The 57,671-nt window shown below is 44.0% G+C and carries 56 protein-coding genes and 1 tRNA gene (1 of these 57 running past the window's edge); 34 read left to right on the forward strand and 23 right to left on the reverse strand.

All coding sequences use genetic code 11. The features are described from left to right. Window positions 1-130 precede the first annotated feature (130 nt). Complete coding sequence (gene ilvD, locus A2X74_RS03810) at window positions 131-1,819, reverse strand: dihydroxy-acid dehydratase (RefSeq protein ID WP_293624794.1); 1,689 nt, start codon at window positions 1,817-1,819, stop codon at window positions 131-133. 228 nt (window positions 1,820-2,047) lie between these two features. Between ilvD and A2X74_RS03815 the strand changes: the two genes are divergently transcribed. Both A2X74_RS03815 and A2X74_RS03820 read left to right on the forward strand, forming a co-directional pair. Continuing rightward, window positions 2,048-2,674 carry a response regulator gene (locus A2X74_RS03815; RefSeq protein ID WP_293624792.1) on the forward strand — a complete coding sequence of 209 codons (627 nt, stop codon included), beginning with the start codon at window positions 2,048-2,050 and terminating at the stop codon, window positions 2,672-2,674. A gap of 84 nt (window positions 2,675-2,758) precedes the next feature. Beyond that, entirely contained in the window at window positions 2,759-3,793 is a 1,035-nt protein-coding gene (locus tag A2X74_RS03820; RefSeq protein WP_293624790.1) for a helix-turn-helix transcriptional regulator, read from the forward strand. 34 nt (window positions 3,794-3,827) lie between these two features. Here A2X74_RS03820 and glnK read toward each other — a convergent pair whose 3' ends face one another. Genes glnK through ppa form a run of 3 tightly spaced genes read right to left on the reverse strand, consistent with a single transcriptional unit; the run spans window position 3,828 to window position 6,400 of the window. Beyond that, window positions 3,828-4,166 (reverse strand): P-II family nitrogen regulator, encoded by a 339-nt coding sequence (gene glnK, locus A2X74_RS03825; protein ID WP_015420723.1) that lies wholly within the window; start codon window positions 4,164-4,166, stop codon window positions 3,828-3,830. Window positions 4,167-4,217: 51 nt separating this feature from the next. Further along, window positions 4,218-5,837 carry an NAD+ synthase gene (locus A2X74_RS03830; RefSeq protein ID WP_293624782.1) on the reverse strand — a complete coding sequence of 540 codons (1,620 nt, stop codon included), beginning with the start codon at window positions 5,835-5,837 and terminating at the stop codon, window positions 4,218-4,220. 26 nt (window positions 5,838-5,863) lie between these two features. Beyond that, a complete protein-coding gene (gene ppa / locus A2X74_RS03835) occupies window positions 5,864-6,400 on the reverse strand; it encodes an inorganic diphosphatase (protein ID WP_293624780.1) in 537 nt (178 codons plus the stop codon). A 171-nt stretch (window positions 6,401-6,571) separates the two neighbouring features. Between ppa and A2X74_RS03840 the strand changes: the two genes are divergently transcribed. From A2X74_RS03840 to A2X74_RS03850, 3 genes are all read left to right on the forward strand, one after another. After that, window positions 6,572-8,632 carry a sodium-translocating pyrophosphatase gene (locus tag A2X74_RS03840; RefSeq protein WP_293624778.1) on the forward strand — a complete coding sequence of 687 codons (2,061 nt, stop codon included), beginning with the start codon at window positions 6,572-6,574 and terminating at the stop codon, window positions 8,630-8,632. A 203-nt stretch (window positions 8,633-8,835) separates the two neighbouring features. Next, window positions 8,836-9,015 carry a BrnT family toxin gene (locus A2X74_RS03845; RefSeq protein WP_293624776.1) on the forward strand — a complete coding sequence of 60 codons (180 nt, stop codon included), beginning with the start codon at window positions 8,836-8,838 and terminating at the stop codon, window positions 9,013-9,015. Beyond that, entirely contained in the window at window positions 8,993-9,334 is a 342-nt protein-coding gene (locus A2X74_RS03850; protein ID WP_216274178.1) for a helix-turn-helix domain-containing protein, read from the forward strand. The genes A2X74_RS03845 and A2X74_RS03850 overlap by 23 nt, the downstream gene beginning before the upstream one ends. Before the next feature lie 69 nt (window positions 9,335-9,403). On the opposite strand, the gene trxB is transcribed toward A2X74_RS03850, so the two are convergent. Beyond that, the gene (gene trxB / locus A2X74_RS03855; protein ID WP_293624771.1) at window positions 9,404-10,360 is read right to left on the reverse strand and encodes a thioredoxin-disulfide reductase; all 957 of its coding nucleotides are present in this window, start codon (window positions 10,358-10,360) and stop codon (window positions 9,404-9,406) included. Window positions 10,361-10,399: 39 nt separating this feature from the next. On the opposite strand from trxB, the gene A2X74_RS03860 reads away from it, so the two are divergent. The 4 genes from A2X74_RS03860 to A2X74_RS03875 all read left to right on the forward strand — a co-directional run bounded on the left by A2X74_RS03860 (window position 10,400) and on the right by A2X74_RS03875 (window position 14,906). Further along, window positions 10,400-12,712: a DNA translocase FtsK gene (locus A2X74_RS03860; protein ID WP_293624769.1), complete on the forward strand. Its 2,313-nt coding sequence runs from the start codon at window positions 10,400-10,402 to the stop codon at window positions 12,710-12,712. Window positions 12,713-12,722: 10 nt separating this feature from the next. Beyond that, complete coding sequence (locus A2X74_RS03865) at window positions 12,723-13,415, forward strand: outer membrane lipoprotein carrier protein LolA (RefSeq protein ID WP_293624767.1); 693 nt, start codon at window positions 12,723-12,725, stop codon at window positions 13,413-13,415. Between the two features lie 43 nt (window positions 13,416-13,458). Then, window positions 13,459-14,769: a serine--tRNA ligase gene (serS, locus tag A2X74_RS03870; RefSeq protein ID WP_293624765.1), complete on the forward strand. Its 1,311-nt coding sequence runs from the start codon at window positions 13,459-13,461 to the stop codon at window positions 14,767-14,769. Window positions 14,770-14,816: 47 nt separating this feature from the next. Next, window positions 14,817-14,906: transfer RNA gene (locus A2X74_RS03875), tRNA-Ser, on the forward strand. Between the two features lie 152 nt (window positions 14,907-15,058). On the opposite strand, the gene A2X74_RS03880 is transcribed toward A2X74_RS03875, so the two are convergent. From A2X74_RS03880 to A2X74_RS03890, 3 genes are read right to left on the reverse strand one after another with little or no spacing between them, the layout of a single operon-like run. Continuing rightward, window positions 15,059-16,750: a recombinase family protein gene (locus tag A2X74_RS03880; protein WP_293624763.1), complete on the reverse strand. Its 1,692-nt coding sequence runs from the start codon at window positions 16,748-16,750 to the stop codon at window positions 15,059-15,061. A gap of 9 nt (window positions 16,751-16,759) precedes the next feature. Further along, the gene (locus A2X74_RS03885) at window positions 16,760-17,155 is read right to left on the reverse strand and encodes a DUF2924 domain-containing protein (protein ID WP_299764562.1); all 396 of its coding nucleotides are present in this window, start codon (window positions 17,153-17,155) and stop codon (window positions 16,760-16,762) included. 4 nt (window positions 17,156-17,159) lie between these two features. After that, the gene (locus tag A2X74_RS03890) at window positions 17,160-17,516 is read right to left on the reverse strand and encodes a DUF3489 domain-containing protein (RefSeq protein WP_293624759.1); all 357 of its coding nucleotides are present in this window, start codon (window positions 17,514-17,516) and stop codon (window positions 17,160-17,162) included. Window positions 17,517-17,725: 209 nt separating this feature from the next. On the opposite strand from A2X74_RS03890, the gene A2X74_RS03895 reads away from it, so the two are divergent. The 3 genes from A2X74_RS03895 to A2X74_RS03905 all read left to right on the forward strand — a co-directional run bounded on the left by A2X74_RS03895 (window position 17,726) and on the right by A2X74_RS03905 (window position 20,561). Next, entirely contained in the window at window positions 17,726-18,583 is an 858-nt protein-coding gene (locus A2X74_RS03895; protein WP_293624757.1) for a DNA adenine methylase, read from the forward strand. A 65-nt stretch (window positions 18,584-18,648) separates the two neighbouring features. Continuing rightward, window positions 18,649-19,623: a DGQHR domain-containing protein gene (locus tag A2X74_RS03900; protein WP_293624755.1), complete on the forward strand. Its 975-nt coding sequence runs from the start codon at window positions 18,649-18,651 to the stop codon at window positions 19,621-19,623. After that, the gene (locus tag A2X74_RS03905; protein ID WP_293624753.1) at window positions 19,623-20,561 is read left to right on the forward strand and encodes a hypothetical protein; all 939 of its coding nucleotides are present in this window, start codon (window positions 19,623-19,625) and stop codon (window positions 20,559-20,561) included. Before A2X74_RS03900 ends, A2X74_RS03905 begins: the two co-directional genes overlap by 1 nt. Before the next feature lie 34 nt (window positions 20,562-20,595). Here the strand turns inward: A2X74_RS03905 and terL are convergent, their stop codons facing one another. The 4 genes from terL to A2X74_RS03925 form a co-directional block, all read right to left on the reverse strand. Further along, on the reverse strand, window positions 20,596-22,026 hold the full coding sequence (gene terL, locus A2X74_RS03910) for a phage terminase large subunit (RefSeq protein ID WP_293624751.1): 1,431 nt from the start codon (window positions 22,024-22,026) through the stop codon (window positions 20,596-20,598). A gap of 3 nt (window positions 22,027-22,029) precedes the next feature. Continuing rightward, on the reverse strand, window positions 22,030-22,521 hold the full coding sequence (locus A2X74_RS03915; RefSeq protein ID WP_293624749.1) for a DUF5681 domain-containing protein: 492 nt from the start codon (window positions 22,519-22,521) through the stop codon (window positions 22,030-22,032). Then, window positions 22,514-23,860, reverse strand: a complete 1,347-nt coding sequence (locus A2X74_RS03920) for a DNA methyltransferase (RefSeq protein WP_293624747.1) — start codon at window positions 23,858-23,860, stop codon at window positions 22,514-22,516. The genes A2X74_RS03915 and A2X74_RS03920 overlap by 8 nt, the downstream gene beginning before the upstream one ends. Window positions 23,861-23,947: 87 nt before the next feature. Continuing rightward, window positions 23,948-24,454, reverse strand: coding sequence for a hypothetical protein (locus tag A2X74_RS03925; RefSeq protein WP_293624745.1), 507 nt, complete (start codon window positions 24,452-24,454; stop codon window positions 23,948-23,950). Between the two features lie 131 nt (window positions 24,455-24,585). Between A2X74_RS03925 and A2X74_RS03930 the strand changes: the two genes are divergently transcribed. Then, window positions 24,586-24,777 carry a hypothetical protein gene (locus A2X74_RS03930; RefSeq protein ID WP_216229284.1) on the forward strand — a complete coding sequence of 64 codons (192 nt, stop codon included), beginning with the start codon at window positions 24,586-24,588 and terminating at the stop codon, window positions 24,775-24,777. Between the two features lie 69 nt (window positions 24,778-24,846). Further along, entirely contained in the window at window positions 24,847-25,788 is a 942-nt protein-coding gene (locus tag A2X74_RS03935; protein WP_293624743.1) for a DnaB-like helicase C-terminal domain-containing protein, read from the forward strand. 12 nt (window positions 25,789-25,800) lie between these two features. Here the strand turns inward: A2X74_RS03935 and A2X74_RS03940 are convergent, their stop codons facing one another. After that, window positions 25,801-26,118 (reverse strand): helix-turn-helix transcriptional regulator, encoded by a 318-nt coding sequence (locus A2X74_RS03940; protein WP_293624741.1) that lies wholly within the window; start codon window positions 26,116-26,118, stop codon window positions 25,801-25,803. An 84-nt stretch (window positions 26,119-26,202) separates the two neighbouring features. Here A2X74_RS03940 and A2X74_RS03945 point away from each other — a divergent pair, with 84 nt between their 5' ends. From A2X74_RS03945 to A2X74_RS03970, 6 genes are all read left to right on the forward strand, one after another. Further along, entirely contained in the window at window positions 26,203-26,760 is a 558-nt protein-coding gene (locus tag A2X74_RS03945) for a hypothetical protein (protein ID WP_293624740.1), read from the forward strand. A gap of 378 nt (window positions 26,761-27,138) precedes the next feature. Beyond that, window positions 27,139-28,119, forward strand: coding sequence for a WYL domain-containing protein (locus tag A2X74_RS03950; RefSeq protein ID WP_216229288.1), 981 nt, complete (start codon window positions 27,139-27,141; stop codon window positions 28,117-28,119). Then, the gene (locus A2X74_RS03955; protein WP_216229289.1) at window positions 28,088-28,225 is read left to right on the forward strand and encodes a hypothetical protein; all 138 of its coding nucleotides are present in this window, start codon (window positions 28,088-28,090) and stop codon (window positions 28,223-28,225) included. The genes A2X74_RS03950 and A2X74_RS03955 overlap by 32 nt, the downstream gene beginning before the upstream one ends. 193 nt (window positions 28,226-28,418) lie before the next feature. Continuing rightward, on the forward strand, window positions 28,419-30,002 hold the full coding sequence (locus tag A2X74_RS03960; protein ID WP_216229290.1) for a type I restriction-modification system subunit M: 1,584 nt from the start codon (window positions 28,419-28,421) through the stop codon (window positions 30,000-30,002). Then, entirely contained in the window at window positions 29,965-31,251 is a 1,287-nt protein-coding gene (locus A2X74_RS03965; RefSeq protein ID WP_216229291.1) for a restriction endonuclease subunit S, read from the forward strand. The genes A2X74_RS03960 and A2X74_RS03965 overlap by 38 nt, the downstream gene beginning before the upstream one ends. A gap of 1 nt (window position 31,252) precedes the next feature. Continuing rightward, window positions 31,253-34,117 (forward strand): type I restriction endonuclease subunit R, encoded by a 2,865-nt coding sequence (locus A2X74_RS03970; protein ID WP_216229292.1) that lies wholly within the window; start codon window positions 31,253-31,255, stop codon window positions 34,115-34,117. A gap of 196 nt (window positions 34,118-34,313) precedes the next feature. On the opposite strand, the gene A2X74_RS03975 is transcribed toward A2X74_RS03970, so the two are convergent. Both A2X74_RS03975 and A2X74_RS03980 read right to left on the reverse strand, forming a co-directional pair. Beyond that, window positions 34,314-35,600: a hypothetical protein gene (locus A2X74_RS03975; protein ID WP_216229293.1), complete on the reverse strand. Its 1,287-nt coding sequence runs from the start codon at window positions 35,598-35,600 to the stop codon at window positions 34,314-34,316. Window positions 35,601-35,625: 25 nt separating this feature from the next. Continuing rightward, window positions 35,626-36,048, reverse strand: coding sequence for a hypothetical protein (locus A2X74_RS03980; protein ID WP_293624730.1), 423 nt, complete (start codon window positions 36,046-36,048; stop codon window positions 35,626-35,628). A gap of 500 nt (window positions 36,049-36,548) precedes the next feature. Here A2X74_RS03980 and A2X74_RS03985 point away from each other — a divergent pair, with 500 nt between their 5' ends. After that, a complete protein-coding gene (locus tag A2X74_RS03985; protein ID WP_216229295.1) occupies window positions 36,549-37,016 on the forward strand; it encodes an HNH endonuclease signature motif containing protein in 468 nt (155 codons plus the stop codon). A 50-nt stretch (window positions 37,017-37,066) separates the two neighbouring features. Here the strand turns inward: A2X74_RS03985 and A2X74_RS03990 are convergent, their stop codons facing one another. From A2X74_RS03990 to A2X74_RS04000, 3 genes are read right to left on the reverse strand one after another with little or no spacing between them, the layout of a single operon-like run. Continuing rightward, a complete protein-coding gene (locus A2X74_RS03990; protein ID WP_293624726.1) occupies window positions 37,067-37,537 on the reverse strand; it encodes a hypothetical protein in 471 nt (156 codons plus the stop codon). A gap of 24 nt (window positions 37,538-37,561) precedes the next feature. Beyond that, on the reverse strand, window positions 37,562-39,238 hold the full coding sequence (locus A2X74_RS03995; protein ID WP_216229297.1) for a TIGR02391 family protein: 1,677 nt from the start codon (window positions 39,236-39,238) through the stop codon (window positions 37,562-37,564). A gap of 8 nt (window positions 39,239-39,246) precedes the next feature. Further along, window positions 39,247-40,299, reverse strand: a complete 1,053-nt coding sequence (locus tag A2X74_RS04000; protein ID WP_216229298.1) for a DNA cytosine methyltransferase — start codon at window positions 40,297-40,299, stop codon at window positions 39,247-39,249. 343 nt (window positions 40,300-40,642) lie between these two features. Here A2X74_RS04000 and A2X74_RS04005 point away from each other — a divergent pair, with 343 nt between their 5' ends. Next, window positions 40,643-41,170, forward strand: coding sequence for a hypothetical protein (locus tag A2X74_RS04005; protein ID WP_216229299.1), 528 nt, complete (start codon window positions 40,643-40,645; stop codon window positions 41,168-41,170). 24 nt (window positions 41,171-41,194) lie between these two features. Then, window positions 41,195-41,662 carry a hypothetical protein gene (locus tag A2X74_RS04010; protein ID WP_216229300.1) on the forward strand — a complete coding sequence of 156 codons (468 nt, stop codon included), beginning with the start codon at window positions 41,195-41,197 and terminating at the stop codon, window positions 41,660-41,662. A gap of 398 nt (window positions 41,663-42,060) precedes the next feature. Here the strand turns inward: A2X74_RS04010 and A2X74_RS04015 are convergent, their stop codons facing one another. From A2X74_RS04015 to A2X74_RS04035, 5 genes are all read right to left on the reverse strand, one after another. After that, window positions 42,061-42,735 (reverse strand): class I SAM-dependent methyltransferase, encoded by a 675-nt coding sequence (locus A2X74_RS04015; protein ID WP_293624713.1) that lies wholly within the window; start codon window positions 42,733-42,735, stop codon window positions 42,061-42,063. A 37-nt stretch (window positions 42,736-42,772) separates the two neighbouring features. Then, the gene (locus A2X74_RS04020; protein WP_293624711.1) at window positions 42,773-44,155 is read right to left on the reverse strand and encodes a TolC family protein; all 1,383 of its coding nucleotides are present in this window, start codon (window positions 44,153-44,155) and stop codon (window positions 42,773-42,775) included. 15 nt (window positions 44,156-44,170) lie between these two features. Beyond that, complete coding sequence (locus tag A2X74_RS04025; protein WP_293624709.1) at window positions 44,171-44,380, reverse strand: DUF2892 domain-containing protein; 210 nt, start codon at window positions 44,378-44,380, stop codon at window positions 44,171-44,173. A gap of 19 nt (window positions 44,381-44,399) precedes the next feature. Continuing rightward, on the reverse strand, window positions 44,400-47,618 hold the full coding sequence (locus A2X74_RS04030) for an efflux RND transporter permease subunit (RefSeq protein WP_293624707.1): 3,219 nt from the start codon (window positions 47,616-47,618) through the stop codon (window positions 44,400-44,402). A 511-nt stretch (window positions 47,619-48,129) separates the two neighbouring features. Then, window positions 48,130-48,318: a hypothetical protein gene (locus tag A2X74_RS04035; RefSeq protein WP_293624705.1), complete on the reverse strand. Its 189-nt coding sequence runs from the start codon at window positions 48,316-48,318 to the stop codon at window positions 48,130-48,132. A gap of 145 nt (window positions 48,319-48,463) precedes the next feature. Here A2X74_RS04035 and A2X74_RS04040 point away from each other — a divergent pair, with 145 nt between their 5' ends. The 11 genes from A2X74_RS04040 to A2X74_RS04090 all read left to right on the forward strand — a co-directional run. Beyond that, the gene (locus A2X74_RS04040; protein ID WP_293624801.1) at window positions 48,464-49,480 is read left to right on the forward strand and encodes an extracellular solute-binding protein; all 1,017 of its coding nucleotides are present in this window, start codon (window positions 48,464-48,466) and stop codon (window positions 49,478-49,480) included. 8 nt (window positions 49,481-49,488) lie between these two features. Further along, window positions 49,489-50,067, forward strand: coding sequence for an energy transducer TonB (locus A2X74_RS04045; protein WP_293624703.1), 579 nt, complete (start codon window positions 49,489-49,491; stop codon window positions 50,065-50,067). 4 nt (window positions 50,068-50,071) lie between these two features. Next, window positions 50,072-50,782, forward strand: a complete 711-nt coding sequence (locus A2X74_RS04050; RefSeq protein WP_293624701.1) for a MotA/TolQ/ExbB proton channel family protein — start codon at window positions 50,072-50,074, stop codon at window positions 50,780-50,782. A gap of 17 nt (window positions 50,783-50,799) precedes the next feature. Further along, complete coding sequence (locus A2X74_RS04055; protein WP_293624699.1) at window positions 50,800-51,213, forward strand: biopolymer transporter ExbD; 414 nt, start codon at window positions 50,800-50,802, stop codon at window positions 51,211-51,213. Then, window positions 51,213-51,425 carry a hemin uptake protein HemP gene (gene hemP, locus A2X74_RS04060; RefSeq protein ID WP_293624697.1) on the forward strand — a complete coding sequence of 71 codons (213 nt, stop codon included), beginning with the start codon at window positions 51,213-51,215 and terminating at the stop codon, window positions 51,423-51,425. The genes A2X74_RS04055 and hemP overlap by 1 nt, the downstream gene beginning before the upstream one ends. Window positions 51,426-51,434: 9 nt before the next feature. Next, complete coding sequence (locus A2X74_RS04065; RefSeq protein WP_293624695.1) at window positions 51,435-51,638, forward strand: hypothetical protein; 204 nt, start codon at window positions 51,435-51,437, stop codon at window positions 51,636-51,638. 116 nt (window positions 51,639-51,754) lie between these two features. Beyond that, complete coding sequence (locus A2X74_RS04070; protein ID WP_293624693.1) at window positions 51,755-53,977, forward strand: TonB-dependent receptor; 2,223 nt, start codon at window positions 51,755-51,757, stop codon at window positions 53,975-53,977. Window positions 53,978-53,994: 17 nt separating this feature from the next. Then, window positions 53,995-54,678 (forward strand): Fe2+-dependent dioxygenase, encoded by a 684-nt coding sequence (locus A2X74_RS04075; protein WP_293624691.1) that lies wholly within the window; start codon window positions 53,995-53,997, stop codon window positions 54,676-54,678. A 38-nt stretch (window positions 54,679-54,716) separates the two neighbouring features. Beyond that, a complete protein-coding gene (locus tag A2X74_RS04080; protein ID WP_293624690.1) occupies window positions 54,717-55,181 on the forward strand; it encodes a hypothetical protein in 465 nt (154 codons plus the stop codon). Window positions 55,182-55,439: 258 nt separating this feature from the next. Then, the gene (locus A2X74_RS04085) at window positions 55,440-56,384 is read left to right on the forward strand and encodes a cytochrome-c peroxidase (RefSeq protein WP_293624799.1); all 945 of its coding nucleotides are present in this window, start codon (window positions 55,440-55,442) and stop codon (window positions 56,382-56,384) included. Window positions 56,385-56,630: 246 nt separating this feature from the next. After that, window positions 56,631-57,671, forward strand: partial view of an FAD/NAD(P)-binding oxidoreductase gene (locus A2X74_RS04090; protein WP_293624688.1) — the 5' portion only. It continues 309 nt past the right edge of the window; 1,041 of the gene's 1,350 nt are visible here — the first part of the coding sequence; the start codon lies at window positions 56,631-56,633; its stop codon lies beyond the right edge, outside the window.

Below are 57,671 nucleotides of genomic sequence, written 5' to 3' on the forward strand. Positions count from 1 at the left end.
CAAACAAAAACTAAAGGGATTGAGCCCAGTTAATTACCGAACTCAATCCCTCGTGCTAAGCTAATTAAACTGTCCAACTTTTGTGGGTCAGTTCATTACTTAGGGGCTTTTTCTTTGGTGCTGAGGATGTTTAATCCAAATTCAGATCTGTTACCGCACCTTTACTTGCAGTGCTTGCTAGGTGAGCATACTTAGCAAGCAATCCACGGGTATAGCGTGGTTTAGGCTGGACCCAAGCGGCACGACGCTTAGCAATCTCTTCATCACTCACATTGAGTTGAATCAGTAACTTATGAGCATCGATTGTCACTGAGTCACCTTCATGAATCAGGGCAATGACGCCGCCCACAAAAGCTTCGGGGGCAACGTGACCAACCACCATGCCCCAAGTACCGCCAGAGAAGCGTCCATCAGTAATGAGGCCGACTGTCTCACCTAAACCCTGACCAACGAGGGCAGAGGTGGGGGCAAGCATCTCACGCATGCCAGGGCCGCCTTTAGGGCCTTCGTAACGAATGACCATGACGTCACCGTCTTTGATCTTTTGTGCCATGATGGCCGCCATTGCATCATCTTCAGAATCAAATACACGAGCTGGGCCAGTAATCGATGGGTTCTTTAGGCCAGTAATCTTGGCAACGCAACCCTCAGGGGAGATGTTGCCCTTCAAAATAGCTAAGTGACCTTGCTTGTACAGCGGGTTATCTAAAGTGCGAATGACCTTTTGATCGGCGCGCGGTACTGAGGGAACATCTTTCAATGTTTCGGCGATTGTTTTGCCAGTAATGGTCATGCAATCACCATGCAAGAGTCCGCCATCTAGCAAAATCTTCATGACTTGCGGAATACCGCCAGCTTGGTGAAGGTCAGTTGCCAAATATTGTCCAGAAGGCTTCATATCCACGATGACGGGGACGCGCTTACGAATACGTTCGAAGTCATCAATAGTCCAGTCGATCTCAGCAGCACTAGTAATTGCTAGGTAGTGGAGAACGGCATTGGTAGATCCACCAACTGCCATGATCACGCTTACTGCGTTCTCGATGGATTTTTTGGTGATAATGTCACGAGGGCGTAAATTTTTCTTAATAGCCTCAACCAACACAATCGCTGACTCATGGGCGCTGGCAACTTTCTCAGCATCTTCATTAGCCATTGTGGAGGAGTAAGGCAAACTCATACCCAAAGCCTCAAATGAGGAGCTCATGGTGTTCGCTGTATACATACCACCGCAAGAGCCGCTACCTGGACAGGCGTGTTGTTCAACACCCTTCAAGTCTTCTTCGTTCATGCGTCCTGAGGTGAATTCACCAACGGCTTCAAACGCGGAAACGATATTCAGATCCTTGCCTTTGAAATGGCCTGGCTTAATTGTTCCGCCATAAACGTAGATGCTCGGTACATTGGTGCGCGCCATCGCCATCATGCCACCTGGCATGTTTTTATCACAGCCGCCGATAACCACAACACCGTCTTGCCATAAGCCATTGACGCACGTTTCAATACTGTCAGCAATTACTTCACGTGAGATGAGGGAGTACTTCATACCCTCGGTACCCATGCCGATACCATCGGAAACAGTAGGGGTTCCAAACATTTGCGCTTTTGCACCAGCTTCTTCGAGAGCAGTGACCGCTGCGTCTGCTAACTTTTGCAAGCCGCTATTGCACGGAGTAATAGTGGAGTGACCGTTTGCTACGCCAACCATTGGTTTAACAAAATCCTTCTCTTGGTAGCCCATCGCGTAATACATTGAGCGATTGGGTGCGCGAGCAACCCCTTCGGTGACATTACGCGAGCGTTCATTGAGGCGTTTCATGCTGATATGGACTCCAGAAAAGAATTTATCGAAAAGCTCTATTGTGCCGTGAGACTAGGCGGAACGCAGGGGTTTATGCAGCATTCCTGTCCTGTTTCATAGCTTCCAATAAGCAGATTGCTCTATTGTATTTGCTCATTAAGGCTCAGTATTAGCTTGAAGGCTAATATCCTTAGAAAAAAAGCTGCGGTACATTGCCCTTATCTATTACTTTTTCCTTCAAATTCAATGACTAAAGTTGGCCATATCTACCTAATTGACGACGATGAGTCGATGCGCACCTCTTTAAGCAGAATGCTCAAGGATGTGGGTTATATCGTGGAGGATTTCTCCTCAGCAGTGACATTTCTAGAGCATTCAGTGCCGGTAGCGCCTGCAGTCATCTTGCTCGACATGCAAATGCCAGATATGACTGGGATAGATCTGCAGGAGAAGTTATTACAGCTGGGCCGAAAAACCCCAATTATCTTTATCAGCGGGCAGAGCCACCCTCATCAAATCGTCAAAAGCCTGAAGCGGGGTGCTGTTGATTTCCTCTTTAAACCGTTTAATTTGGAGGATTTATTAAAGGCCGTTGCTGATGCTTTGGAGTTTGATAAGCGCCAGTTGAAGCGGGTTTCTAAAGAGGTTGAGACTAAAAAAGACTATGCCACTTTGACCCCAAGAGAGAGGGAAGTGTGTTTTTGGCTGGTAAAAGGCTTGCTAAATAAGGATATTGCTGTCAAATTGGGTACTACTGATGCCACGATTAAGGTCCACAAAGCGAGGGTGATGGACAAAATGCATGTTGAGTCTGTTCAGGTTTTGGTAGCCAAGTACCTTGAGTCTGATCTTGAAAATCTTTCTAATAACTAGCTCTTAGGCTAATTTCCCTGAGGGTATTTCCTGGCTATGATTACTTATTAATTTATTGATATTTCAGTCACTTAAAGTACTTTTGTGAATTCAAACTCTAAGCTCCCCGAGATTTCTAAAGAGGCCTTTACAAAGGCCAGGGAAAAGCTAGGCCTTTCCACTAAGGATCTAGGTGGAATGGCCTGTTTGTCTACACGCCAAATTGAGCAAATCGAAAGTGGTGAGACGAGCTCTTTTTACGGGGCTCAAATTAAATTCACTGCCGCTAAGAAAGTGGCAAAGCTACTCAACTTAAGTGATGAGGATGCATTCGACTTCGGCATCCAAGCTCAAGATAAGTTGACTCCCTCTTCCGAGTTACCAATTGCTGATGCCAAGTTAGTGCAATCCCCAAAAGCTGAGGAAGAGAAGCAAGCTTCGCCTGCAAAGGTGGAAATGAAAGATGAATCAGCCCGGGTAAAAGAGTCTGCAAAACAAAATACTGAGCCAGTTAAAAAAGTTCAGGCAGTAGAGAATTCATCGGTCAACTCTTCAGCTGAATCAACATCAAAACCTAAATCTCAAGGCAAATTATTTCTTTGGCTTAGCGTCATTGCAGCGGCTGTTTTTGCTGCCATTAATTTGCGCCCACTCATAGTTGCAGACAAGCCGGAAGAGATCGTGATTGTCAAAGAGGCGGTTGTTGAGTCCGCGCCTCCAGTAGCTCCAGTGGAGCCAGTGCCAGCATCACCTGTTGCGATAGAGCCTGCTGCTATAGCTCCTGCAGCTAGCGCTGAGGCTTCAGCAGCATGTCCTGCTGAAGAGGGTGTTATTAGTTATAAACCAGAAGTTCCACGTAAAGCTGGAGATATGGTTTATGTCCAAGTCAAATCTAAGCAAGTGGTTTGCGTAAGTGATGCTTCTGGAAAGATCCAAAACAAAATGCTCGAGCCTGGTGTAGGGGCGTCTTTTTATGGCAAGTCGCCATTCAAGGTATTGACGGGTGGTCTCGCTCAGGTTGACATCTATTTTCAGGGTGCAAAAGTACGCCTGGCAAATTCAAATTACAAAACCTTGGTATTGGAAGCTGCTGAGGTGGTGACTCCACCTGCTGACAGAACAGACTCTCAGTTACGCTAACTCACTGAGAGTTAGCGTCTTCTGAAGGCGGTCTTTAGACTGCTGAATCGTTAGTTTCGCCAGTGCGAATACGAATAGCCTGCTCAATTGGGCTAACAAAAATTTTGCCATCACCAATCTTGCCGGTGCGAGCTGCTTTAGTAATTGCTTCGATTGCTGAGTCTACGCGGTCATCTGCAACAACTACTTCTACTTTTACTTTAGGTAAAAAGTCGACCACATACTCAGCGCCACGATAGAGTTCAGTGTGACCTTTTTGGCGACCAAAGCCTTTAACTTCGGTAACAGTCAGTCCGGTAACGCCTACTTCAGCTAAGGCTTCACGAACTTCGTCAAGTTTGAACGGCTTAATAATGGATGTGATTAGCTTCATATATTCCCCTTAATACAGTAATCATACCTAGAACTGAAAACCAATGCCCAATTACGCCCTAAATTGGGAGGTAATGGGGTAGCGCCAGTCACGCCCAAAGGCTCGCGTAGTCACACGAACACCAGGAGGCGCTTGGCGACGTTTGTACTCATTGAGCTTAATGAGGCGGGTTACTTTTTCTACGCTATCGGGATCAAAGCCGGCAGCAATAATTTGGGCGATAGATTGATTTTGTTCCATATAGCGCTCGACAATGCCATCCAATACTTCATACGATGGCAAGCTGTCTTGATCGGTTTGATCGGGACGCAATTCTGCGGAAGGTGCACGCGTCAAAATCCGCTCCGGAATAATTGGGGCAATACTATTGCGGTAAGCGCACAAGCGATAGACCAAGGTCTTGGCGATATCTTTAATCACTGCAAAGCCCCCAGCCATATCACCATATAAAGTGCAGTAGCCCACAGCCATCTCACTCTTGTTACCTGTTGTTAAAACTAGACGTCCTGTTTTGTTGGATAGTGCCATGAGGAGAGTGCCACGCACTCGCGCCTGAATGTTCTCCTCTGTAGCATCGACATTGAGACCTTTAAATTGCTCGGCTAAGGCATGCTCCAAAGCATCCACGGGCTCACTAATAGGGATCTCATCATATTGAACACCCAGGTTTTGGGCCATTTCTCTGGCATCAATCCAAGAGATGTCGGCGGTATAGCGCGAAGCCATCATGACAGTGCGCACTTTATCTGCGCCTAAGGCATCTACCGCAATCGCTAGCACCAATGCGGAATCTACTCCACCCGAGAGGCCAATGATGACGCCTGGAAAGCGATTCTTCTGAACATAGTCGCGCACACCCAAAACAAGCGCTTGGTAGGCTTGAGCCTCTACGCTAGAAGGGGTAACTACAGTTCCTGGCTCTACATCGGCGGATGCATTGACATTGACATATCCCAAAGCGGTTTCAAACTGGGGCATGGTCATCACTACTTTGCCTGCACTATTTAAAGCAAATGATCCACCATCAAAAACCAATTCATCTTGACCGCCTACAGCGTTGACATAGACCAAAGGCATTTTGCTAATGGCAATCTGCTTGCGCAGCACCTCAATACGTAAAGATTCTTTTTGGAGGTGATAAGGCGAGGCATTGAGAACTAAAAGTACTTGAGCGCCAGCAGTATGAGCCTGTTTGGCGGGACCTGCATGCCATGCGTCTTCACACAAAATGAGCCCATATTGGATGCCGGCATTTTCAAAGACGCAGGCTTCATTACCTGGCGTGAAATAGCGCACCTCATCAAATACTTCATGGTTGGGTAATTCTTGTTTGGCATAGCCCGCAATCACTTTGCCATCACGAATTACCGAAGCATAGTTTTGCAAACCATTTGTAGTCTTCTTGGGGTGACCAATAATGACCGTTAATCCTGGAAACTTCTCAAGCTCCAGCATTAAGCAATTGAGTTCACGATCTGCAGCCTCAATAAAGGCGGGGCGCAGCAGTAAGTCTTCTGGGGGGTAGCCAGTGAGCGATAGCTCTGGCGTGAGAACTAGTGTGGCGCCTTGTGCATAAGCATCTGCGGCGGATTGAGAAATGAGCTGCGCGTTGCCAGACAAATCACCCAAAAGAGGGTTGATTTGCGCTAGGGCGATTTTTTGCGAGCTCACTCCCAATTTCAAATACAGTGAAATGATTAATTATTTTCTTTGTTGTAGCGCTCGATGCCTTCAAGAATTTCTTGATGCGCTTCAGCCACGCCGCCCCAACCTCTTACTTTTACCCATTTACCTTTTTCAAGGTCTTTGTAGTGCTCAAAGAAGTGTTGAATTTGGTTTAAGCGTAATGGGTTCATATCCTCTGGTTTTTGCCAGTGAGTATAGATAGATAGAATCTTATCTTCAGGCACGGCTAATAACTTGGCATCTTGTCCTGCCTCATCTTCCATTTGCAAGATACCGATTGCACGGCAGCTCACTACAACCCCTGGAATTAAAGGAAATGGAGTAATCACGAGAACATCAACTGGATCGCCATCCCCTGCAATAGTCTTATTGATGTAGCCGTAGTTGCAAGGATAGTGCATCGCTGTACCCATAAAGCGATCAACAAAAATTGCACCACTCTCTTTATCTACTTCATATTTTATTGGATCCGCATTCATGGGGATTTCAATAATGACGTTAAAACTTTCAGGGATTTTCTTGCCTGGTTTGACCTTGTCGAGACTCATACAAACTCCAATTAATGATTAGTAAATACCCTGATCCTATATAGGATTCAGGATAGTGATTCTGTTACATACTTAATACGATTTATACGCTCTAGTTTATCGCTTTCGGAAAGCAGCTTGATATATGCGCAATACACAAAAGAATTTAAATCAAATTTAAGGGGTTCAAGCATGAGTAATGTCACTTTAGGCTTGTATTTTGCCTTGGCTTGCGGAGTTTTAGCCGTGTTTTATGGTTTTGTAATGCGTAGCTGGATTCTGCGGCAAAGCACCGGCAACGTCAGAATGCAAGAAATCGCTGAGGCGATTCAGCTGGGGGCATCAGCATATCTCTCCCGTCAATATAAAACGATTGCCGTCGTTGGAGTCGTACTAACAATTCTAATAGCCCTATTTTTGGATTTTGCTACCGCTATAGGTTTTGTTATTGGTTCAGTCCTTTCTGGTGCTTGTGGCTTTATTGGTATGAATGTTTCTGTGCGGGCTAATGTACGGACCGCTGAAGCAGCTACTAAGGGTATGAACGAAGCCCTCAACGTGGCATTTAAGGGTGGGGCAATCACGGGTATGTTGGTGGTGGGTCTTGGCCTCCTAGGGGTTGGTCTCTTCTTTATGTTTTTGGTCTCTACAGGGGCTGGGCAGGACCTTTCATCGGTCTTGCATCCTCTCATCGGCCTTGCATTTGGTTCTTCGCTCATTTCAATCTTCGCTCGTCTGGGCGGAGGCATATTTACCAAGGGCGCTGATGTAGGTGCTGACTTGGTGGGTAAGGTGGAAGCGGGTATTCCAGAGGACGATCCGCGCAATCCCGCAGTTATCGCCGATAACGTAGGTGATAACGTAGGTGACTGCGCCGGTATGGCGGCAGACTTATTTGAAACCTATGCGGTGACATTAATTGCCACGATGGTTTTAGGGGCGCTGATGATCACTAGTGCACCAGTGTCCGCCATTGTTTACCCTCTAGTGTTAGGCGGGGTGTCAATTATCGCCTCCATTATTGGTTGCTCTTTTGTTAAGGCAACACCTGGTATGAAAAATGTTATGCCGGCTTTGTATAAAGGCTTAATTGTGGCCGGCGGGATTTCTTTAGTAGCATTTTATTTTGTGACCAATTTCATCATGCCAGATGATGCCTTGGGCATACCTGGAAGTCAGTGGCGTTTATTTGCATCCACAGTAGTTGGCTTGATCCTTACTGCTGGTTTAGTGTGGATTACGGAGTACTACACTGGAACACAATTTAAGCCAGTGCAGCACATTGCTGAAGCATCGACTAAAGGCCATGGCACCAATATTATTGCCGGCTTAGGTGTTTCTATGAGATCGACTGCATACCCAGTGTTGTTTGTTTGTGCTGCAATTTATGCGGCTTACTGGTTAGCTGGGATTTATGGCATCGCTATTGCGGCTACTGCGATGTTATCGATGGCAGGCATAGTGGTGGCTCTAGATGCTTATGGGCCTATCACGGATAACGCAGGCGGTATCGCTGAGATGGCAGGTTTGCCACAATCTGTTCGTGATATCACTGATCCACTTGATGCTGTAGGTAATACGACTAAGGCTGTTACCAAAGGTTACGCTATTGGTTCGGCGGGCCTTGCTGCTTTAGTGCTTTTTGCTGATTACACCCATGCACTAGAGTCTATTGGCCAACAAGTGTCTTTTGATTTATCAAATCATATGGTGATCATTGGCCTTTTTATTGGCGGCATGATTCCATATTTGTTTGGAGCTATGGCCATGGAGGCGGTTGGTCGTTGTGCTGGCGCAGTAGTTGAAGAAGTGCGTCGCCAGTTCCGCGATATTCCTGGGATTATGGAAGGTACAGCAAAGCCGGAGTACGGCAAGGCTGTAGATATGCTGACTTCTGCTGCGATTAAGGAGATGATCATTCCTTCGCTGCTACCTGTAGTTGCTCCAATCTTGGTGGGCCTCATCTTGGGGCCTGCTGCATTGGGTGGTTTACTTATGGGCACAATCGTGACAGGCCTATTCGTAGCGATCTCTATGTGCACTGGAGGCGGTGCGTGGGATAACGCCAAGAAATATATTGAAGAAGGTAACTTTGGTGGCAAGGGATCTGAAGCCCATAAGGCAGCGGTTACAGGCGACACAGTTGGCGACCCCTACAAAGATACTGCTGGTCCCGCAGTGAACCCACTTATCAAAATTATTAATATCGTGGCATTGTTGATAGTGCCACTGTTACCAGTAGTGAGTCGTTAGGCGGGAAAAATATTTCAATGCAACAAAAAAATGCCTAGCATTGCTAGGCATTTTTTTCATCCCCAAGTCTTGACAGGGGTAGTTCATTGAACTACTATAGGGGTAATGGATTTTGAATGGGATAAAGCAAAAAGTGATTTATGCCGTAACTCTCGAAATTTCGATTTTGCATATGTGGTATCAATTTTATAGATCCATTGCTATTGATAGAGAAAGATCAGCGTTGGGATTATGGTGAAGAGCGCTATCAAGCTTTAGGAGCCGTGCAAGGAAAGATATTTGTAGTTATTTATACCAAGAGGTCTTCTGCGATCAGAATTATTTCGGCTAGAAGAGCAAATCGTAGAGAGGTGAGGTGTTATGAAGAAAATAACTCGGGTTAGGGTGGATCTGAATGATCCTAGTAGTTTCCCAAAAGGGTTTGTAGACAAAAAATTGGTTGATGCGACATCAGAGCGTTTGATTAAATTGCATCAACAGCAAGATGATGCAGATGCGATGTTAGATGCCGCTAAATATGCAAAAGGCGTACGCGAGAGAATTGGTTTATCCCAGCAAGAATTTTCTAAGCGTATCGAAGTTTCCCTGGAGACCATTCGAAACTGGGAGCAGGGTAAACGCAGTCCCACTGGTGCGGCTAAAGCTTTATTGAAGATTTTGGACAGAGCGCCTGAGATTGCATTGCTTGCTCTCAGTGTTTGATTGATTCCTTAGAAATAAAAATGCCTAGCATTGCTAGGCATTTTTATTTGACGCTTTAACCTGCTTTTATTAAGCCAAAGTCTCCAAATAGCGCTGTGCATCTAATGCAGCCATACAGCCTGTACCTGCGCTAGTGATCGCTTGACGATAAATATGGTCTTGCACATCACCCGCAGCAAATACGCCAGGGATATTGGTAGCAGTAGCATTGCCTTCCAATCCAGAGTGAGTTTTTAGGTAGCCATTATTCATGTCTAACTGACCAACAAATAACTCAGTATTGGGTTTATGACCAATTGCAATAAAGGCACCAGTGACAGCAATATCTTCTGTGCTGCCATCCGCTTTTTTAATGCGCACACCAGTAACACCTTTGTCATCGCCAAGCACTTCGTCAAGAGTCGAGTTCAGCTTGAGCTCCACTTTGCCTTCAGCTACTTTCGCCATGAGGCGGTCATTGAGAATTGGCTCTGCACGGAATTTATCGCGACGGTGAATCACAGTAACTTTTTTGGCTATACCTGTGAGATAGAGTGCCTCTTCCACAGCGGTGTTACCACCACCAACTACGCAAACGTCTTGATTGCGATAGAAGAAGCCGTCACAGGTTGCGCATCCAGAAACACCGCGACCCATAAATGCTTCCTCACTAGAAAGACCAATGTATTGAGCGGAGGCGCCCGTGGAAATAATGAGGGCATCACAGGTGTAAGTGCCAGAGTCGCCAACTAAACGAATAGGCTTTTCAGTCAAGGCCGCAGTATGAATATGGTCAAAGATGATGTTGGTATTAAAACGCTCTGCATGCTTTAAGAAGCGATCCATGAGCTCGGGTCCTTGGACGCCATCTGGGTCTGCCGGCCAGTTTTCTACGTCAGTTGTGGTCATTAATTGGCCGCCTTGGGCCAAGCCAGTGATGAGGGTCGGGTTCAGATTGGCACGGGCTGCATATACGGCAGCTGTGTAGCCAGCAGGGCCTGAACCGAGGATGAGGACTTTGGAGTGTTTTGGAGTATTTGTAGTCATCTCCAAATTATAGGATTGCTTGATTACAATCGGAAGAACATGGCAAGAACCGCATACCCGAAGTCCAAAACCCCTCTAAGCCCCCAGCCCCCTGAGAATCAAGGGCAGGGTAGGATGCCCCGCCTCTTATTAGAGGCCCGTTGGTTCATCTCTTTTGGCCTTTGTCTGGGCTTATTAGCCATTTTGGTGACCTATTCAAAGGCAGATCCAGCCTGGTCACATGCCAGTTTTGAGACTCCAAAGAACTTAGGTGGGCGTTTTGGAGCCTATTTAGCGGATTTATTGCTCTATATCTTTGGTATTTCCGCTTTTTGGTGGGTTGTGCTCTTTGGTCGCCGTGTCCTCAGCGGCTGGCGTGAGCTGTGGAGCATTCCTTTGCCACCGGATCCCGATGCCAAGCCAGACTCCCTATTAATGCGTTGGTTGGGCTTTGGACTGACTTTATTGAGCAGTATGGGTCTTGAGTCTATTCGACTGCATTCCTTGACTTGGGAGCTTCCAAGGCCTCCTGGAGGCATTTTGGGTGAGCTCATTGGCGACCCTTTACAAATGACCTTAGGGTTTACGGGCTCTACTCTGGTTCTCTTGTTTACGCTGTGTGCGGGCTTATCTTTATTCCTGCATTTTTCCTGGCTAGATGTTGCTGAAAAAGTAGGGCGCTCCCTTGAGCTTGCCTACAACCATTTGCGTGAGCGTCGCGATAGCGAAGAGGACCGTAAGTTAGGTGAAGCAGCGGCTGAAGAGCGCGAAGAGTTTGTAGAAGAGTTCCGTGGGCGCGTTGAAATTGCCAAGCCAGTACAAATTGTTCGGGCCCCGGTGGAGATTGTAAAAAGCGCCCGAGTGGAGCGCGAGAAACAGCAACCGCTGTTTGTGGATATCCCTGATTCAGAATTGCCACCTTTAGCTTTGCTGGATCCTGTGCCAGAAGCAAAGGAAACTATTTCAGCAGATGTATTGGAATTTACTTCGCGCTTAATTGAGCGCAAGTTGGCCGAGTTCAATGTAGAAGTTAAAGTGATTGCCGCTTATCCAGGCCCAGTGGTGACTCGTTATGAGATTGATCCTGCTGTTGGCGTGAAGGGCAGTCAGATCGTTAATCTCTCCCGTGATTTAGCGCGCTCATTAGGCGTAGTGAGTATGCGCGTAGTGGAAACCATTCCAGGTAAGACCTGTATGGCCCTGGAGTTGCCAAACCCAACGCGTCAATCGGTTTACCTCTCCGAGATTTTGAGTTCACAGGTATATAACGATAGCCATTCCAATCTCACGCTCTCTTTGGGTAAAGATATTTCTGGTAGCCCGATCGTTGCCGACTTAGCGAAGATGCCGCACTGCTTAGTTGCGGGTACGACTGGTGCCGGTAAGTCAGTTGGTATCAATGCCATGATTCTGTCCATCCTCTTCAAGGCCAAGCCTGATGAAGTGCGTCTGATCATGATTGATCCGAAGATGCTTGAGATGGCTATGTACGACAAGATCCCGCATCTCTTGTGCCCAGTAGTAACAGACATGAAGCAAGCGTACAACGCGCTCAATTGGGCTGTAAATGAGATGGAGCGTCGCTACAAACTGATGAGTAAGTTTGGTGTGCGTAACCTTGCTGGCTTTAACAAAAAGATTTTAGAAGCAGAAGAAAAGGGTGAGAAGCTCACCAATCCATTTAGCTTAACTCCGGATGATCCAGAGCCAATCTACAAAGCGCCAGTGATTGTGATTGTGATCGACGAGTTGGCTGACTTGATGATGGTCTCTGGCAAGAAGATTGAAGAATTAATTGCGCGTATTGCACAGAAGGCTCGTGCTGCTGGTATCCATTTAGTGTTGGCAACTCAGCGTCCAAGCGTGGATGTCATCACCGGCTTAATCAAAGCAAACGTACCAACGCGTATTTCTTTCCAAGTGAGCTCCAAAATTGATAGCCGCACCATCCTAGATCAGCAGGGCGCTGAAGCATTGCTTGGTATGGGTGACATGCTCTACATGGCACCGGGTACTGGATTGCCTGTGCGCGTCCACGGTGCCTTCGTATCGGATGATGAAGTCCACCGCGTGGTCGAATGGCTAAAGGAAAAAGGCGAGGCCAATTACATTGACGGTGTTCTTGAAGGCGCTGATGAATCCAATATCGATGCGCTGACTGGTGAGGGTGGTGGCGAAGCTGATCCTTTGTATGACCAAGCAGTAGCCATTGTTCTGGAAAATAAGCGCCCATCGATTTCTTTAGTGCAGCGTCACTTGCGCATTGGTTATAACCGTGCTGCTCGCCTGCTCGAGGATATGGAGAAGGCGGGCTTAGTTTCAAAGATGGGTAATGGCGGTAATCGCGAGATCCTCCATCGTCCTTCAGAATAAGGCGATCCCCTTGCGTAGATTTTTATCAGTAGCAACAATCATCTTCATCAGTCTTGCGTCTTTTGCATTTTCAAGCTCTGCATTTGCTGATGGTGAAAGTGGTACGGAGCAGTTGCGTCAGTTTGTGCGAAATTCTAAAACTGCGGAAGGTGATTTTGTGCAGCAGCAGTTGCGTGCACCCAAGGCAAATGAACCGCAAGACAAAGGTTTAAAAGTCGTTCGCCAAACACAAGGACGTTTTGTGTTTCAGCGCCCAGGCCGTTTTATTTGGGATACCCAAAAGCCATACGAGCAAAAACTGATTGCCGATGGCAAACAACTCATTTTGTGGGACAAAGATTTAAATCAAGCAACCTTCAGACCTGCTGGACAAGCTTTAGCAGCCACCCCAGCGGCAATCTTATTTGGGGAGACTTCTCTAGATCAGCATTTTGATTTGGTTGAAGGCGAGGATCGCCTGGGTATGAAATGGGTTGCTCTCGTGCCCAAGAAAAACCCGAACGCAAAAAACGGCAATGACTTGCCCTACACCAAGATCTCAGTGGGCATGTCTAATGGCCTACCTAAAGCGCTAGAGCTAATAGATGGCCTAGGTAGTGTGGTGTTAGTTACTTTAGATAAGATTCAGCTGAATGTGAACCTGCCCGCCAATCGCTTCACCTTTGTCCCGCCTGCCGGCGCAGAAGTCTTACGCTTAAACTAGAGCTACAGTAGAACCCATTACACCCTAACCAGTAGAGCATTACATGATTGATCCTCAATTACTCCGAAAAGATATCGCAGCTGTTGCTGCCCGTTTAGCTACTCGCAAGTTCCAACTGGATGTTGAGAAATTCAACACCTTGGAGTCTGAGCGTAAATCTTTGCAAACCCGTACCGAGGAGTTGCAGGCCAAACGTAACCAATTAGCTAAAGCTATTGGTATGAAAAAAGGTAAGGGTGAGGATGCTGCTGCTGAGATGGCTGAAGCAACACAGATCAACGTTGATATGGAATCTGGTGCTGCACGCTTGGCTATCTTGCAAGCGGAGATTTCTGACTTCTTAATGGGCATTCCAAATCTTCCTGATGAAGCGGTTCCTGTAGGCAAGGATGAGACTGAGAACAAAGAAGTAAAGCGTTGGGGCGCGATTCCTGAGTTTTCATTTCCTGTGAAGGATCATGTGGATTTGGGTGCACCATTGGGTCTGGATTTTGAATCTGCTGCAAAAATTAGTGGGTCACGCTTTGTGGTTCTCAAGGGGCCTGTTGCTAGATTGCATCGCGCCTTAGCGCAATTCATGATTGATCTACATACTGGTCAGCATGCCTATGAAGAGCTCTATGTACCCCTGATGGTGAACGCAGCATCTATGCGCGGCACTGGTCAGCTCCCTAAGTTTGAAGAGGATCTATTTAAGGTTCCTCGTCAAATGGGTGGTGAAGATGGTGCGGGCGAAGCGAAGATTGAAAACTTTTATCTCATTCCAACTGCAGAAGTTCCAGTCACGAATTTGATGCGCGACACCATTACTGCGGCAGAAGAGTTGCCATTAAAGTTTGTTGCTCATACCCCATGCTTTAGATCTGAGGCAGGAAGTTATGGACGCGATGTGCGCGGCATGATCCGTCAGCACCAGTTTGAAAAAGTAGAGCTCGTGCAAATTGCCAAACCAGAAGAATCAATGCAGTTGCTTGAGGAGTTAACCTCACATGCAGAAAAGGTGTTGGAGTTACTGGAGTTGCCTTACCGAAAAGTACTACTCTGTACTGGCGATATGGGTTTTGGCAGTACCAAGACCTATGACTTAGAAGTGTGGATCCCCTCACAAAATGCTTATCGTGAAATTAGCTCTTGCTCCAATATGGGCGACTTCCAAGCAAGACGCATGCAAGCAAGATTTAAATCAGGGCAAGGAAAGCCTGAATTGGTCCACACCCTCAATGGCTCTGGCCTTGCGGTTGGTAGAACAGGTGTTGCACTATTGGAAAACTTCCAACAAGCTGATGGCAGTATTGCTATTCCGAAAGCCTTGCGACCGTACTTAGGCGGCCTGGAAGTATTAAAGCCGGCCTAAGTAAGAAATCCAAGAAATCCCCGAAAGCTATAATCGCTATTCGGTTCGGAGAGATGGCAGAGTGGTCGAATGTACCTGACTCGAAATCAGGCGTAGGGTCAAACCTACCGTGGGTTCGAATCCCACTCTCTCCGCCAACGTCTTAAGTTATTGATTTTAAAGTGTTTTTTACCGAATTAGCCCCGCCAAAAGCGGGGCTTTTTGGTTTTTATATTCTCTGCGGTTGTCTTATCGACGCTTTATTGGGGCTGGTGCGCAGTTCTCTCAGTGGGTCACTAAAACGGTTGGCTTAGATGGGTTTTATGCCCAGTACATTGCGCTGTTCTTCCCAATCTAAAGGAAGCGGCAACATTCTTTTCAGAGAATCTGAAGTGAGCGTAGCGGGTTGTGTGCCATTCAAAATTAATCGCACAATATCGGGTGCTAAAAAGGCCCGATTGATGATGTTAGTGACATGCGTTGTGGTCACACCTTCAGCATTCGCAATCTCTCCAAGAGACAAGGTCTTGCCTGAAGTAAGTTGCCCTAACCAATCTTGCGCTTTACGAATGGAGGCAATCAACCGTTGATCAAGAGCTTGCCCGACGGTTTGATTGCCATCGATGATGAGCCGCATCGCAAAGCCACAGCGATTGATTTGGATGGGTGTGGTGATGCGGATAGGCTGATGTGTTTGAGAATTTAATTGATCATCAAGTGTTTCACAACTTTGCCGTAAGCGATTGGGATTAATTTCGAGTTCAATCTCATTGGTACTCACTATCACCTTATTAACCAGTTGATGCACTAGTGCATAGCGCTGGCCATTGGCAACTTGGAGTTGATCAGCAATCCCTAGAGTGTGTTCGGCAAAGCTTTGCATATGCTGTGCATTAATCGAGAGGGTATCAATCAAGGCATTGGTATCTCGCAGCCATTGACCGAGTTCCTCAATCACTACTTTTTCTAAGTCATCTGCAGGGATGCGTAGACCCTTGGGGGCATCGCTTCTACTTTGGGTGACCAAGGGTTTAGATAAATAGTAGCGATAGCGCTTAGAGTGCTTCTGACTGTGGGATGGCACTAAGCGATGACCCGCATCATCAAACACTAATCTAGTTAGCAAACTATCGGAAGGGGTACTTTGTCTGAGTTTGTGGCCTTGAAGGTTGCTACTTAATTTGGCTTGTACTTGATCCCATAATTCTTGAGAGATGATTGCCAGATGTTGGCCTGGGAAGATTTGATCTTTATGAACAATTTTCCCTAGGTAAATGGGGTTCGATAGCAGGCGATAGAGCTGACCACGACCTAGCAAGGTGCCGCCATAGTGCCTGCCAGTAGAGGAGGTACTCACAGGGCTACGAATGCCTTGACGGTCTAGATTAAGCTTTAAGCGCCGCACATCCCCAATGACTAAATATCGCTCATAGATTAGTTTGATTAATGCGGCGCCTTGCGGCTCAATCTCCAGGGTGCGCTCTTTAGGGATATACCCAGTAGGGGGCGTACCGCCCATCCACATACCTTTGGCTTTGGAAGCGGCAATCTTGTCCCGGATCCGCTCGCCAGTGACTTCTCTCTCAAACTGCGCAAATGAAAGTAATACGTTGAGCGTCAGTCTTCCCATCGACGAGGTGGTATTGAACTGCTGAGTAACGGATACAAAAGAGATGCCTTTAGCATCAAACTGCTCTACGATCTTGGCAAAGTCCGCTAGTGACCGGGTTAAGCGATCCACCTTATAAACCACCACGACATTAATTTTCTTTTGATCAATATCGCAAAGCAATTGTTTGAGAGCAGGGCGATCCATATTGCCGCCGGAGTAACCACCATCATCATAAAAAGTGGGAATCAGTTTCCAGCCTTCATGTTGTTGGGATAGTACAAAAGCTTCACAGGCTTCACGTTGAGCATCAAGTGAGTTAAAGCCTTGTTCTAAACCTTCTTCAGAAGATTTGCGGGTGTAGATGGCGCAGCGTAGGGTGAGCTTAGTCATGGACTTTAATCATTTAGTAGTTTTCTTTAAGCCAAAGAAGACGGGGCCAGACCAAGGGGTGCCAGTAATGTGTTTAGCAATCGCTGACAAGCTTTTCCAGGTCTGGTTTTCATAAAGGTAGCCACCCTCTAAGACAGTGACTTGATGGGTCTTGCCTTGCCACACCCGCACCAGGCGTGAACCGTTACTAGGTTTATTGCTTGGAGTGATTAGATCTGATTTAATTTGACGCTTCTCAAGTAAGCTCAGGCCACCGAGTGCTTGGGTTTGCAGATGCCAGGCAATGGCCTGGCGCATTAGTGGCGTGCGGCAGAGGTGAGGCGCACTCACCCCAAAGCATTGTTGCCAGCGCGCCATCAACTCGACTCGATTCAATTGCGTGAGTGCTGCAAGTTGTGCTTGCATGAACTTAAGCTGATTCAATACGATAGTGCTGTACTCCATCCATCTTTTCACTGATGACGCTAAGACCTAGGCGTTTACGAATCACCCCACTAATAACCCCTCGCACTGAATGCGCCTGCCAACCCGTGGCTTGCATGAGTTCTTGGATATTGGACCCCTTGGGATCTTTAAGCAAAGCAATCAGTTGAGATTGTTTAGTTTTGGGTGATTCTGGGATTGCTGGGGCACGGTTAATTAAGGGGGCTATTGGTTTGAGCCCTTTGGTTTTGGATATTGTTGTAATTAACTTTTTAACGACAACTTTTTTGGTCGTCAATGGAATTGGTTTGGCGATACCCTTTTTGCTTGTTGCAGTGCGCATGATTGCTCCTAGTGTTTGTTACCCCACCATTGGGATAACAACACCAGTAACGCTCTGAAGTAGATTTTTATCAAGCATTATCACTAAATGATGTATTTTAAAGTTAAATGAGAAAAGTTGCCAAAATTAATCATTATGTAATACTGCAAAATTATGATGAAGAGCAATTTTCGGTGGCGGTTAATGTAGATAGCAAAGGCATTTAAAAATTGGCATTTAAAAAACACAGAAATAAAATATCCAATGCCGTAAAAGTGGCTCAACTCAGCCCATTTAGATATCCCGGAGGCAAATCTTGGCTTGTTCCGGAGATAAGAAGATGGCTATCATCCTCTAAGATTGCCCCAAAGATTTTTATTGAGCCATTCGCGGGTGGAGGTATAGCGAGTTTAATAGTGACATATGAAGGTCTGGCAAACTCAGCTTACATGGGGGAGATTGATCAGGATGTTGCCTCCGTATGGATCTCCATTCTAAATTCTTCAGATGAAGATGTTTCCTGGCTATGTAAAAAAATTCTTGAATTTAATGTGACATTAGATAATGTGCAAAAGATAATTAATGGCAAACCTAGATCCATAAAAGCAAAGGCTTTTCGAACAATTATTAAGAATCGCATGCACCGCGGTGGAATTTTAGCGCCAGGATCCGGCCTTCTAAAGGCTGGAGAAAGCAATAAAGGACTACATTCACGTTGGTATCCGGAAACGCTCGTTAAGAGAATTTCTATCATTCGTAAAATCAAACGTAAAATTGTATTTAAAAATATAGATGCCTTTGATTTAATTCAGCGGTTTAGCCATAAACCAAATGCTTTCTATTTTATTGATCCACCATATACCATTGGGGGCAAAAGAGCTGGAAAGCGTTTGTATAGCCATAATGAAGTGGATCACGATATATTGTTTCAGAAATTAGCTTCTGTGACTGGTTCGGTGATGCTAACCTATGATGATTCACCCGAAGTCCGGGCTTTAGCAAGGCGTTATAAATTTAAAATAAAATCAATTTCGATGATGAACAGCCACAATGCGACTATGCGTGAATTAATAATCCTCAAGCCCTAATTCTGCTTTGGTCGTGCGGTTAAATGTTTTGTAACTATGGGTATTAAATTTAAAGCGAGCAAGTTATGACGACAGATAAGATTTCAGTCACATTAGTGACGCAGGGGCGCCATAAATTCTATTCTGGAACGATGGAGATCGAGTTAATTGCTAATACATGCGCCACCAATCCGCGGGCAAATGATTTAACCGATGGTTTTCAAAGAGTGCTTGATGAATCTAGAGCCGATTCAATCGCTGAATATATCAAGAATGGGGGTACCATTCCCTCCAGCATAATCCTTTCCGCCCAAGAGCTTTCTCAGCTTACATATAACTCAAAAAATAGAAGCATCACTTTTAATGTGGCTCCTAACGCATTTTTAATACTTGATGGCCAGCATCGTGTTTTTGGGTTTAAAAAGCTAATGAATGAGGGGGTGAAATACAGAATTCCAGTTGTGATTTATAACGAACTAACCCCAATGGAAGAAGCAAGAATTTTTATTGATATTAATACCTTGCAGCGCCCTGTACCTAAGGAATTATTGTTGGACATAAAAAAACTTGCTGATCGTGAATCTGATGACGAGGTTTTGCTTGATGAATTATTTTCAATGTTTGAAGAGTCCACAGATAGTTTTTTGCTCAACAAGCTCAGTAGAATTGACAAAAGAAAAGGTGCAATTTCAAAAGTCACGTTTTATGATTCAATGAAGCCTATTATTAAAGAGTTTGATATTTCAAATACCGATAAGCTTTATAGAATCATAAATGCTTTTTTGTTTGCCGCTAGTGATGTAGCTCATGGAAATGAATTTAATTTAGAAAATAATATTACAAAAGCAACGTTATTTAAAATCTTAATTGCTCATTCCAAGGCTGTTATTTCAGTAATATGTGATAACAATATGAAGGATGTAGAAAATATTAGTGAACATAAAAAATATCTCAATAGATCGCTTCCGGGTTCTTTTCAGGATTTGCTTACATCCAAAGGTTACATAAAGTCTGTTGAAGTTTTGGATAGAAAGCTGTTAAGACATAATGTGACAATATAGTGGACTTCCAAAAATTAATTCGCCTTTTTTCATCCAGCGCTCTTGGCGGAGTTTTAAGTGTTAAAAATCAAAGTTATGACCGATTGGTTGAAAGTCTTTCTGAGGTCCAATTTATTTCTCGTGATTTCGATGCAGATGAAGAGGCCACGATTATTACGTTGCAAATTTTGGACGATGATATGTTTTATAGGCTATTGGCTGGGGAGGCCAATAAATTTTTACTTGCATCTCGAGTAACATTAGATAGGGCCAATCAATCGCAGCAGGGTAATGTCGCATGGCAAGCTGTCGAACATTATTATGCTGCTTACTACGCAATTCAATACCTGATTCGGTTGACTGGAATTAGCATAACCAATCTTAGCGATCCTATTTGTAGGTCAATTAGTCGTGATATAGAATACCAACTGAATAAAAAAGTTGACGTTAATGGTGGCTTGTATTCTTTGAAATTTTCGGAGAGTGAGAAGTGTATTTATTTAAAACAAGAAAAACAAAAAAGAGCTGGTGGATCCCATAAAGGGGCTTGGAAACTTTGGTCTGATTTGGTTGATAATCTTATTCAGGGTGCCGGAGCGGATATTGAAGAATATATTGACACCTCTCTAAGGTTGGCTGAGCATAAAAAATTTCTTTATCGTTCGAAAAATCAATTTAACCCATCTGAAGTAAGGGCCGAAATCAATTATCAATTTAAGGGTGGTGTTTGGATATTCGAAAAAAATTCAACTAGATCAATTGATCGTCTAAACGGTGCGATTGGCAGTTCGTTCATTGGTGATCTCTCTAGAGAGGTTTCCCCAGACACTTTGATTTCTAACAATAAGTTGATAATTGATTTTGCAAAAAACTTTTTTCTATTTTCGTCAGATAAATATCCTAAAAGCATTTGTAGGCAGTTATCAAATAAATACAGTGGATATTTTAGTAATGCATAGTTAACTACGCATTACTATTAAGCAGATCATGGCTTTATCTACCCAACTTCTCCCATATCGCCAAGCTAGAGCTGTACTTAGTCTTAAAGTACTCCAGCGCTTGGGAAGTGGAGTCCACCTGGTCGTTATATTTAGTCCCAGGAAACCCAATCAACTCTGTCCGATAGTCATCTAACCAAGAAGCAGTTTTTGGCAGGAATATCTTCTGATCAGAAAATAAGTCCGATTGCATTTCAAGGCGCATGCGCTTATCCATTCCATGGGGTGGGGTATGGGGAATGATGCCCGGGATACCATCTCGCCTCAGGTCATCAATGATCGAGCTACCAGAGGCTTTATCTTCAATGATGAGCTTGTGAGGTCTATGTTTGCGATACTGTTCTTTCACAGCATTTTTTAAATCCGGATATTGGAGCCTTTTTCTTAGAACATCGAGCAGATAGTAATTCCCTTTGAAGGCAGCCCAAGTGGTACAAACACTATAGTTGCTTTGTTCGGTGTCTTTAAAGGCGGTATCCCAGCTCTGAATGATTTGACTGATTCCCATTCGGATTGGGGGAGTCTCGTAATACTGGAGCCAATTGATTTTGATAATGGAACCACCCTGGGGAATAGGAGTTTGTTGATATTGACTTAAAAAGTCATATTCCCCGATAGCTGCCCGCATAGTATTCAATGAGGACAGAGACTCTCTAGCAGGGTTGAGTAAATCTCCCGTTTTGCGAAGGTATTGCTTGGTGCCAAAACAATTTTGAATGGTAAATTGCTCATCCTCCATAGCAATGGCAGGAAGTGAGACAACATCCCAGTTTCCTTGCGCCAAGACGTGCCCCACTAAGTCATCCTGATGTAAACGCTGCATCACTAAAATGATGACACCTTCATCTTTATTGTCAAGGCGACTCAGTAAGGTATTGTCATACCAATTGTTCGGTTTAGTACGCTGAGACTCTGAGAGGGCTTCTTGCGGTTTCAGAGGGTCGTCAAGAATGATCATGTCAGCACCGCGCCCTGTTAATACGCCACCAACTGAAGTAGAAAACCGGCCGCCATTTTTGGTGGTAGCAAAGTCATGCAGCGCCTGGCGATCGGATAATCTGGCTTCTGGAAATGCTCTTTGATACCAGGGCTGCTGCATGATTGAGCGACAGTCTCGGCCAAACTTTTCAGACAACTCTTGCCCATAACTGGCGCAGATGACATTTTTTTCGGGATGCCGTCCTAAATACCAGGCCGAAAAAGCAATGGTCACGCAGACTGATTTAAGTTGCCGTGGTGGCAAGCAGATAATCAGCCGCTTAATTTCGCCGCGATCACAGGCCTCTAGTTTGCTAGCAATGAGCTCGATATAAGGCGCCATGATGAGCTGGGCCTGCGGATTGAGTTCATAAAAGACGCGTGTAATAAAGCTGGCGAGATCATTGCGCAAAATGAAATCGTATTCTTGGGGTGTAAGTTGGTTCATAATTTACTCCTTAGGTAAAGTGTCTTGTGGGTTTGGATCAATGGCATCACTTGGGGCGATGCTTGGGTTGTCGTCAACGATGAGTGGTGGGGCTGCCACTTGTGCTGGTTCCTGCATTTGCATTTGTTGCATACGCTCAACGATGCTACTCATGACCAATTTGTCTTTGTAAGAGGGTGGGGCAGCCTCAGTCACTTGCGCGTTTTGACTTTCGGCAATGTCATCTAATTTGAGCAAAATGGGAATCATCTTGGGATCACCCATTACTGCCATGTTGGCATACTTCTTAGCGGCCGCCTGTGATTTAGGTACTCGTTTGTGCTCCCCATTTTCAGTAATATTGATTGACTCTTTGAGTTCTATATTAAGGTAGGTGCGAAAATTCTTAGAGCCTTTAGGACGGCCTTTGGGGTTTCCCGATCTACCCTTTTTGAACTTGCCGGAAGTGGGTGGTTTTTTAAATCCCACCAAATAGTCTTTATTTTCATTAGTCATGATGAGCCTCCATCTCTTGGGTTAGTTGATCAAAGGACTTTCCAGACTGTGCATGGATGGCGGACTCACCAGTTAGACGCTGCCAACGCATAATTGCAACATCCACATATTTGGGTTCAATCTCAATGCCATGACACACACGTCCTACGCGCTCTGCAGCCAATACGGTTGTGCCACTACCTAAAAACGCATCGAGCACAATTTCCCCGCGGGAAGTGCAATCTAAAATGGCATCCGCAATCATTGCCACACCCTTTACTGTCGGATGCATAAGGAGTAAATTACCTTCTTCACTTTGCTTAGACATCGTGAGAATACCGGGGTATTCCCAGACATTGGTACGGTTGCGACCGTATTTACCCAGTTGCACGTTATTCCTGCGTGGACCCTTGCCGTTGACGTAGACCAAAATGAGTTCGTGCCTCGAACGATAAAAGCTTCCTAAAGCTCCAGAATTTTTTACCCATACAACTAGGTTGATCAGTTGATGGTAGGCAGATTTTCCGGCAGTCATAAATTCCTCAAGATGCCGCCAGTCACAGAACTGGTAGTGGACAGAGTTATCTACGCTATATTTGGATTGCAGTCCAAATGCTACAGTGAGAAATTGGATAAATTGAGTTGGACTCATTTCTCCACTGGCAAAAGCGAACTCCTTGTGCTTGATCGCGCCGTTGCCACCAACATGGCCATTAATCCTCACGTTAAATGGGCTGTCACTGATGATCATATGGGCTTTTAGGCCATTCATCAGCAGTGTGAAGGTAGCCTCTTCTAGGCTATTGCCGCAAATAATCCGATGCTTGCCCAGTAACCAAATATCACCGAGCTTGCTAATGATAGGACCACTTTTTTCAATGAGCTCGTCCGCTGGATCAGGTGTATTGGGCTTACCCTCTATTTGGTCGGCGATACGAAGATCTATTTCCGTGACTGAGAATCCTGTTAAATCTAAATTAATGCTGAGATCTGCATTGGAGAGCTCAAGCAGGATTCCGGCTAAAAGATCATCGTGCCATTCGCTGTTCTCAACTAACCGGTTGTCTGCGATGGAAAAGATGCGCGCTTGTGCCGGAGTGAGATGCTCAAGTCGAATAACGGGTATATGGGTGGCACCCAATAACTTGGCTGCGGCATAACGTCCATGGCCACTTAAGATTTTGTTGGACCCATCAACCACGATGGGCACAACAAAACCAAACTCACCAATGCAGTTGGCAATCTGTTGGATTTGCTGTTTGGAATGTTTCCGAGGATTGCGGAGATCAGGCCTGACTAACTCAATTGGCTGATTAGTGATCAATAAATCGATCGAGGTATTTTGATTTTTGTAGAACATAGATTTCTCCTAAATGAACCGTTAAGCAACGGCACATCCAAGAATCTAGGTTCGAAAATCTCGCTAGCCCGTTAGCGAGAGAGGGATTTAATTTCCTTTTTTAGTTTTGAGTTGTTTTTTTGCACGGCTTAGTCGAGTCCTTAGGTTATCTACGGTCGCAAAGCCCTCCTCTTTGGCAGTTTTCCCTTTAAAGGAAACCCCTTCGCGAGTAACTTCGATAATGGGGGATATTCCTTTTTCGGATTCCAGTTGTGAAAATAGGTCTTTTAATGAGATATCGGGCTTTATTAAAACAATCTCTTGAATTCTGATTGCAAGGTGGTCGGATCGGGGTTTTTGTGCTCTAGCCTGATTGCGACCACTTTCCCTTTCGATTGCTTTTTCCAGTTGCCTTGGAAGGCTTGACTCTTCTAACATTTTTATGTGATGCAGTCGATCGCCTTGAATAGTATGTGCCACGATTTCTGATGCATGTGTAACTTCTTCGGGATACTTTTCGATAAATCGATTAATTTTTTCGTTTAATTTTTCCCAGTATTTATTATTTCGCTCATTAAGTTGACTAATGGTTTTGGCATTTTTGGGCTTATTCATAGGCGTTTTGCGGTTGATTGCATAAAAGAATTTCTGATAGTTATCAAGATATGGCAAATCATCTAGCAACGCTCATTTTATGAGCCTTTGCTATGGCATAGTAGTACTACTGATTTTTATAGGGATAAATCATGACGATGATCTTATTACTAGTGGCAATCGCTTTTGCGCTACTGGCACTTGTCCGGTTTATTGAATTGGTGATTCATCTTATTTGGCCAAAGCCAACATCATCGACTTTGGAAGGCGATGCCACGGTATATATGCAAATTACCCCAAAGCCGTCAGCAAATAGCGACAAAGCGGAGCTTACTTCAAAATAGTCCCCGCTAGCTCACTTTATGAGCCTTATGTATGCCACAGTAGGGATACATTCTTTCAAGAGGCAAGTGATGTCATCTACTGCAGTAAATAAGAATCTACCCACCCATCAGGCTTATCAGACCCAGCAGGCTCCATGCTCCATCAGTGAAGCACTCGCCAATCTGCGGGTGGGGATTCAAAATGCGGATACAAATCGTGATGAGCGCTGGTGGCTAAAAACAGGATTGGTTGATTTTGATGAAGCTTTTCAAGGTCTGCGTCTGGGCGCTATCACGGTATTAGCTAGCCGACCCTCGATGGGTCGCTCCGCCTTGGCGCTGAATATCGCCGCTAATATGGGAATCTTTCAAAAACGTCCCACGCTTTATTTGAGTTTAGAGATGCCAGTGTGGCAATTAACCCTGCGAATCGCTGCTTTGCTTGCGGAAGTAGAAGTGAGCACCTTACAAGAAGAGAAGCTGACTGTAAATCAGGACCACAAACTGGGTGCGGCCATCGGTAAAGCCCGAAACGCTCCCTTGCATCTGATGCATTACCCCTATATTGATATGGCTTCCTTGTGCCAGCAAGTGAGGGCGTTTGCGCAAGATCATAATCAGCAGGATGCCTTATCACGCTTGTCGCCCTTATCACTTTTGGTGATTGATGATCTGGGCTATGCCGACTTGCAGATGAAGATGAGTGGGGGTGAGCTTACGGCCGCTTATGAGAATGCAATGTACCTGCTTAAAGACTTAGCTGTTGAACTCAATATTGCCATCTTGCTGCTATCCACGGTCAATCCTAGTGCCGAGGAGCGGGAAAACAAACGGCCTGTCTTTACGGATCTGCCCAGCACGGCTTTAGCTCGCATGTCAGATGCCTTGTTATTTTTATATCGCGATGAAGTCTATAGCCCAGAAGGGGAGAATTGCGATCGGGCTGAGTTAATCATGGCCAGTAATTCGTTTGATGTAAGCGGTACGATTTACCTCACTACCAATCTAAAATACGGACGCTTTGGATGCTAACGATGGTGATAGTTAAAGTGACTTGGCAAACTGCACCAGCGCTTTTTTCTGGGAAGCGGTTAGCTGTCCGTAGGTGGCAATTAACTCTGCCAGGGCTTCATCTTCGCAATACAGATAGGCGGTGGGTATGCCCAGCACTTTAGCCAAGGTTTTAGCGGTTTCAAAGCCCGGAGCGTGTTTACCCCTTTCGTATTGGTTGATTCTGGCTGAGGCCGAGAACTCATCAATCCCAGCACGTACCCCTAACTCCATTTGGGAGATATTCAGGCGTTCACGGGCGCTTTTAAGCCGCTTGGCGAGAAGGGAGTTGTCTTTAGCTGGGCTAACCATGCCTAAGATAATCTTAGTTTTTACTCGCTATTACACTAAGACTTCCTTAGTATCAAATTATTGTTAACACCCACGGAGGTATTTATGGAGCAACCATCATCTAATCGCTTTTCTCAATGCAAAGATCTTGAGCATCTGGGGTCATTGGAGTTATTAAGAATTTATGCAGATGTTCTGAATACTTTGAAGGATAAGAAAATTCTGCGCACCACAAATAGCCCAACCGGTGATTATGCGGAGCTGTTAGCGGCCAAATGGTTAGAGAAGCAAGGTTTGGTTAAAAATGCAGAAGAGGCCCTTAATAAAAATTCCCATAAGGGATCAGATGTGATTGATGATGAGGGCACCACTTATCAGGTCAAGGGGCGGCGCATCACTTCCTCAAACCCTTCAAAGCAGCTGGGGGTTGTGAGAAATCTGTTTGAAGATGAGTTTCATTATTTAATCGCGATCATTTTTAACGAAGACTGGAGCGTCAAAGAGGCGGCGTTGGTGCCTATTGTGGCTCTAAAGGCTATACCGGGATCTAAGAAAGATTATGTCAATGGCCATATCTTTCATTTGAACGAAGAATTGCTCAAAGCAAGTGGCGTCAAATTAATTACGGATGATATTAAAGGGGTGCAGCTTAGTCTTAAATAGATTGTGAGCTGACACAGTTCGCATGGATTGCATCGTCAATAATTTTTTAAGCGTGATTACTAGAGAAGGGGGCTTAAATGGCCAACCAGAAATGCCAAGGGTGTGGGGGAGGTATAGGCCTAAATTTTTCATCGCCCTATAAATGTAATAAATGCAGCAAGATTCTTTGCTACAGTTGTTCAAGTAAATCTAATTCCTGTAAATCCAATCCAAAGGGTACTCCAAAATGCGACGGTTACTACCATAAGAGCTCTTAGGTTGTGTAAGTGCTATTAATTTTGATTGACTGGTTTGCTTGTAGGGGTGAAGGTATGTAAAGCTCACAAGATGAGCTTTACAGGTAGACTTATAAAAAATTAATAAATTGAAGAGGTCCTAATGGGTGACATGCAGCGCCTGCATCGTATTACCTATCTCATCCAGGCGAGAGGGTGTGTGCCTATTAAGACTTTCTTGGATGAATTGGAAATCTCCAAAGCCACCTTTAAACGGGATCTGGAGTATTTGCGTAGTCGCCTCAATGCTTCCATTGTGTTTGATCGCTTTCAAGGCGGTTATTGTTTTGAGAATCCTGAAGATATTCAGAAAATAGAATTGCCCGGCTTGTGGTTTACCGAAAAAGAGGCTACCGCTTTAGCGCTAATGCACCACCTGCTCTCTTCCTTGGATAAGGGCGGCCTCATTGGTCCTCATATTGAACCGCTGTCAGTCATCATTGATAACATCCTTGGTCAACATCAGACATCTGCCAAGGAATTGCGCAAACGGATCAAAGTATTACCCATGGCCCAGCGCAAAACCTCAGTGCAAAGTTTCGCTGAGTTAGGTAGCGCCTTACTCAATCGTCAGCGTCTACGCATTACTTATTACGCCAAAGTCAAAAATGAAACTACGCAGCGCGAGATCTCACCCCAGCAACTGATTTATTACCGAGATAACTGGTATGTAGATGCGTACTGTCACTTGCGCGATGAATTACGCAGTTTTGCGGTAGACGGTATTCGTAGTGCAGTGATTCTGGATAAGAAGGCAAAAGAAGTGCCTGAAAAGGAGCTTAAAGATTATTTTGGGCAAAGTTATGGCCTCTTTTCCGGTAAAGCAAATAAACGGGCTAAGTTACGCTTTACTCCTGAGCAGGCCAGATGGGTGTCGACGGAGGTTTGGCACCAGGATCAAGTAGGGTATTTTGATCGGGAAGGGTATTACATATTGGAGTTTAATTACAACCAGGATCCTGAGTTGGTGATGGATATTTTGAAATATGGCTCGGCAGTAGAAGTGCTGGCGCCAGCCAGTTTGCGGAAAAAGGTGATCGAGGAGTTAAGGGATGCAATTAACGGTTCGACTTTTGGTTGCTAGATCCCGTCCTAAAAAGTCTCTTGGAGATGTGCGCACGCAATACCTTGACCATTTAATGGTTGATGGTGCGAATATTGAGAGTGATGACGAGGAGGATGCGAGTTAAAGCTTGAATTACTGTAGAAAGGCGCCTTTAAATGAGAATTGAAGACGCATTAATTGACCCATGCAACCTAGTTAACATCGTTTAGTAAGAGGTTGGGACTCGGTTAAACTAAAAAATATCACTATCAGCGCTAGTAATAGTATTTTGATAATTTAGTTATCTGGGGTTTTAAGCCCAAAATCAAGGGAAATAGATGTCAGAAGAGCAGCGTCGTCAATTACAGCAACAGCTATGGAATATTGCCAATACATTAAGAGGCAAGATGTCTGCAGACGACTTCCGAGATTACATCCTCGGATTCATCTTCTACAAGTACCTATCGGAAAAAATTGCCAACTTTGCCAATGACCAATTAAAGGGTGAGGGGCTGACATTCGAGAAATTAGATGAAAAGTCCGCTGAAGGTAAAGAATACCTAGAAGCGATCGAAGAGGCCTGCAAAGAAGAGCTAGGTTACTACCTTGCGCCTAGTGAAATGTTTGACCATCTGGCGAAAAAAGGAAATGGTGAACTGGGCTCGAACACTTTCATTCTTGGTGATCTAACCAAAGTTCTCAAAAACATTGAACAAAGTACCCTGGGTACCGAGAGTGCTGAAGAGTTTGAACACCTCTTTGATGATATTGACCTCACCTCAGCCAAGCTGGGTAAATCTGAGGATGAGAAAAACGAACTCATTGCCAAGGTATTGGTTCACCTGAACAAAATCAACTTCCAGCTACGTGATGCCACTGCAGATGTATTGGGTGATGCTTATGAGTATCTGATTGGTGAGTTTGCCAGTGGCGCAGGAAAAAAGGCGGGCGAGTTCTATACACCGCAGCCAGTTTCGCAACTTCTTGCTGAGCTGGTAACACTGAATAATCCAAAATTGCGAAATGTATATGACCCAACCTGCGGGTCCGGTTCGTTGTTACTGCGAGTAAAGCGGCAAGCAGAGTTTGTTGGTCATATTTACGGTCAAGAAAGAAATCCAACTACTTACAACTTGGCCCGCATGAACATGATTTTGCATGACGTGCACTTTAGTAAGTTCGATATCAAGAATGAGGACACGCTAGAAAAACCTCAGCATCTAGAAATGAAGTTTGATGCGATTGTGGCAAATCCACCATTTTCAACGCAATGGTCTGCCAATCCGATGTTCATGAGTGATGATCGTTTTAGCTCATACGGCAAGCTAGCCCCAAGCAGCAAAGCTGACCTGGCCTTCGTGCAGCACATGGTTTACCACTTATCAGAAGAAGGCACCATGGCAGTTGTTTTGTCTCACGGCGTTTTATTCCGCGGCGGCGCAGAGGGGCACATTCGGCAATACCTCATTGAAAAGATGAACTGCTTAGATGCGGTTATTGGTTTGCCATCAAATATTTTCTTCGGCACTGGTATTCCAACTTGCATCTTAGTAATGCGTAAGTGCCGCAAGAAGAATGACAACATCTTGTTTATAGATGCCAGTAAGCACTTTGAGAAAGTCAAAACAACCAATGTGATGCGCCTCGAGCACATTACCAAAATTGTTCAGACATATAAAGCGCGTAAAGCAGAAGATAAATACAGTGCCATAGCCACTATTGAGGAAATCAAGGAAAACGACTGGAACCTTAATATTCCAAGGTATGTGGATAGTTTTGAGGCTGAAGAAGAAATTGATTTAAATACTTTGTCTGCTCAACTCAAAGAGCTCGATATAGAGTCATCTAGTGTCGATAAAGAGATAGCAGTGTTTTGCAAAGAGCTTGGAATTAAGCCGCCGTTTGCAATGGGTGGTAGGTGATATGAATACGCCAACATTAAGGTTTAAACCGCAATCCGGAAAATCTTTAAATAATTGGGCAAAGATTTCGCTTGGCGATTACATTGAAGGCCATAAAGGGGGCGCCCCACTTCGTCCATCGGATTTTTTGCTAAAGGGTAACTTTGAGGTTATTCCTAAAAAAGCTATATCTAGCGGCGGGAAGCTCCAGCTTGATGAGGCAAACCCAACATATTGCACCGAATCTTTTTTTCTAGGGAATCAAAGGTCTGTAGTTGATGAAAGTTACCTTATTACTACTTTGCGAGATTTGGTTCCTTCTGGGCCAAGCATTGGTTATATAGTCAAAATTTGTTCAGAAGCTAAATATCTTTTAGCGCAAGGCGTGTATGGAATCAAGATAAAGCCAGGACTTGAAGAGGATTTTCTAATCCAGTATTCAAATACTATTAAATATAGAGAGCTGATGCGAACAATGATGGTTGGAAGCACTCAGGTTCATATACGAAATGGTGACTTCTTTAAATTACAGCTTCATATCCCATCCATTGATGAGCAGCAAAAAATTGCCTCATTCCTCTCCAAGATCGACCAAAAAATCTCCCTTCTAACTAAAAAGCACGAGCTCCTTGTTCAATACAAAAAAGGAGTGATGCAGCAAATCTTTAGCCAAGAAATTCGGTGTAAGGATAAGGAGGGGAAGGATTTTCCGGAGTGGGAAGAGTTATCTCTTTCCGAGTGTGCTCAGATAATAGGTGGAGGGACGCCTGAAACAAGCAACAGCACTTATTGGGGTGGAACCATTCAGTGGTTTACGCCTACCGAGCTAAAGAAAAAATATGTTTCAACAAGCATTAGAAAAATTACAGATTTAGGACTTAGAAATTCATCGGCGAAACTATTGCCTGTAGGAGTGGTTCTATTCTCATCTAGAGCCACAGTTGGGGATGTTGCGATTTCATTAAATGAATGTTGCACTAATCAAGGGTTTCAATCTTTTATTCCTAAATCTGGGAATAGCAATGAATTCCTTTACTACTGGATATCAAATAATAAAAAACTGTTTCTTGAAAAGGCTAGCGGCTCGACCTTTCTCGAGATAAGCAAAAAAGAGATTGAAAAAATATCGGTTCAAATTCCATCAATAGAAGAGCAAGAGAAAATCGCGATTTTTTTGTCTGGTGTTGATAAGAAGATTGAATTCATTCAATCCCAGCTAGAGCTAACCAAACAATACAAGCGGGGCCTCTTACAACAGATGTTTATCTAATATGGTCATTCAATCTGAAGCCGCGCTAGAAGAGGCGCTCATCAAGCAACTGCAGTCAATGGAGTACACCCGTGTCGAGATTCTCGATGAATCTGCCATGCTGGCTAATCTAAAGCGTCAGCTTGAAATCCATAACGAGAACACTCACCACATTCCCAGCCTGCGATTTAGCGATAAGGAATATGAGCAAATCCTCAATAAGCTCAATACCGGCAACGTCTTTGATCGCTCTCAAATTCTTCGAGATAAGTTTGCCTTAAAGCGTGATAACGGCGATGTTATTTGGATCACTTTTCTAAACCATGTTGACTGGTGTCAAAACGAGTTCCAGGTCACCAATCAAGTATCTGTAGAGGGTAAGCGCAAGAATCGCTATGACGTCACGATCCTGATTAATGGCTTGCCCTTAGTGCAGATTGAGCTAAAACGTCGCGGGATGGATCTCAAGGTCGCCTTTGACCAGATCATTCGATATAAGCATGAATCTTATGATGCAGGCTATGGCTTGTTTCAGTATGTCCAGCTCTTTGTCATTAGCAATGGAGTCAATACTAAGTATTTCTCTAACAATAAGAGCATTAAAGAGTTCACCTTTAAGCAGACCTTCTTCTGGTCAACTAAAGAAAACAAGCGCATCTCAGACTTACATGAATTCAGTGCTGAATTCTTAAAGCCTTGCCATATCGCAAAGATGATTTCTCGCTATATGGTACTGACCGTGGATAAGTTGATGCTGGTCATGCGTCCTTATCAATACTATGCAGTTGAAGCCTTGCTAGAGAAAGTTAAAACCAGTAAGTCCAATGCCTACATTTGGCACACCACGGGCTCAGGCAAGACGCTAACCTCTTTTAAAACCAGTCAAATTGTCTCAGAACTGCCCGAGGTGGATAAGGTCATCTTTGTCGTGGATAGAAAAGACCTGGACTATCAAACCGAGAGGGAGTTCAACCATTTTGAGGAAGGCTCAGTTGATAGCGCTCCCAATACTTCTGAATTAGTTAAAAAGCTCAATGACCCAAGCTCAAAGATTGTTTTAACCACCATCCAGAAGCTCAATAACGCTATCACTCGTGATAGGCACTCCATCAAGATGGATGGCCTAAAGGATAAGCGGATCATCTTCATCTTTGATGAGTGCCACCGTAGTCAATTTGGTGAGAATCATAAAAATATCAAGCAGTTCTTTAATCACTGCCAAATGTTTGGCTTTACCGGAACGCCGATTCTGGAGGAGAACGCCTCCACTCAGGGTGGTCGCAAACAGACGACTGCCGACCTGTTCGGCACTTGTTTGCATAAATACCTGATTGTCGATGCGATTCGCGATGAGAACGTGTTGCGCTTCTCGGTGGAGTATGTGGGGCGCTATAAGAAAAAGGAGTCTGGCAGTCACTTGGATATCGATGTGGAATCGATTGATACCAAGGAGCTGATGGAGGCCGATGACCGTCTCAGTAAGATCACTGACTACATCATTGAGCATCATCGTCAAAAGACTAAGCATCCCGACTTTACGGCCATGTTCTGCGTGGATAGCGTTAGCTCACTTATCAGGTATTACGACTTATTTAAGAAGAAGATTGCTGAGACTGGATCAGATTTAAAAATAGCCACCATCTTTAGCTATCAACAAAATGAAGCCAATCCAGAGGCCGATGGCACAGGAGCCATTCCCGAAGAGGATGGGGTAGAGCCCGAAAAGACTGCCTATAGCCGTGATAAGTTAGATCAGTACATTAATGACTACAACGAGATGTTTGGCACGAAGTTCTCGACTAAAGATAGCCAGGACTATTACAACTACTACAAGGATATTGCCAAGCGCACCAAAGAGGGCAAGATTGACATTCTGTTGGTGGTCAATATGTTCCTAACGGGCTTTGATAGCAAGTTACTTAATACCTTGTATGTAGACAAGAATCTGAAGTATCACGGTTTGATTCAGGCGTTCTCGCGTACCAACCGCATCCTTAATGAAAAGAAATCTCAAGGCAACATCGTTTGCTTTCGAAATCTCAAGGCAAAGACGGATGAGGCGATTACCTTGTTCTCTAATAAGGACGCTAAAGAAACAGTTCTGCTAGAGCCCTATGAGAATTATGTTGAAAAATACAACCAGGCAGTTGAGCTCCTTCTCCAGTTAACGCCATCCGTATCCTCGGTGGATGACCTGCCCGATGAAAAAGCTCAGCTTGAGTTTGTGACCCGTTTTAGAGAGCTACTTAAACTGAAGAACGTGCTCACCACCTTTACCGACTATCAAGAGGGCGATCTGGCGCTTTCTGAGCAAAAATTTGAAGATTACAAGTCCAAGTACCTGGATATCTACGACCGCGTCAAGCATGAGAATGCCAAAGAGAAAGATTCCATTCTGAATGACGTGGACTTTGAAATTGTCCTGATTCATCGTGATCAAATTAATGTTGCGTACATCATCCTGTTGTTAACCGAATGGTTAAAAAATGGTGGCAAGGGCAAAAAGGGCGAGGGAATCAAAAAGCAGATTGATGACTACTTGTCTGGCGAGATTCAATTGCGCTCTAAGAGGGCCCTTATTGAGCAATTTATTGAGGAAAGTCTTAGTGGCCTATCTCCTGATGGAGTTGCGGAAGAGTTTGATGTGTTTTGGGCCAAGAAGAAGAAAGCAGCCTTTGATGCGTTATGTCAGTCCGAGAAGATTGATGGAAAGAAACTTCAAGCCCTGCTAGAGAGTTATGAATTTACAAATCAAGCCCCAAGGTCTGAGGAGTTAATTGAGGTGCTGGAGCAGAAGCCGAAAATTTTAGAGCGCAAATCAACCCTTAATAGAGTCGGGGATGCAATTGCCAAGTTTATAGATACCTTTATAGAGGGCATGGGATGATCAAGCTGGACACCCCAAGGGCTCTGCAAAGTACATGACTGCCAGCCACTAAGATTATTTAGTGGTAAATTGGCAAAGCAAGATCTGATAAAAATTATCAAAGTAATTGGTGCGGCTTTGTTGTAAATAGAATGCTTTTAAATAGCCCCGGAGGCATACAAATTAGTCGAGATACCTTGTTTAGATTAATGGCCAATTAACCATTCAGTCGCGTTTCAATTTGCTCCGCCAAATTCTCAATCTTAGCAACGACGGCAGTTCCGTATTTATTAACTTTCTCTTTGACAATCGGCGCCATGTACGAATCAGTACGAAATATATCGACATAAGGGGCGTACATCGCGTGAAGACTATCCGCCCAATCACTTTTCTTTGGCTGCCGAGTAGATTGACCGATTGAATTCCAAGTTGAGGAATGGAGCACCCTAATACAGGTTGCAAACCCCGGAGCCAGTCTATCCACATCTGCCGATGTATGACCTTGTAGAGAAATGTTGGATGGCTGGGATGCAAGCCGCTTTGCAAGGGCAACGACCAATTCATCCTGCTGGTTTAACCACCATAACGTATCTATAGCAGGAAACAGCGGGGATATATTTAACTCAGATCCGGACTCCCTTAATTTTTCAACCTCTCCTTTAAGGATTGAAATATTTTTGGAGGTTTGCTGAATCACTTCAAGCATGCTGTCAGAGGAGCCTCGAACCCAGTCAGTGAAGGGCGATAATTTGTCGGAATGATTGTAAAACCATCGAATCATCCAACTCGGATCACGCAAGCTAGCTAGAAATGCTTCTTGAGCTTGGGCGCGAGTAGCTTTCCCTGTCACGTACTTCCCGAGAACTAGAGCATCTTGTTCTCGCATCGGATACTGCTGAAGAATTTCGGCCAAGGCAATTTCCTGCTTTGCGAGTATCTCGTTCATGGCATTCGTCGGCTGCCCATTCTTGAAAAACTGTTTTTTGAGTTTTCTTCTTGTCTCTCGATTAAGGCCATGCTGCTTTGCGGCCACATCAAGCTCTCGAATACCTTCGAGCCAAGACGCTGGTGAAATGACACCCGTCATTTCTGGAAACCAATCGCCGGAATAAGAGTAAACGACCAGCGAGGCAGTTTCTGGTACGCGAAGACTTAAATTTTGCAGCTCCATCTGAAGGATGCGGTCAAAAGAGATCAGAGCCTGTGTCTTACATAACCTAACCAATAACTCAGATCTTCTTACCGAGGCGTCAATACCCTGATTCTCTAATGGCGCCATTTCGCTCAGAAGAGTCCCGGAATACCAAAATTCGACAGCACCCGAATCAGCCCATCTAATTAGCCGCTCCCTCAATTCGTCCAATTGCGGGGTGCAGCATTTTTCATCAGAAAGTATTGAATAATCGGCGCTGTCGAGAAATACCCGAATGGGTCGCCGCTCCTCATCATCAAATTTGAGGCTTGGTAAAGCATTGGTTAAATCTTGTGGGGGTATGTTCAACATGTTAGCAGTTGAGTCATCCTAGTCACTAGGAGCTCGTGACAAAGTAGTCTTGCTTTTTCTCATCCCATTGCAATTTTATGCCTTTAATAGCAGAAGAATCATTACCAAACATATAAAATAACTCCAAAAGGTCTTCGATCTGCATTTGGTAGGCCCACTTATGACGCTGGTAATCTGAAAATACAAGCATCGAAACAAATGCACGCCCTTCCGACAAAGTCTGCATCCAGTAGTAGTGGATGAGTTGATTGCAAATTTCAAGCGCCGAGAGGGTTATAGGTTCGGGATGCTCCATATTAAACCGCTCATGAAGGCAACCTGAACCCATGACTGTAAACGGGTGGTCGCTGATTTTCTTGTAACGCAAGACCGACATGCTACTGCTGCGTACTTGATCGTTGACCTTGGGACGCTCCAGAAGTGAGCGAACCTGAAAGGCAACAAGCATCAACTTTCGTTCGAAAAGGACTTGCTGCTTCTCCGACCACCTCCGATACACCCGGTGGTTCTTCAGCCAAGCGAGGTCGCTTCTCAACTCGGTGCGCCAGTAGTGGGACTCAATCATCTTTCAACGATTAACAGCGTTTATACGGGCGCAAAGGTTCATATAACAATTGATATTGGTGACGCTGGATTTTTTGCCTTAACCCCATGATTGTCAGTCTCTTGGAATATTGCTTGTCAGTATAGCAACTTCAATATACCGAAGAACTGCCGCAGGGCATTGCGTGCTTTTGAATAAGTATCCAAGTGTCCGCCTATAGACGATTGTATGCGTTGAGAATTACCGTAAAAAACGGCCGCATGTTTTACGTGGTCACGAGGGTCCAGCACTTCAGACAAGTGTTCAAAAGGGGGCTAATGGTAAGTTAAGAGTGCGGCGTATTTCTAGCAAAATGGATCAGGTTCGCTATGATGCTAATTGGTTGGCAAAAGTAATAGAGTCGAATGATACGGCGCTGGAATTTTTGGGGTCGTAAAATTGCAACTGAAATTGAAAACTTGATTTTTGAAATTGAGGGGCGTCAGGGGACTCCAGTGTCGTCCGATGAAATGCTAATGTTAGAAAAAATGGGTAACTTAGGCTTGCCCATTCCTGGCGGTGTATCTACTCCACCATCAGTGATGTTGATGATTACTCAATATAGGAGAAGCGTAGAGGTTAAAGCGTGGGTTTTAAAGCAGGCTGCTGGCATATGTGAATGTTGTCTAAATGCCGCTCCATTTAGTAGGGCGGATGGATTTGCCTATCTTGAGGTGCACCATGTTAGAAAGTTAACTGATGGCGGGTCTGATACCGTTTCAAATACCGTGGCGGTATGCCCAAACTGCCATCGAGAGCTCCATTATGGGCTGGATTCAGCGAATTTAATTGAAAGGCTTTATCAAAGACTTTCCCGTTTAAAGCTAGAGTAAGTTCCAATCCACTTTTTTGTTCTGGAATCTGACGGCTAATCAATGAGTTGCTAGAGCGGTAGACTTCCTCGATATGCTTGATAGACCAAAGGTTCTGAGTTTATGCAAGCCTCAAGTACGGTAATGCAATGATCTAGTAATAGCCTAGATCTTTCTGGATCAAACCAATGACCATTGAATTTACCCCCATGAAATAGGTTATTGCGTATTCGACGAATGTAAACCAAAAGATTTTCCGCTTTGGAATTGTGTGCGGGGGTTGAGACTTCCCATTGAATAATTCCATCTTTGATTATTTGCTTCTTCGGCGGCGAGTTAAGCAAAAAGTTAATTGCAGTGGATAGTTTGGGGTCTTCTGTATTAGCAATTAGTTCTTCAATAGCAATGGCGAATTTTGACCAATCTGCTTGCGCTGGTCCATCACCCTTATTGTATCCAGCTGCTTTTAATGCATATTCTGCGCGAGCGAATGTACAAAATAATTCTCCAGCTAGTCGATTAATATGCGAGGAAGGAGGCATCTTTGAATTTAATGTGGTTTACGTCTAAGGGTTTGTTGAATTTTGTGTGCCGTCTGAAGCTTCGATAGCATCTTCCAACCTTCTAAACAAGTGAGAAAGAATGCTTAATGCATCCAAGCAATCTTTTTCGTTAAATAGGTTTGAATCTCTTAGGTCTACGATTTCCTCGTGGGAAATTGGGTTGCGGGCGCCCATAATAATTCCCATGGATAAAAATTTTTGACCCTCCTCAATTGCAGTTATTGTTGCGTCGCTGAAATTTGATCCATTTGGTTTTCGATATTTTTTTGTAACGCTGAGAGGTTTATTTTCTCCAAACGCATTACCCATAAATGTAGAGTCGTTGGGTTGGGTAGATTGAGAGTTTGCGCGGGTAATAGTAATATATCTCTTAACGGCCTCTATGAATGCCCTGTAGTAATCTTGATTTTTATAATCATCTTTAGATGCATCTTGAACGTCAGTATGTAAGTGTCGCCAGTGGTACTGCGGATATTCTGGCACTAATTTGTGCACCATTCTAATGATGTTTGCTTGAGATTCGGTGGGCGCTTCCGATTCTGTAATCATGCTATCTACAATAACTTGTACATCCGATTTAATTTGGTCTGGGAGCGTGCTGTACCATTTTTCCGTGTTGATGTTTGTAGTGGTTTCAACAGTTTTTCTATTGGCCTCATTTCTTTTTATTCTCCACTCTGCAATTACTTTTCTAACTGCTGCAGATAAAAAACTATGTAACCTGGACGCAACAGGAAGGTCCCAATTCAAAGATTGCCTATTTGTTGAAATGGCATCTTCATCAAGGTTATCAATGAAATCAATATTGAGCCACCCGGTAAGGTAGGAAAATACGTGGCTAGACTCAGGGATGCCAAAAAATTCAGCCGCATTAACAAGGCGGCCATTGGCAAACAGAGTAATGCCCCTTAGGCCGGGTCTGAGGGGTTTTTCGGTAGAAATTATTTCACCTGCTATTTCGGTTTTATATGCATACTCAGGATCTACTATGTCGGAGAAACTGGGGAAATCCCACGTAAATTGCGCATCAATGTTTTTGAATCTTAGTGTGTTGCTAATTTCTATTGGTTCGTCATCATTGTGACTAATAAAGCACCTAAATTCGCTACTAAAGAAATTAAATAACTTGGATAGGCTAATGGCTAGATTTTCTTTTTCAAAAGCACTTTCTCTTCTGAGCTTTTTTAAGGCAATAGTGGTGCCCTTTTCCGCTTTATTTGATTGCTGCCTCTCAAAATGAGGGCTGTATTCTGCGTTATGTGTATTCTTTAACTCATCCCAGTCCAATGTGAATTTAATTTTATCCCCTGAATTTTCTTTGGTAGTTGAGACTTCAATTAAGTCTCCGATGCCAAATAAAGCTAATTTACCAAGCCCTTTTTTTCCAGTAGCTTTTCGCCCTTTAGAGGTTAAATTTTCATTGTCTTTTCGACGATTTCTGCCAATTCGTAAAAATTTTTGATTAATTTCATCAAAATCCATTCCCATGCCATCGTCGATAACCTCGATACTTTTTTCTAGATCGTCATCATGGAGTTTGATCTGAACCGTGCTGGCGTCTGCATCGTAGGCATTGGCGATTAATTCTGCAATCGCATTAGGTATTTGCGAATACATTTTTATCCCCAAATGTTCAATGGTATTGGGGTCAAAGCTCATCCTGAGGGTGGAGTCACTCATTTGGTCTCTTATTGGGAATGAAGTTGATAACTTTTGATATGGGATGCGATATTTTTTGATTGGAAATAGCTAAATTTGGGGGGAAGTGCATTTCCTATAAGCAGGGCAAGGGAGTGCTTGGGTATATCTATAGGAAATTTATAAGTTTTTGGAAAGGATTGGAGAAGTGCAGCTTCTCTAGGAGTAATGACTCTATTTTGTTCTGGATGGAGAAACCTTCCCTTCGATGGATTAAGGCAGCCCCCCGTTATTGTCGTTGAATAATCATCCCAGCGCAGTCGTCCATATACATCGTTAAATCCAACACCATCTTTTTTGTGACAATTTAAGACGTACTCCTTGGGCAAGTCCTTCCAGCTCCCGCCATTTTTGGGGGTTAACTTTATTCTTCTAGTAACGCCTTCGGTATGTTTTGCTACTATTTTTTGCAATGGGTCCGTCGCCAGTTCTGGCGGTAAGAGGCTAAAAATTGCATCACGGACAGTTATTTTTTTGGTTTCTGGTGTTGGCATAGCGATTGCGCCAAGTAATGAACCTAACATAACAAGCCTACGTCGTCTTTGTGGTACGCCATATTCTTTTACATCTAGAATTTCTATTTCTATGTGATAGCCAAGAAGTTTTAGCTTTTTAACAATCTCCTTGAAGAGATAGTAGTCTTTTAAAGCCGGGACATTTTCCATCATGATGGTGATGGGTTTTAATATCTCCACCATTCGAAAGTATTCTAAAACTAGATTATTTCTGTCATCCTTAACGTTTTGTTTTTTATTTAATCTTCTTACTGAAGAAAAGCCTTGGCAGGGAGGGCAACCAGCAAGCAAATGCAGTGGCTCATTTCCCAAAAGTTTTTTTATTTCTTTGGCGCCTATATCTCGAATATCTTTTTGAATTACATGGGTGTTTGGGTGATTAAGCTTATATGCTCTTGCTGCGATTGGTTCAAGTTCAATCGCAACTTTAGTTTGAAAGCCTGCATCATGCATTCCCTGAGAAAGCCCTCCGCATCCCGAAAATAAGTCGATTGCGTTTAGTTTTATTGCGGTGCTGCGTTTTGCCATTCAAAATTTCTCCTTGCTACCGAGGAGTTTATATCCTCTTAGTGGGAAATTGCCTTAAATTATTAATAATATTTCAAAAATATATTCGAACAGCATCAGAAGTTCTTGTATTCCTAGATTAGACTAATTTGAGGTTTAAGTTTTAAGGGGCTTCCGATGCTCTGAAATTTAGCTTTACTATTTTACTAATAATCATAAATATGACATTCTTCAACATTGAGGGGTAATTTATTGAAACTAAAAAATAGATTTAATCTTATATTTATAATAAGTATTATGGAAGGTTGGCTTTGAATTCCGTGATGCATTAAATAATTGTTATGTTGAGGTAATTTAAACTACCGTGACCCTTCGTTTGCAGCTGGAACAGATGACCGAAGCTATGCCATTGAGTCAGCATTCTCATCAAATTGAGGTGCTAAGAACTGAATTTGGGCATACCATCAACATTGTCGACAGTGAAATCCCTGTTGACACTTATACATGTGCGGTGCACTCATTTGGATTGATTGATGACCCCACTTATGTTGGCGTCGCTAGCCATGGACTTGGCAATACTTTTGCTGGCGCAGATTTTATTTATTTCTTGTTGAGTCAAAATCTTATTTTGGAGACTTCACCCGAGTCAGTTGCTGCTAATGATTTTATTTTTTATTTTGATGGCGATAAATTTATGCATGTCGGCAAAATCTTGGGAGGTGGCCGAATTCTCTCGAAATGGGGGTCTGGTCTTCTTTACGACCACTCAATATGGGAAGTTCCGTCTGGCTATGGTCAGACAATTCGTTGTTTTGAAGGGTTGGACTCCGATCGGGGTGTTGACTTGTTTATTACGTATGCTGAGTCCAGGGGATTTCAGTTCCATGCATGATTGGGCTTTTAAGGGTGGGGAGTGATGCGTCTATTTCATGGCTCTAGGGTGGCGCTGGAGTTTAAGGAGTACAGGGCCTTAAACCTCACTAGCTACTATCCCGATGTTGTGACAGCGCTTGAAAAAGGCCGCCCCATTATTAAGCCATCAAGATCACTCTGTCTATTTGCCGCTGATTCTGCCGCATGGGCAACTAGATTTATGTATGGACAGGGAGTAAATTCTTCCTTGATTTATGAGGTGGAAATGGAAGTTTTTCACCGAGCACCATTTGGAATTGTGCATGAAATAAATTCTCGACTTAAGGTGGAGGGGTCAATTGATAATCTGGTTGCTGAATATTGGGATCCCAAAGCCAATTGGTCTTTTTACGAGTATTTTGGGCCATCATTTCGAGTAATTTCTCAAGTTCAGGCAGCTGATTCTTTGAATGAATTGACAGTCTGTACGCTAAGCTATGGCAGGGATACTGAGCTTTCTAAATCTTTTTAGCCTCACGACAATTCCCTGTTATTCCCTGTTCCAAAATCGTGGATTTGGTCAGATGGCTATATATTTAGGGGGTTGGCCGTCTATTTTTGGAAAAATGAGGCCCATTTTTACCAAAATACCCTGTTAATTTCCCTGTTAGCAGGGTGTGATGCAGAGACAATGTGAGCGGTGACTGCACCCACCGCCAAGTCAATAGGTATTAGCTGGGTTTGTAGAGATGCAACACCCTTATTACCAAGGCTATCCCACAAGGCAGCCACAGCATCTATGTCAGATTAGGGTTTGATCTTACATGGCTTACAGTCTAAATTCCCGATATCAATGCGCTAAGTAATTTTGCAAAACGAGGCTTTAATTTGTTGATAGTGATTAAATTCCAGAAAGTAATTCACCAATAATTATGAAAACATCGGCATCATAATTGCTGATAGAGCGAACTGCCAGATCGATACTGGTTTCTTAATTGCCACCACCCCAATTAGTGCTGATTTTCCAGAATGTGCTTTCCCCTCGCTTAATTCGGCTTCATAGCTTTTTAAGACTTCAATTTTTGTATTCTTAAGCAAACTCTTTATAACTCGTTCTGTGTACAAATTTTCAATCTGACTTGGTCCACCAGTTTTATATTCCAATTGCTTGGGTGTGTAACCCTGCAGGATTAAGACACCGCCCGGCTTTAATGCTAGCAGCATATCTTTAAATAATCGTGAGCGTTCTTTGGGGTTTGAGAATTGAATGAATATCGCAATGATTGCATCGTAATCGCCCGCCTCCCAATTAATTGACTCACAATCAGACACAACGTAATTGACCTCTACATTTTTACTGCTCGCAAACTTTTTTGCTTTCTCAATTGCAATATCAGAAAAGTCAAACGCATCAACTTGGTGATTCTGTTGGGCTAGCCAAGTAGAGTTTCTACCTTCGCCATCTGCAATACACAAAATGCGGGCATTTTCTTTGAGGTACTTTGGGGCCATCTCTTGTAAAAATGTGTTTGCTTCAGTTCCGAATAGAAAGTCTTCGCTATTAAAGCGGTTATCCCACATTTTTTTAGCTTCTAAATGCTTCATCTGATTTCCTTCAGTCTTCTGAGTTTGTTTTTTTGGATCAATTAAGGTGTGCATTTACCATTGCAAGATCCCGCTCTGAGATTTCACCCGTAAGCGCAGCTAGGCGTAATCGGTTAAGCAGGTAGCTCACCTTTTCCATATAAAGCGCATAGTCATTGGCAATGAGGTCACTTTCAGCTCCCAAAAGTTCCATCGTTGTGCGAGAGCCATTGGCATACCCTGCCCGAGTAGAACTTAACCTTGCTTCGCCAGTCTTTTGGGCGCTTGATAATGCTGTCAGCTTATCCTTTGCACTATTGAGTGAATACCAAACTGATCTTAAGGTTCTCTCTAGATTCTGCTCAGACTTGTTGTACTCGGCTTTAGTTTTTTCAACCAAGAGCAATGACTCCTCTTGCTTAGCCGTGCGGTAGCCGCCGGTATATAAAGGGATTGAAAGCTGTAATCCAACGAGATAATTATTGGTTGCTGTATTACTAGCGGGGCCAAAATTGCCAGACCCACTTAAACTATCTTTAGAGGACTGTGCAACCGCATCCAACTTAGGTGAGGCTGCTGCACCATACTTTTCAGCCTCTTCTTTCGCAGCTTTTTCTTGCGTTGAAAGCATTTGCAGTTGGATATTCTGGGACTTAAGCTTTCCTACATGAGTTTCGAGGTTTGGAAGTGATAGTTTCGCAACATTTAAGTTGATTTTTGATTTCTCAATATTGACTACGCCCCCGAATAAGTCCTGTAAGGCAAGTTTTTTAACTGCAAGATTATTGCTGGCATCTAGAGCACGTACTTTTACGGTATCCAACCTCTCATTAGCTTCTTGCATATCAGTTTGGCTGGCATCGCCAAGCCTAAAGCGCTTCTCAATTTGTTGGCGAGTATTGTTAATTGCTGCTTCTTGTTTTTTGACCAATCTCACAGCCTCTTCGGCACTAAGAACATCGAAATAGCGCTCAGCAACCAATAAAATCAGATTTTGGTTGGCTACTTGAGCTCCAAGATTAGAGGCATCGGCTGAGAGATTAAGCTGTCGGCTTTGGGCGAGGCGCTCGCGGTTATAAATTGATTGGGTAGCGCCGACGGTATATCGGTTAACGAAACCATTATTGACTGAGGTATTGAAATTAGCCCCATTAAAAGTGCCCATGCCTGGTGCATAGAATTGCGCGCCAGTAGTTGAGGTGTTGTAGCTCATGCTGCCAGTGAGGGCGGTTAAGTTGACGCTTGGAAGCCATAAGGAAGCTCCCTGATCGCGTCTCTTCTCTCCAGCCATCTGCTCATAGCGACTGGCAATGAATTCTGGGTCTCTATTTTGGGCTTCATGCCATACCTCCATTAAGCTTGTTGCCATAGCTGGATTGGACGAAATGGCTAGCAACGCCATCGCAGCTGCTGCAAATGGTTTTATATTGAGAAGTTTCATTGGTAACCTTTGAGTTTATGCGCCAGCTTTAGCGCCCAACTTGCGAACAATTGTTTCCATAAGGCACCAGCGAGTTAAACCACTTTGAAAAATATTGGCGCCAACAAAAGCGGTAAAGGCTAAGAACCATTCATTTACAAACCATGGACTTCCAGGAGCGCCAAGCGCTACTGAGATGAAAATAAAAATGCCTGCAATGATGCGAACAATTTGCCAAGAAGTCATGATGAATTCCTTAAATTAATTAATGGGTTGATTGGAGAATTTTGTCTACTCGATGTGCATAAGCTGAGTAATAGAGTAGGGGAATCACTACTAAGGTGAGTACAGTGGATACCAGGATTCCAAAAATTAATGAGATTGCAAGGCCATTAAAAATCGGATCATCCAATATAAAGAATGCCCCCAGCATTGCCGCTAACCCCGTAAGTGCAATAGGTTGGGCTCGCGTGATGGCAGCATCCACCACGGCATCCTTAAAAGCAATTCCTTGGCGAACCTGGAGGTTAATAAAGTCAACTAGCAGTATTGAGTTACGCACAATGATGCCAGCCAGTGCAATCATGCCAATCATGGATGTTGCTGTAAATTGCGCGCCGAGCAGAGCATGCCCAGGCATTACCCCAATAATCGTGAGGGGAATCGGCGCCATGATCACGAGTGGTGTGAGATAGGAGCCAAAGTGCGCTACAACTAGTAGATAAATGAGTATTAAGCCAACCGCATAAGCGGCGCCCATATCACGGAAGGTCTCATAAGTAACTTGCCATTCACCATCCCACTTGATGGCATAGCTTTGGTAGGGGTCACTTGGAGCAGTGGTAAAGAATTCTTCCACTTCTTTGCCGTTTGGATCTTTAATTTCCTTGGTCAGTGATCTAGCCTTAAATAAGCCATACAACGGACTATCCACTTTTCCAGCAGTGTCTCCAATAACATAGCTTACCGGCAAAAGATCCTTGCGATAGATGATTTGCTCTCGGTCTGCGTCTACGATAGATACTAATTGGCTAAGAGGCACTGCGTCCCGCTGTGAGTTTCTGACAGTCAATTTCAGCAACTCTTTTAATGAGTCCTGTTTATTTTCTGGGAGTCTGATTTCAGTAGGTGCAGGATATTTTGATTCGTCATGTACATAAGCAACGTTTTCTCCAGCAAGTCCAGCCCTTAAGGTTGTCACAATTGCTTGTTGAGAAACGCCCATTAAGCTTGCCTTGCGACGATCAACTAACAGGAACTGCTTTGGTGATTTTGCGATGCTGCTGTCATCAATGTCGACAACTCCATCGGTTCTCTCAAGAGCTGATCTTACTGATTTACTCACACTCAGTCTGCCCTCTGGGGTAGGGCCGTAGATCTCAGCAACGATTGGTGAAAGAACTGGGGGGCCTGGAGGTACCTCTACCACCTTGACATTGGCGTTATATTTTTTTGCAATCTCTTGCAATGCAGGGCGAATACGGCTTGCAATAAGATGACTTTGATCTGAGCGATGGTGCTTATCTACGAGGTTAACTTGAATATCGCCTAATGCTGGACTTTGTCTAAAGTAGTACTGGCGTACCAAGCCATTAAAGTTTATCGGGGCGGAAGTGCCTGCATAAATCTGGTAGCTACTTACTTCAGGAGATTTAGATAAGGCTACACCCATTTCCCTCAAAACCTCTGAGGTCTTTTCCACCCTAGTGCCTGGGGGCATATCCAAGATCACTTGAAATTCTGATTTGTTATCAAATGGCAACATCTTTAATACTACTAAGCCTGTCATTGGTAGTGAGAGTGAAATCAAGATTGCTCCGATCACACCACCTGCGAGTAGCTTCCTATTTCTTTTTCCAGATTGATCGCTGAGCAGGGGATCAAATATTTTCTTAAACTTTGGGCTGATCCACAGAGCGAGATTAAAGTGTGCCTTTTGAGTGCCTGAATGTTGAGCAAGCCAAATTCTTGCCATCCAAGGTGTCACCATGAAGGCAATGGCAAGTGATAGCAGCATGCCCATGCTGGAGTTAATAGGAATAGGGCTCATGTAGGGACCCATCAGACCGGTAATAAAGGCCATGGGCAGGAGTGCAGCAATCACGGTAAGTGTTGCCAAAATGGTGGGCCCACCAACTTCATCTACTGCGCCAGGAATAATTTCTTTTAGGCTTTTATTGGGGAATAGTAGTTGATGCCGATGAATATTTTCAACCACCACAATGGCATCATCCACCAAAATTCCAATTGAAAATATCAAGGCAAATAGGGAGACTCTGTTGATAGTAAATCCCCAAGCCCAGGAGGCGAATAATGTGGCGGCCAAGGTAAGCACAACCGCCGATCCAACAATCATCGCCTCTCTTCGACCTAATGCAAAGAAAATCAGAGCTACTACTGACAATGTCGCAAAGATGAGTTTCTGGATGAGTTTGCTAGCTTTTTCATTAGCAGTTTCACCATAATTACGCGAGACTGCTATCTCAATATCTTTGGGTATTAGGGTGGACCTTAGGGATTGCAATTGGCTGAGCACTTGATTGGAAACATCGACGGCATTCTCACCGGGTTTCTTAGTGACTGAAATCGTGACTGCTGGATGATCTTCAGTGCCTTTATCAGCCACGTCCGTATGCCAAACTAAGCGTCGATTTTGTATCGGCCCCTCAACAACTGCAGCCACATCCTTGACGTAAACGGGGTTGCCTTGGCGAACCCCTAAGGCAATATTCTCCACATCTTTTAGGTTTCTTAGAAAGGGGCCAGTTTCAATGGCAACAGCTCCTTGTTCCGTGAGAAGATCGCCGACTGGCATGCCTAGATTTGCAGTTTCTAGCGCCATTCTGAGTTCTGGAATGGTGACACCCTTGAGAGCCATTATCTCAGGGCTGACCTCAATGCGGATTGCCCGCTTTGGGCCTCCAATGGTGGTGATTTCTCGCGTCCCCTTTACTCGCTTCAAATCAATTTCAATTTGATTGGCTACTTTTTCCAACTCATAGGATGTGATTGAAGGATTTTTTGAAAATAGCGTCAGTGACAGTATTGGAACGTCGTCAATTCCCTTGGGCTTAATGATGGCGGGCATGACCCCGAGATTTTTAGGCAACCAATCTGAATTGGCTGCTACGGTATCGTGTAGCCTTACCAGGGCTTCTGTTCTCGGGACACCAACCTTGAATTGAACAGTGATTACTGAAAGACCTGTTTGAGACATCGACATAACATGTTCGATGCCGGCAATCTGCGAGAGTACTTGCTCGGCTGGAATCGAGATCATCTCCTCTACGTTTTTAGCGCTTGCACCGGGAAAGGGGATGATGACATTAGCCATCGTCACATTAATTTGAGGCTCCTCTTCACGCGGAGTCACGATGATGGCAAATAAACCTAAAAGCAAAGCAAGAATAGCTAACAAGGGTGTAATTTGCGCCACTTGAAAGAAGGCCGCTATTCGACCTGAAATCCCTAGTTTTTTATCCATGACTCCGCACTCGTTTATTTAATTTACTTTATTATATAATATAATAAAGTAAAGTGAAGATGTGTCTAATTTGGATCTAAAAAATCAATGAAAACTCTTCTCCAATTATTTTCATGGGCTCTAAAAATGCCTGAAATAAGGGGCTGTTAATTCCCAGAAGACCTCCTCTATGATGAGACTGTAATTTATGGTTCGAGCCATTGGGTGACGGCGAATAAAAAATTGGCATCGCACTATTTGAGGCTGTTCTGGTTGGTGATATCTATATGTTTAACCCCAAAAGGGTTGGCAGGCTTGTTGATCCTTGCTTCTGCCACCTCTACGCCAAGTCAATGTGTGCCAAAAAGCTTTGTAGTAATGCAACAGCCTTGTTACCAAAGCCATCCAACGGGATGGCTTTTTCTTAACTATCCATTTCCCAGCAGACTAAACATGGGGGTTGATTTGCGCTCGCCCCTCAGTCAAATTAGCAATGGAGTTTAGTTCCACCTGGCCTAATTTAATTCCCAACCTAGGCATAAATGGCTTCAAGCCCTTCTACCGCCTCTAAGGATTGCTGAATCAGTTCCTGAGGTATATCCCGGCACTTTATAAGTGCATTTAATGCAATGATTGCTTGTTTTGCAGCCATTCCACATCCTGTTTGCTGGTAATTCAGCACCATTGCAAGGGCGCCAAAGGTCAGTTGATTCGAATTCATGGGGTTCTCCATCTTTAGTTGAGAATGATTATTAAATAATAATGATTCTCATTATGATGTAGAATTCATAAAAATCAACATAAATATTGATGCGAATCAAATTAGGGGCTGGTGTATGAATGCAAAAAAAATGGTATCAAGTGGCATGTGCATATGGAGCATAGCTGCTGGTTATGTGCTGGCAGCGGAGCCTGTTAAAGAGTTGAACCTGTATTCAGCACGGCACTATCAAACGGATGAGGCGCTATATAGCGACTTCACCAAAAAGACTGGGATCAAAATCAATCGTATTGAAGCGGATGATAACGGCATTCTGGAGCGTATAAAGAGTGAAGGTGACAAGAGCCAAGCAGATGTGATCTTGCTAGTCGATGCTGCTCGCCTATGGCGTGCCCAAATGCACAATTTCTTTGCCCCCACAAAATCAAAGTATCTAGATGAGCGAATCCCAGCAAACCTCAGGGCTAATAACGAGGCGGGTGGGGTACCGTGGTACGGATTTTCTACGCGAGCACGTGTGATTGTCTATAACAAAGCAACGGTCAAAAAAGGGGATGTTGATACCTATGAAAAACTTGCTGATCCAGTAAATAAAGGACGAGTTTGCACACGGTCAGGCGCACATCCTTATATGCTTTCATTGGTTGGGGCGTTAATTGAGCGTGATGGTTTGGCCGCAACTGAGGTGTGGGCTAAGGGCATGGTAGCCAATATGGCCAGAAGCCCAAGGGGTGGTGATACAGATCAAATTAAAGCTGTAGCTTCAGGTGAGTGCGGAGTTGCATTGACTAACTCCTATTATTTTGCTCGCATGATGCAATCCGATAAGCCTGATGACATGACGGCGATATCAAAAGTTGGCTTTGTTTGGCCCAACCAAAATGCAGGTGGAGTGCATATCAATATCTCTGGTGGTGGGATGGGTCGCAATGCGCCCCATCCTAAAGAAGCGCTGCAATTTTTGGAATACTTAGCCAGCGATTCGGCTCAAGAATATTTCTCAAATGGTAACAATGAGTGGCCAGCGGTCCCTACGGTCAAAGTAGAAAATTCCGCACTTAAATCATTGGGTAACTTCCAGTCTGAAAAAGTATCAGTTTCTGCGATTGGTAAGAATCAAATCCCTGCGCAGAAACTCTTGGATCAGGTTGGATACAAGTAAAAATTGACATGTTTTTATCGTTAGACCAAATTACTTATAGGAAGGCCGGGCTTTGGGTGGCGGCGATGCATGTCGCTCTACCTTTGGGCTTGATATTGCTAGCGTTGAATTTTCCGCGAAAGGCCGAGCCCGTCATGATGATGGCTCAAATTATTGATCGTGAGTCCGTGGCAATTACACCATCAGTTCATGTGCGACCAGTCAAGGATAAGCAGGTCGAGAAGGATAAGGTCGTTAAGGATAGTGAGCTTGCTAAAGAGCGGTCACCAGAAAGTAAGCAAGATGGTGCTTTGGCATCAGCACCAGTCTCAATGCCTAATTCAGAGGCATCTGAGCTAAATAATCCAAAGCCACCATATCCGGCCATTAGTCGCAAATTACGTGAGCAGGGGTTAGTGCTCCTCAAGGCATGTATTAGTACTGGCGGAACATTAGATAGTCTTGAAATTCGCCAAGGGTCGGGCTATCCAAGGTTAGATCAAGTCGCATTACAAACCGTAAAGCAGTGGAAATTTATCCCGGCAAAAAAGGGTAGTACACCAATTCCAATGTGTTACGAATTACCAATTAAATTTACTTTGGAGTAGTCATATGAATTCAAGCATGAATCTTTTCCACCTATGGATAGAGGGCGGTTTTGTTATCCAGCTAACAGCCATCATTTTGCTGGGCATGTCTATTGCATCTTGGACGGTCATGATCGTCAAAGGCGGCATGATTTACAAGTCCAAGCAGCAAGCCAAGCAATTACATGATTTTTGGCATAGCCCAGATCTCAATAATGCTTTAGAGACTCTCGAGTCTAGCGATCAAAAGATAAATCCTTTTAAGGAGCTTGCCCTCGAAGGTCAGAACGCTATGCGTCACCATCGCAATACAGAGAAGCATCTTCATGATTCTTTGGATTTAAATGATTGGATTACAAGTAGCTTAAGAAATGCCATTGATGATGCGAAGGAAAAATTTGGATCTGGTCTGATTGTTCTTGCTTCTATTGGCTCAACAGCTCCGTTTGTAGGCTTATTTGGTACTGTGTGGGGGATTTATCAGGCTTTGATCACTATTAGTGATAGTGGCATGACCAGTATTGATAAAGTTGCAGGTCCGGTTGGTGAGGCCTTGGTAATGACTGCTTTTGGCTTAGCGGTGGCTATTCCTGCAGTACTTGGTTACAACGCCTTGCTACGTGGCAATCAATTCATCATCAGCAAGCTGAATCGTTTTGCTTACGATTTACGCGCTTTTTACGTCATGGGCGGTCGATTCAATAGATCTGGCAATGACAAAGCGTTTGCTGAATAACTTCCTGGAGATTTGAAATGAGTTTTGGAAGTTTTGAAGGCAAAGAAGAGCAGTTTATTAATGAGATTAATATGACCCCCTTTGTGGATGTCATGCTGGTATTGCTCATTATTTTTATGATTACTGTTCCCGTTCTAAAGCATGCGGTAGATGTCAATTTGCCTCAAGCCTCAAGCAAGCCACAGGTAAATAAGCCAGAGATTTTGAATCTGAATATCGATCAATCAGGTGGATATACCTTGAATCAAAAAAAGATTGATGAGAAGGCTTTGCGGGAATTTTTACAAGAAGCAGCTAAATCAAGTACGCAACCCATTTTGCATATTTATGGCGATAAAAAGGTGGAGTATGACTATGTTGCAAAAGCGATGAGTATGGCTAATAGCGCAGGGATTGAAAAGGTTGGGTTTGTGACCAATCCAGGTAAATGATGGTGATCGAGCAAAAGAAAAGATTGGGGATTGCTTCGAGCCTAGCTCCACAAATCATCCGCCAGGCAGTCAATGTTGAAAATGCAGGTGGGCGAACCATTAGCTCAAAAGAGTTATTTACTGATGGCAGTCAAAGTATTTTGATTGAGCACGAAGGCACTGTTTACTGTTTGCGTGCTACCAAATTTGGCAAGTTATTGATTACCAAGTAAGGGTAAGGCATGTTTAAGAGGACTTCCTTATTTGTATTGATGGTGAATTTGATTGCCTGTAGCAGTGGAGCTCCATTAGCTGTCAAGAGTGCATCTCAAGATGAAGGTGAAGTTGTAGGTAGTGGCACTGTTTTAAACCAGAAGTTAATGTATGAGCAAAATGCAGTTACTCCAGCGGAGTTATTGAGAAATGTGCCCGGAGTGACACGTTAGTTTTTGTTGTGACATAAAGAAAATAGTAGCCAGCCGTACATGGGTTAGTAAACATAAACCCACGCGATGCAGCAAGCCAATTGAAATTAACTAATTTTTATTAGATTGGACTTGCTGTGAAAAAAGAAAGTATCAAACATAAAAGAAGAGATCAGGGTCTCACAGTCTCTAAAACAACTTTAGGGGCAGCTGTGGCGATGATTATGGTGGGCACTAGTCAGACCGCATTTGCTCAGGCTAGTGATACCCAGACCAAATCCATGGGCCAGGTTGAAGTAAAAGCCAAATACGATGACGAATCGAATCGTTATAACCGTAACTACAGCAATATCGGAAAAATTACCCAGGAGATATCAGATATTCCCCAGGCAATTACAGTCATACCCGAAGGTTTGCTTGAGGATCAGAACGCCACAACCTTAAAAGAGGGTCTGCGAAACGTACCTGGCCTAACCTTTAATGCGGGCGAGGGTGGTCGTATTGGCGACAATATGAATATCCGCGGCTTTTATAGCTTTGGCGATCTTTATGTGGATGGCATTCGGGATACGGCACAGTACAACCGGGATTTATTTAACGTTACCCAGGTAGATGTGCTTCGTGGTGCTGCCTCTATGTTATTTGGTAGAGGTCAGGCTGGCGGTGTAATTAATGAAGTTAGTAAAACACCATTTCTGATGAATAAGAGTAATGCTGCGGTGACGGCTGGTAGTTACGATTACTATCGTGGCACCGCCGATATGAACGTTGTATTGAATCAAGAAAGTAGTACTGCGTTTCGATTAAATGCAGTTGCACAAGATGCCAAGAGTTCGCGGGATGTAGTTCAGAACAAAACACTCGGTTTTGCGCCAACAGTTACGTACGGTATTGGCACTGATAATCAGGTTTCTCTTAGTTACTACTATCTCGATACCAACAATACCCCAGATTTTGGTGTTGGATTTGTTAATGGGAAGCCCTTAAATACCGCTACAGGTTTCAGTGGCACCAATCAAGATTATGAGAAGAACACAACACAGTTAACGACCCTATCCCAGCAATACACTTTTGATAAGGACACCTCCCTCAATACGAAGATTCGTTACTCTCACTACGACCGCTCACTTTGGTCAAATAAGGGGCGATCAGTTCTTCCGGTCACCACACTTGCGCTAGCAAATCCCCGGGGAGGGGAGGAGTCTACTTTTGCTTTCCAGTCTGATTTCAACAAGAGGTTCTCTACAGGCTCTATAGGGCATGAATTATTAGCTGGAGTTGAGCTATATAAAGAGAATGCAGAGCGCTATTCATTTAATACGGAGGGTTGTAATACAAATAACCGACCTTCTATTAGTACATCTATCAGCAATAACAGCATTGTTCGCGATACTTGTAAATACGGTTATGGCAATCAAGTGAAAACGCCATCTAGTCAAGTGAATTACACAGGCAATACTGCTTCTATTTATGCTCAGGATATGGTTGAGGTGTATACAGGTTGGAAAGTCTTGGGCGGCATTCGCTACGACTCTTTGCGGGCGAATTACCAGGCCCCTGGAAGCGCAACTACTTTTGGCCCCTCTCGCCAAGCTTCGCTAAATTTTGGAGAGCAAAGTTATAGAGCTGGTTTACTCCATCAACCCAATCTGAATGCTGCTTATTACCTCACTTGGAGCGACTCTTTCAACCCAACAGCCGATCTTTATCAATTATCTGCGGGTAATGGATACCCTGCAGAGCGAAGTGCAGTCACTGAGCTTGGTGCAAAGTGGAATATAACCGATGATGGATTGGCATTAAGGGCTGCCCTGTATCAGGCGGTAAAGAAGTGGGAGCGTAATACTGACCTTAATAGCACCAGTTCAATCGATTCAGTAAAAAGACATACCAATGGATTTGAGTTGGAACTCACGGGTAATATTACCGATAAGTGGGATATCTTCAGTGGTGCAGCATTAATGAGCTCGATTATTGATGATCAAGGCTACAGTGGAACGAATCGCCAAAATCCCAATTTAGTTGGCATGCGTGCTCGAAATGCTCCTGCTTATACCTACAATATTTGGACTACTTATAAAGTGGCACAAAATTGGAAAGTTGGTGGTGGTGTATTCGGGGTAGGTCAGAGACAGGTCTATGGTTTAAATACTGGAACTGCGCCGATTACAGCCAATCAAGTTCCAGCTTATGCCCGTGTTGATGCCATGTTGCAATATGACATCAAAGAGTACTCCCTGAAGTTGAACGTGATGAATCTTTTGAACACTACAAACTATGAGTCTGTATATGTCAATGGCGGCTTTGCGATCCCTGGAACCTTAAGGTCATATCAGTTACAGGCAGTAGTACGTTTCTAATCTTTAATGGAGTAAGTATGTTGTTAAGAGTTCCCAGTGTTCTTTCTAAAGCCCAAGTACATGAGGTGCGCAAAATTATAGATTCTGCCGCTTGGGCAGACGGGTCTATTACTGCTGGGACTCAATCTGCTAAAGCGAAGAAAAATTTTCAATTGCCGGAGGATGGACTTGAGTCACAAAAGGCAAGGACTATTGTTCTCGAGGCATTGGCTGCGAATGCGGAGTACCTTACTGGCGCGCTTCCAAAGAAAATATATCCTCCATTATTTAATAAGTATGAAGGTGCCAACAATAAATTTGGAAATCATATTGATAATGCGGTAAGGACCCATGCTGCTAGCGGTAAGCACGTCCGAACCGATATTTCTTGCACTCTATTTTTAACAGACCCATCGGAGTATGAGGGTGGCGAACTGGTCATTGAGGATACATTTGGTGAGCAACGCATTAAATTTAATGCTGGTGATATGGTGATGTATCCAGGCTCATCTGTTCATCGGGTGGAGCCAGTAAGTAAGGGAGCTCGTATCGCTTGCTTCTTTTGGACTGAGAGCATGATTCGTCTAGATGAGCAAAGAAGGGCGCTCTATGATTTGGATAATGCTATTTATCAGTTGCGCCAAGTAAAAGATGGCACCCCAGAAATTATTCGCTTAACTGGGGTTTATCACAACCTCATGCGGATGTGGGCTGATGTGTAGAATTTAGATCTACAAATTTCAATTAAATAAGGCTGTATATGATCAAAATTCTTCCCTTGGGCATTTCGGCTTTATGTCTGTTAAGCGCTTGTGCAGGATCTATTACAGTGTATTCAACGCCGGAAGGTGCTCTCATTAGCGCTGATAAAAGAGCGCTGGGTATTTCTCCGTATGTTATCGAGTTAAATCCTGATATCAGTAAAACCCTTCCAAAGGCTGCAGATGGTTGTTATGGTGCGCCAGTCTTTACTGCCCATTGGGCAAGTGGAGCCGTTGCCTCTTCTGAGGTAACTCCGCTATGCAAAGGTCTAGATGGAAATTACCAGATCTACATTCGCAGGCCAGTTGATGCGCCAGATTTGCAAAAGGATCTTGATGCAGCCAATCGACGAGAGGATGTTTTAGCACGCAGACGTCAAGCGCAGGCTATTAATAATGTAGCCAATTCTATTGAGATGAATGCTGCACCTTTTGGTTATGGCGGCTGGGGATGGGGTTATTAAGTCTTGTGAAATAAGTTGAAATAACTATAAATATTTTCTATGGTCTTAATAGTTAATATTGATAAATCTGTTTGATATGCGTCAAATCCTGTTTTTTTAATTCCTTTAAAAAGGAGGGGAGAAACATGTAAAAGGAATGACCTTATGAAACTGAAACTGACCTCTTTGTTATTAGCAGCAATGATGGCTGCCCTAGTGGGTTGTGGTGATAAAGCTGCTACCACTGCCAGCAAGCCTGCGGATGCCGGCGGCACTGTGATGGATGAGCCGATCAAGCCAATCAATGCTCTCAATGTAGCGAATCCAGCGCTAGTTGAACTTGGTAAACAACTCTACTTTGATCCACGTCTTTCAAAGTCAGGCTTCATTTCTTGTAATTCATGTCATAACCTCTCTATGGGTGGTACTGATAACTTAAAAACTTCTATTGGTCATAAGTGGAATCAAGGCCCTATCAATGCTCCAACAGTACTCAATTCCAGCCTAAACCTTGCCCAGTTCTGGGATGGCCGTGCAGCCGATTTGAAGGAGCAAGCAGGTGGCCCTATTGCTAATCCAGGTGAGATGGGCTTTACACATGAGTTAGCCGTGAAGACCCTAGAAACCATTCCTGGTTATGTTGCTGAGTTCAAGCAAATCTTTGGCACAGACAAGATCACTATTAATGAAGTAACTAAAGCAATTGCAGCATTTGAAGAAACCTTAGTTACTCCAAACTCACCATTTGATAAATGGCTCAAAGGCGATAAGAATGCCTTAACTGCACAGCAAGTGAAGGGTTATGAGCTGTTTAAGAACAGTGGTTGTATTGGTTGTCATAATGGTCCAGCAGTTGGCGGAAATTCCTTCCAGAAGATGGGTGTTGTTGAGCCATACAAAGGCGATAACTCTCTTGAAGGTCGTGCTGGCGTGACCAAGAAGGATGTAGACCGCTTTAACTTCAAAGTGCCTACATTGCGTAATATTGAATTAACCTACCCCTACTTCCATGACGGCGAAGCAAAAACACTTGCTGAAGCGGTTGAGATTATGGGTCAGATTCAGTTGGGTCGTAAGTTCACCAAGGAAGAGAATGGCGATATCGTAGCGTTCTTGTACTCACTGACAGGCGATCAACCAAGCTTCAAGTTACCTCAACTTCCTCCATCGGCTCCAGGCACACCTAGCCCACAGCCTTTTGATCCGAAGCCAGCCAAGAAGTAATCGGTAGTTTGATTTAGTAAGTGCACTGCCCGCATCTCAACATGCGGGCAGTTGTCATTTTGGAATGGCAATACGCGTTTAACCCCGCAAAAACCTGGCTTAAAGGAGGGGAGGGGTTTTTCCCTAGATGTATTATTTAATTTAACTATATAATATTAAAATATATATTGTTATTGCGCCCAAACTGTATTGATTTCAGCTTTTGTTTAAAAGCCGAAATACTGATAAACCAAGCGAAAGATTTGTATGAGCAAAAAATCAAAAAGTGACATGGTAATGGAGCCAAGTCGTCGCCATTTTTTAAAGGGCGCCACTACTTTATCCTTGGCTTCTGGGGGTATTGAATTAGCAATCCCTGCAGTAGCAAATGCCGCCATTAAAACTAACGCTAGAGTGGTGATTGTTGGCAGTGGACTTGGCGGTATTGCTGTTGCTAACCGACTGATGCGTGATCTGGACGGCGTTAAAGTCACGATTGTGGATCGCAAAGAAATTCACAATTACCAGCCAGGCTATACCTTGGTGGCAACAGGCATCTGGCCAGTAGATAAAGTGGCAGATCGTAATAGTGATTTGCAGCCAAGTGGAATCGATTGGGTGCAAGAGATGGCTACTGAATTTGATCCAGAAGGCAACTCCATCACAACGGACTCCGGTAGGAAAATTCCCTATGATTTTTTATTGGTAGCTACCGGGTTGCATTTGGATTTCGACAAAATTGAAGGTATGGATATCAAGCATATCGGTAGCAATGGATTGGCTAGCGTCTATCCAAGCCCCCAAGCGGCTTCTGCCACATGGCAGGCGATGGACGCCTTTAGACAAAAAGGCGGCGATGCTGTGATGACTCTGCCTGGTACACCAATGAAGTGTGCTGGCGCACCTTTAAAAATGACATTTATGCTTGATGGTCGTTTACGTCAAAGCGGCAAACGGGAAAATAGCAAGATTGCTTTCCATAGTGCTGGAAGCAATATTTTTGGAGTTCCTTCCGTTAATGACAATGTGCTCTCCCGTTGGGAAAAGCTTGGTATTGAAACCCAATATAAGAGTCAGTTATCGGCCATTGATATTGGCGCGAGAAAGGCCACCTTTATGGATCCTGCTAGTAAAGAGAAAACAGAGGTGCCTTATGACTTCATTCATGTGGTGCCCCCAATGCGTGCCCCTGATGCAGTAAAAAATAGTCTACTGTCATATCAGGATGGACCAATGGCTGCTGGTGGATGGCTTGAGGTAGATAAATTTAGTTTGCAGCACACACGCTTTCCGAATGTATTTGGAATT

It is taken from the genome of Polynucleobacter sp. GWA2_45_21, from assembly GCF_001830325.1.
Lineage (GTDB): Bacteria > Pseudomonadota > Gammaproteobacteria > Burkholderiales > Burkholderiaceae > Polynucleobacter.

Bases quoted from the DNA above. Each gene is read 5' to 3' on its own strand.
- A2X74_RS04015 (WP_293624713.1), bottom strand. From the start codon at position 42,735: ATGAAGCATTTAGAAGCTAAAAAAATGTGGGATAACCGCTTTAATAGC.
- A2X74_RS03955 (WP_216229289.1), top strand. From the start codon at position 28,088: ATGCAATTAACGGTTCGACTTTTGGTTGCTAGATCCCGTCCTAAAAAG.
- A2X74_RS03850 (WP_216274178.1), top strand. From the start codon at position 8,993: ATGAAGAAAATAACTCGGGTTAGGGTGGATCTGAATGATCCTAGTAGT.
- glnK (WP_015420723.1), bottom strand. From the start codon at position 4,166: ATGAAGCTAATCACATCCATTATTAAGCCGTTCAAACTTGACGAAGTT.
- A2X74_RS03925 (WP_293624745.1), bottom strand. From the start codon at position 24,454: ATGAATAAGCCCAAAAATGCCAAAACCATTAGTCAACTTAATGAGCGA.
- A2X74_RS04010 (WP_216229300.1), top strand. From the start codon at position 41,195: ATGCGTCTATTTCATGGCTCTAGGGTGGCGCTGGAGTTTAAGGAGTAC.
- A2X74_RS03930 (WP_216229284.1), top strand. From the start codon at position 24,586: ATGACGATGATCTTATTACTAGTGGCAATCGCTTTTGCGCTACTGGCA.
- A2X74_RS03990 (WP_293624726.1), bottom strand. From the start codon at position 37,537: ATGCCTCCTTCCTCGCATATTAATCGACTAGCTGGAGAATTATTTTGT.
- A2X74_RS03840 (WP_293624778.1), top strand. From the start codon at position 6,572: ATGAGTAATGTCACTTTAGGCTTGTATTTTGCCTTGGCTTGCGGAGTT.
- serS (WP_293624765.1), top strand. From the start codon at position 13,459: ATGATTGATCCTCAATTACTCCGAAAAGATATCGCAGCTGTTGCTGCC.
- A2X74_RS04055 (WP_293624699.1), top strand. From the start codon at position 50,800: ATGAGTTTTGGAAGTTTTGAAGGCAAAGAAGAGCAGTTTATTAATGAG.
- A2X74_RS03815 (WP_293624792.1), top strand. From the start codon at position 2,048: ATGACTAAAGTTGGCCATATCTACCTAATTGACGACGATGAGTCGATG.
- A2X74_RS03945 (WP_293624740.1), top strand. From the start codon at position 26,203: ATGGAGCAACCATCATCTAATCGCTTTTCTCAATGCAAAGATCTTGAG.
- A2X74_RS03880 (WP_293624763.1), bottom strand. From the start codon at position 16,750: ATGACTAAGCTCACCCTACGCTGCGCCATCTACACCCGCAAATCTTCT.
- A2X74_RS04030 (WP_293624707.1), bottom strand. From the start codon at position 47,618: ATGGATAAAAAACTAGGGATTTCAGGTCGAATAGCGGCCTTCTTTCAA.
- hemP (WP_293624697.1), top strand. From the start codon at position 51,213: ATGGTGATCGAGCAAAAGAAAAGATTGGGGATTGCTTCGAGCCTAGCT.
- A2X74_RS04080 (WP_293624690.1), top strand. From the start codon at position 54,717: ATGATCAAAATTCTTCCCTTGGGCATTTCGGCTTTATGTCTGTTAAGC.
- A2X74_RS03970 (WP_216229292.1), top strand. From the start codon at position 31,253: ATGGTCATTCAATCTGAAGCCGCGCTAGAAGAGGCGCTCATCAAGCAA.
- A2X74_RS03950 (WP_216229288.1), top strand. From the start codon at position 27,139: ATGGGTGACATGCAGCGCCTGCATCGTATTACCTATCTCATCCAGGCG.
- A2X74_RS04085 (WP_293624799.1), top strand. From the start codon at position 55,440: ATGGATGAGCCGATCAAGCCAATCAATGCTCTCAATGTAGCGAATCCA.
- A2X74_RS03995 (WP_216229297.1), bottom strand. From the start codon at position 39,238: ATGAGTGACTCCACCCTCAGGATGAGCTTTGACCCCAATACCATTGAA.
- A2X74_RS04075 (WP_293624691.1), top strand. From the start codon at position 53,995: ATGTTGTTAAGAGTTCCCAGTGTTCTTTCTAAAGCCCAAGTACATGAG.
- A2X74_RS03975 (WP_216229293.1), bottom strand. From the start codon at position 35,600: ATGTTGAACATACCCCCACAAGATTTAACCAATGCTTTACCAAGCCTC.
- A2X74_RS04035 (WP_293624705.1), bottom strand. From the start codon at position 48,318: ATGAATTCGAATCAACTGACCTTTGGCGCCCTTGCAATGGTGCTGAAT.
- A2X74_RS04025 (WP_293624709.1), bottom strand. From the start codon at position 44,380: ATGACTTCTTGGCAAATTGTTCGCATCATTGCAGGCATTTTTATTTTC.
- A2X74_RS03935 (WP_293624743.1), top strand. From the start codon at position 24,847: ATGTCATCTACTGCAGTAAATAAGAATCTACCCACCCATCAGGCTTAT.
- A2X74_RS03920 (WP_293624747.1), bottom strand. From the start codon at position 23,860: ATGTTCTACAAAAATCAAAATACCTCGATCGATTTATTGATCACTAAT.
- A2X74_RS03980 (WP_293624730.1), bottom strand. From the start codon at position 36,048: ATGCTTGTTGCCTTTCAGGTTCGCTCACTTCTGGAGCGTCCCAAGGTC.
- A2X74_RS03900 (WP_293624755.1), top strand. From the start codon at position 18,649: ATGACGACAGATAAGATTTCAGTCACATTAGTGACGCAGGGGCGCCAT.
- ilvD (WP_293624794.1), bottom strand. From the start codon at position 1,819: ATGAAACGCCTCAATGAACGCTCGCGTAATGTCACCGAAGGGGTTGCT.
- A2X74_RS04065 (WP_293624695.1), top strand. From the start codon at position 51,435: ATGTTTAAGAGGACTTCCTTATTTGTATTGATGGTGAATTTGATTGCC.
- A2X74_RS03885 (WP_299764562.1), bottom strand. From the start codon at position 17,155: ATGCAAGCACAACTTGCAGCACTCACGCAATTGAATCGAGTCGAGTTG.
- trxB (WP_293624771.1), bottom strand. From the start codon at position 10,360: ATGACTACAAATACTCCAAAACACTCCAAAGTCCTCATCCTCGGTTCA.
- A2X74_RS03940 (WP_293624741.1), bottom strand. From the start codon at position 26,118: ATGGTTAGCCCAGCTAAAGACAACTCCCTTCTCGCCAAGCGGCTTAAA.
- A2X74_RS04045 (WP_293624703.1), top strand. From the start codon at position 49,489: ATGTTTTTATCGTTAGACCAAATTACTTATAGGAAGGCCGGGCTTTGG.
- A2X74_RS03985 (WP_216229295.1), top strand. From the start codon at position 36,549: ATGATACGGCGCTGGAATTTTTGGGGTCGTAAAATTGCAACTGAAATT.
- A2X74_RS04000 (WP_216229298.1), bottom strand. From the start codon at position 40,299: ATGGCAAAACGCAGCACCGCAATAAAACTAAACGCAATCGACTTATTT.
- A2X74_RS03960 (WP_216229290.1), top strand. From the start codon at position 28,419: ATGTCAGAAGAGCAGCGTCGTCAATTACAGCAACAGCTATGGAATATT.
- A2X74_RS03860 (WP_293624769.1), top strand. From the start codon at position 10,400: ATGGCAAGAACCGCATACCCGAAGTCCAAAACCCCTCTAAGCCCCCAG.
- A2X74_RS03890 (WP_293624759.1), bottom strand. From the start codon at position 17,516: ATGCGCACTGCAACAAGCAAAAAGGGTATCGCCAAACCAATTCCATTG.
- A2X74_RS03915 (WP_293624749.1), bottom strand. From the start codon at position 22,521: ATGACTAATGAAAATAAAGACTATTTGGTGGGATTTAAAAAACCACCC.
- terL (WP_293624751.1), bottom strand. From the start codon at position 22,026: ATGAACCAACTTACACCCCAAGAATACGATTTCATTTTGCGCAATGAT.
- A2X74_RS04050 (WP_293624701.1), top strand. From the start codon at position 50,072: ATGAATTCAAGCATGAATCTTTTCCACCTATGGATAGAGGGCGGTTTT.
- A2X74_RS04020 (WP_293624711.1), bottom strand. From the start codon at position 44,155: ATGAAACTTCTCAATATAAAACCATTTGCAGCAGCTGCGATGGCGTTG.
- ppa (WP_293624780.1), bottom strand. From the start codon at position 6,400: ATGAGTCTCGACAAGGTCAAACCAGGCAAGAAAATCCCTGAAAGTTTT.
- A2X74_RS04040 (WP_293624801.1), top strand. From the start codon at position 48,464: ATGTGCATATGGAGCATAGCTGCTGGTTATGTGCTGGCAGCGGAGCCT.